General features: G+C 63.5%; 55 protein-coding genes and 1 tRNA gene (2 of these 56 only partly in view). 27 read left to right on the top strand and 29 right to left on the bottom strand.

What is annotated here, in order from left to right; all coding sequences use genetic code 11:
- Window positions 1-485 carry the 5' end (the start) of an amino acid permease gene (locus tag GGQ88_RS11595; RefSeq protein ID WP_183613389.1) on the bottom strand. The gene continues 1039 nt to the left of window position 1, outside the view, so 485 of the gene's 1524 nt are visible here — the first part of the coding sequence; it begins with the start codon at window positions 483-485; its stop codon lies beyond the left edge, outside the window.
- 196 nt (window positions 486-681) lie between these two features.
- Between GGQ88_RS11595 and panB the strand changes: the two genes are divergently transcribed.
- The gene (panB, locus tag GGQ88_RS11590; RefSeq protein ID WP_183613387.1) at window positions 682-1551 is read left to right on the top strand and encodes a 3-methyl-2-oxobutanoate hydroxymethyltransferase; all 870 of its coding nucleotides are present in this window, start codon (window positions 682-684) and stop codon (window positions 1549-1551) included.
- 30 nt (window positions 1552-1581) lie between these two features.
- The gene (locus GGQ88_RS11585) at window positions 1582-2649 is read left to right on the top strand and encodes a DUF475 domain-containing protein (RefSeq protein ID WP_183613385.1); all 1068 of its coding nucleotides are present in this window, start codon (window positions 1582-1584) and stop codon (window positions 2647-2649) included.
- Here GGQ88_RS11585 and GGQ88_RS11580 read toward each other — a convergent pair.
- From GGQ88_RS11580 to GGQ88_RS11555, 6 genes are all read right to left on the bottom strand, one after another.
- A complete protein-coding gene (locus GGQ88_RS11580; RefSeq protein ID WP_183613383.1) occupies window positions 2646-3707 on the bottom strand; it encodes a CaiB/BaiF CoA transferase family protein in 1062 nt (353 codons plus the stop codon). The genes GGQ88_RS11585 and GGQ88_RS11580 overlap by 4 nt on opposite strands.
- Before the next feature lie 75 nt (window positions 3708-3782).
- Entirely contained in the window at window positions 3783-5300 is a 1518-nt protein-coding gene (locus tag GGQ88_RS11575; RefSeq protein WP_246385875.1) for a tetratricopeptide repeat protein, read from the bottom strand.
- A gap of 58 nt (window positions 5301-5358) precedes the next feature.
- Window positions 5359-6735 carry a PEP-CTERM-box response regulator transcription factor gene (prsR, locus tag GGQ88_RS11570; protein WP_183613379.1) on the bottom strand — a complete coding sequence of 459 codons (1377 nt, stop codon included), beginning with the start codon at window positions 6733-6735 and terminating at the stop codon, window positions 5359-5361.
- Entirely contained in the window at window positions 6735-8873 is a 2139-nt protein-coding gene (prsK, locus tag GGQ88_RS11565; protein WP_183613377.1) for an XrtA/PEP-CTERM system histidine kinase PrsK, read from the bottom strand. The genes prsR and prsK overlap by 1 nt, the downstream gene beginning before the upstream one ends.
- Window positions 8874-8883: 10 nt before the next feature.
- Window positions 8884-10269 carry a TIGR03013 family XrtA/PEP-CTERM system glycosyltransferase gene (locus GGQ88_RS11560; RefSeq protein WP_183613735.1) on the bottom strand — a complete coding sequence of 462 codons (1386 nt, stop codon included), beginning with the start codon at window positions 10267-10269 and terminating at the stop codon, window positions 8884-8886.
- Window positions 10270-10458: 189 nt separating this feature from the next.
- Window positions 10459-10737: a hypothetical protein gene (locus GGQ88_RS11555; protein WP_183613375.1), complete on the bottom strand. Its 279-nt coding sequence runs from the start codon at window positions 10735-10737 to the stop codon at window positions 10459-10461.
- Between the two features lie 124 nt (window positions 10738-10861).
- Between GGQ88_RS11555 and GGQ88_RS11550 the strand changes: the two genes are divergently transcribed.
- Entirely contained in the window at window positions 10862-13177 is a 2316-nt protein-coding gene (locus tag GGQ88_RS11550) for a patatin-like protein (protein ID WP_183613373.1), read from the top strand.
- 103 nt (window positions 13178-13280) lie between these two features.
- On the opposite strand, the gene dnaJ is transcribed toward GGQ88_RS11550, so the two are convergent.
- Both dnaJ and dnaK read right to left on the bottom strand, forming a co-directional pair.
- Complete coding sequence (dnaJ, locus tag GGQ88_RS11545) at window positions 13281-14411, bottom strand: molecular chaperone DnaJ (protein ID WP_183613371.1); 1131 nt, start codon at window positions 14409-14411, stop codon at window positions 13281-13283.
- A gap of 72 nt (window positions 14412-14483) precedes the next feature.
- On the bottom strand, window positions 14484-16391 hold the full coding sequence (gene dnaK / locus GGQ88_RS11540; RefSeq protein WP_183613370.1) for a molecular chaperone DnaK: 1908 nt from the start codon (window positions 16389-16391) through the stop codon (window positions 14484-14486).
- Window positions 16392-16579: 188 nt separating this feature from the next.
- On the opposite strand from dnaK, the gene GGQ88_RS11535 reads away from it, so the two are divergent.
- A complete protein-coding gene (locus GGQ88_RS11535; RefSeq protein ID WP_183613369.1) occupies window positions 16580-17107 on the top strand; it encodes a copper chaperone PCu(A)C in 528 nt (175 codons plus the stop codon).
- A complete protein-coding gene (locus GGQ88_RS11530) occupies window positions 17104-17592 on the top strand; it encodes a vgr related protein (RefSeq protein ID WP_343057184.1) in 489 nt (162 codons plus the stop codon). Before GGQ88_RS11535 ends, GGQ88_RS11530 begins: the two co-directional genes overlap by 4 nt.
- Here GGQ88_RS11530 and GGQ88_RS11525 read toward each other — a convergent pair.
- The 3 genes from GGQ88_RS11525 to hrcA all read right to left on the bottom strand — a co-directional run bounded on the left by GGQ88_RS11525 (window position 17589) and on the right by hrcA (window position 19665).
- Window positions 17589-17849: a YMGG-like glycine zipper-containing protein gene (locus GGQ88_RS11525; protein ID WP_183613367.1), complete on the bottom strand. Its 261-nt coding sequence runs from the start codon at window positions 17847-17849 to the stop codon at window positions 17589-17591. The two genes, GGQ88_RS11530 and GGQ88_RS11525, sit on opposite strands and share 4 nt — an antisense overlap.
- A 182-nt stretch (window positions 17850-18031) precedes the next feature.
- On the bottom strand, window positions 18032-18604 hold the full coding sequence (locus GGQ88_RS11520) for a nucleotide exchange factor GrpE (protein WP_183613365.1): 573 nt from the start codon (window positions 18602-18604) through the stop codon (window positions 18032-18034).
- Entirely contained in the window at window positions 18601-19665 is a 1065-nt protein-coding gene (gene hrcA / locus GGQ88_RS11515; protein WP_183613363.1) for a heat-inducible transcriptional repressor HrcA, read from the bottom strand. The genes GGQ88_RS11520 and hrcA overlap by 4 nt, the downstream gene beginning before the upstream one ends.
- Before the next feature lie 79 nt (window positions 19666-19744).
- Between hrcA and rph the strand changes: the two genes are divergently transcribed.
- The 4 genes from rph to GGQ88_RS11495 all read left to right on the top strand — a co-directional run bounded on the left by rph (window position 19745) and on the right by GGQ88_RS11495 (window position 23406).
- Complete coding sequence (gene rph, locus GGQ88_RS11510) at window positions 19745-20458, top strand: ribonuclease PH (RefSeq protein WP_183613361.1); 714 nt, start codon at window positions 19745-19747, stop codon at window positions 20456-20458.
- Window positions 20459-20608: 150 nt separating this feature from the next.
- Window positions 20609-21235 (top strand): RdgB/HAM1 family non-canonical purine NTP pyrophosphatase, encoded by a 627-nt coding sequence (gene rdgB, locus GGQ88_RS11505; protein WP_183613359.1) that lies wholly within the window; start codon window positions 20609-20611, stop codon window positions 21233-21235.
- A 126-nt stretch (window positions 21236-21361) separates the two neighbouring features.
- Window positions 21362-22516: a radical SAM family heme chaperone HemW gene (gene hemW / locus GGQ88_RS11500; RefSeq protein ID WP_183613357.1), complete on the top strand. Its 1155-nt coding sequence runs from the start codon at window positions 21362-21364 to the stop codon at window positions 22514-22516.
- On the top strand, window positions 22513-23406 hold the full coding sequence (locus tag GGQ88_RS11495; RefSeq protein ID WP_183613355.1) for a tyrosine recombinase XerC: 894 nt from the start codon (window positions 22513-22515) through the stop codon (window positions 23404-23406). The genes hemW and GGQ88_RS11495 overlap by 4 nt, the downstream gene beginning before the upstream one ends.
- Here the strand turns inward: GGQ88_RS11495 and GGQ88_RS11490 are convergent.
- From GGQ88_RS11490 to GGQ88_RS11480, 3 genes are all read right to left on the bottom strand, one after another.
- The gene (locus tag GGQ88_RS11490) at window positions 23403-24821 is read right to left on the bottom strand and encodes a sensor histidine kinase (protein WP_425490441.1); all 1419 of its coding nucleotides are present in this window, start codon (window positions 24819-24821) and stop codon (window positions 23403-23405) included. The two genes, GGQ88_RS11495 and GGQ88_RS11490, sit on opposite strands and share 4 nt — an antisense overlap.
- Before the next feature lie 3 nt (window positions 24822-24824).
- Entirely contained in the window at window positions 24825-25502 is a 678-nt protein-coding gene (locus tag GGQ88_RS11485) for a response regulator transcription factor (protein WP_183613353.1), read from the bottom strand.
- Between the two features lie 101 nt (window positions 25503-25603).
- Window positions 25604-25906: a PepSY domain-containing protein gene (locus tag GGQ88_RS11480; RefSeq protein ID WP_183613352.1), complete on the bottom strand. Its 303-nt coding sequence runs from the start codon at window positions 25904-25906 to the stop codon at window positions 25604-25606.
- A gap of 111 nt (window positions 25907-26017) precedes the next feature.
- Between GGQ88_RS11480 and GGQ88_RS11475 the strand changes: the two genes are divergently transcribed.
- A complete protein-coding gene (locus tag GGQ88_RS11475; protein ID WP_183613351.1) occupies window positions 26018-27802 on the top strand; it encodes an ABC-F family ATP-binding cassette domain-containing protein in 1785 nt (594 codons plus the stop codon).
- 117 nt (window positions 27803-27919) lie between these two features.
- Here the strand turns inward: GGQ88_RS11475 and GGQ88_RS11470 are convergent, their stop codons facing one another.
- Window positions 27920-28393 (bottom strand): DUF6456 domain-containing protein, encoded by a 474-nt coding sequence (locus tag GGQ88_RS11470; protein ID WP_183613350.1) that lies wholly within the window; start codon window positions 28391-28393, stop codon window positions 27920-27922.
- Between the two features lie 107 nt (window positions 28394-28500).
- Here GGQ88_RS11470 and GGQ88_RS11465 point away from each other — a divergent pair, with 107 nt between their 5' ends.
- On the top strand, window positions 28501-29073 hold the full coding sequence (locus GGQ88_RS11465; protein ID WP_183613348.1) for a helix-turn-helix domain-containing protein: 573 nt from the start codon (window positions 28501-28503) through the stop codon (window positions 29071-29073).
- 1 nt (window position 29074) lies between these two features.
- The gene (locus GGQ88_RS11460) at window positions 29075-30262 is read left to right on the top strand and encodes a glycosyltransferase (protein WP_183613346.1); all 1188 of its coding nucleotides are present in this window, start codon (window positions 29075-29077) and stop codon (window positions 30260-30262) included.
- 35 nt (window positions 30263-30297) lie between these two features.
- Here the strand turns inward: GGQ88_RS11460 and secF are convergent, their stop codons facing one another.
- The 3 genes from secF to yajC are packed head-to-tail and all read right to left on the bottom strand — an operon-like array spanning window position 30298 to window position 33251.
- Window positions 30298-31275 carry a protein translocase subunit SecF gene (gene secF / locus GGQ88_RS11455; protein ID WP_183613345.1) on the bottom strand — a complete coding sequence of 326 codons (978 nt, stop codon included), beginning with the start codon at window positions 31273-31275 and terminating at the stop codon, window positions 30298-30300.
- A gap of 13 nt (window positions 31276-31288) precedes the next feature.
- Complete coding sequence (gene secD / locus GGQ88_RS11450; protein WP_183613343.1) at window positions 31289-32896, bottom strand: protein translocase subunit SecD; 1608 nt, start codon at window positions 32894-32896, stop codon at window positions 31289-31291.
- A 28-nt stretch (window positions 32897-32924) separates the two neighbouring features.
- The gene (yajC, locus tag GGQ88_RS11445; protein ID WP_183613341.1) at window positions 32925-33251 is read right to left on the bottom strand and encodes a preprotein translocase subunit YajC; all 327 of its coding nucleotides are present in this window, start codon (window positions 33249-33251) and stop codon (window positions 32925-32927) included.
- Window positions 33252-33467: 216 nt separating this feature from the next.
- Between yajC and GGQ88_RS11440 the strand changes: the two genes are divergently transcribed.
- The 7 genes from GGQ88_RS11440 (at window position 33468) to accC (ending at window position 38987) form a co-directional block, all read left to right on the top strand.
- A tRNA-Pro gene (locus GGQ88_RS11440) sits at window positions 33468-33544 on the top strand.
- Between the two features lie 243 nt (window positions 33545-33787).
- Complete coding sequence (locus GGQ88_RS11435) at window positions 33788-35428, top strand: MFS transporter (protein ID WP_183613339.1); 1641 nt, start codon at window positions 33788-33790, stop codon at window positions 35426-35428.
- 226 nt (window positions 35429-35654) lie between these two features.
- Window positions 35655-36068, top strand: a complete 414-nt coding sequence (locus tag GGQ88_RS11430) for a holin family protein (RefSeq protein WP_183613338.1) — start codon at window positions 35655-35657, stop codon at window positions 36066-36068.
- A gap of 105 nt (window positions 36069-36173) precedes the next feature.
- Window positions 36174-36521 carry a hypothetical protein gene (locus GGQ88_RS11425; RefSeq protein ID WP_183613337.1) on the top strand — a complete coding sequence of 116 codons (348 nt, stop codon included), beginning with the start codon at window positions 36174-36176 and terminating at the stop codon, window positions 36519-36521.
- Window positions 36522-36594: 73 nt separating this feature from the next.
- Window positions 36595-37047, top strand: coding sequence for a type II 3-dehydroquinate dehydratase (gene aroQ / locus GGQ88_RS11420; protein ID WP_183613335.1), 453 nt, complete (start codon window positions 36595-36597; stop codon window positions 37045-37047).
- A gap of 101 nt (window positions 37048-37148) precedes the next feature.
- Window positions 37149-37631 (top strand): acetyl-CoA carboxylase biotin carboxyl carrier protein, encoded by a 483-nt coding sequence (accB, locus tag GGQ88_RS11415; RefSeq protein ID WP_183613333.1) that lies wholly within the window; start codon window positions 37149-37151, stop codon window positions 37629-37631.
- A 9-nt stretch (window positions 37632-37640) separates the two neighbouring features.
- Window positions 37641-38987, top strand: coding sequence for an acetyl-CoA carboxylase biotin carboxylase subunit (gene accC / locus GGQ88_RS11410; protein WP_183613331.1), 1347 nt, complete (start codon window positions 37641-37643; stop codon window positions 38985-38987).
- A 122-nt stretch (window positions 38988-39109) separates the two neighbouring features.
- Here accC and GGQ88_RS11405 read toward each other — a convergent pair whose 3' ends face one another.
- Both GGQ88_RS11405 and gshB read right to left on the bottom strand, forming a co-directional pair.
- Entirely contained in the window at window positions 39110-39709 is a 600-nt protein-coding gene (locus GGQ88_RS11405) for a DedA family protein (protein WP_183613330.1), read from the bottom strand.
- A gap of 225 nt (window positions 39710-39934) precedes the next feature.
- On the bottom strand, window positions 39935-40882 hold the full coding sequence (gshB, locus tag GGQ88_RS11400; RefSeq protein ID WP_183613329.1) for a glutathione synthase: 948 nt from the start codon (window positions 40880-40882) through the stop codon (window positions 39935-39937).
- Between the two features lie 123 nt (window positions 40883-41005).
- On the opposite strand from gshB, the gene GGQ88_RS11395 reads away from it, so the two are divergent.
- Entirely contained in the window at window positions 41006-41206 is a 201-nt protein-coding gene (locus GGQ88_RS11395) for a hypothetical protein (protein WP_183613328.1), read from the top strand.
- A 23-nt stretch (window positions 41207-41229) separates the two neighbouring features.
- Here the strand turns inward: GGQ88_RS11395 and GGQ88_RS11390 are convergent, their stop codons facing one another.
- The gene (locus GGQ88_RS11390; protein WP_183613326.1) at window positions 41230-41586 is read right to left on the bottom strand and encodes a YraN family protein; all 357 of its coding nucleotides are present in this window, start codon (window positions 41584-41586) and stop codon (window positions 41230-41232) included.
- The gene (rsmI, locus tag GGQ88_RS11385; RefSeq protein WP_183613324.1) at window positions 41583-42416 is read right to left on the bottom strand and encodes a 16S rRNA (cytidine(1402)-2'-O)-methyltransferase; all 834 of its coding nucleotides are present in this window, start codon (window positions 42414-42416) and stop codon (window positions 41583-41585) included. Before rsmI ends, GGQ88_RS11390 begins: the two co-directional genes overlap by 4 nt.
- Window positions 42417-42466: 50 nt before the next feature.
- On the opposite strand from rsmI, the gene GGQ88_RS11380 reads away from it, so the two are divergent.
- Together GGQ88_RS11380 and GGQ88_RS11375 are read left to right on the top strand one after the other, a co-directional pair.
- Window positions 42467-43648, top strand: coding sequence for a penicillin-binding protein activator (locus tag GGQ88_RS11380; protein ID WP_343057182.1), 1182 nt, complete (start codon window positions 42467-42469; stop codon window positions 43646-43648).
- Window positions 43649-43857: 209 nt separating this feature from the next.
- A complete protein-coding gene (locus GGQ88_RS11375; RefSeq protein WP_183613322.1) occupies window positions 43858-45870 on the top strand; it encodes a DNA topoisomerase IV subunit B in 2013 nt (670 codons plus the stop codon).
- A gap of 59 nt (window positions 45871-45929) precedes the next feature.
- Here the strand turns inward: GGQ88_RS11375 and GGQ88_RS11370 are convergent, their stop codons facing one another.
- Together GGQ88_RS11370 and GGQ88_RS11365 are read right to left on the bottom strand one after the other, a co-directional pair.
- Window positions 45930-46415 (bottom strand): cupin domain-containing protein, encoded by a 486-nt coding sequence (locus GGQ88_RS11370; protein ID WP_183613320.1) that lies wholly within the window; start codon window positions 46413-46415, stop codon window positions 45930-45932.
- An 82-nt stretch (window positions 46416-46497) separates the two neighbouring features.
- On the bottom strand, window positions 46498-47274 hold the full coding sequence (locus GGQ88_RS11365) for a hypothetical protein (RefSeq protein WP_183613318.1): 777 nt from the start codon (window positions 47272-47274) through the stop codon (window positions 46498-46500).
- Between the two features lie 186 nt (window positions 47275-47460).
- Here GGQ88_RS11365 and GGQ88_RS11360 point away from each other — a divergent pair, with 186 nt between their 5' ends.
- The gene (locus tag GGQ88_RS11360) at window positions 47461-48306 is read left to right on the top strand and encodes an AAA family ATPase (protein ID WP_183613316.1); all 846 of its coding nucleotides are present in this window, start codon (window positions 47461-47463) and stop codon (window positions 48304-48306) included.
- 5 nt (window positions 48307-48311) lie between these two features.
- Entirely contained in the window at window positions 48312-48728 is a 417-nt protein-coding gene (locus GGQ88_RS11355; protein ID WP_183613314.1) for a GFA family protein, read from the top strand.
- 19 nt (window positions 48729-48747) lie between these two features.
- Here the strand turns inward: GGQ88_RS11355 and GGQ88_RS11350 are convergent, their stop codons facing one another.
- Window positions 48748-49491, bottom strand: coding sequence for a glutathione S-transferase family protein (locus tag GGQ88_RS11350; protein WP_246385873.1), 744 nt, complete (start codon window positions 49489-49491; stop codon window positions 48748-48750).
- A 77-nt stretch (window positions 49492-49568) separates the two neighbouring features.
- Here GGQ88_RS11350 and GGQ88_RS11345 point away from each other — a divergent pair, with 77 nt between their 5' ends.
- On the top strand, window positions 49569-49994 hold the full coding sequence (locus GGQ88_RS11345) for a GFA family protein (RefSeq protein ID WP_183613312.1): 426 nt from the start codon (window positions 49569-49571) through the stop codon (window positions 49992-49994).
- Here the strand turns inward: GGQ88_RS11345 and GGQ88_RS11340 are convergent.
- Window positions 49987-50904, bottom strand: a complete 918-nt coding sequence (locus GGQ88_RS11340) for a L,D-transpeptidase family protein (protein ID WP_183613311.1) — start codon at window positions 50902-50904, stop codon at window positions 49987-49989. The two genes, GGQ88_RS11345 and GGQ88_RS11340, sit on opposite strands and share 8 nt — an antisense overlap.
- A 122-nt stretch (window positions 50905-51026) precedes the next feature.
- Between GGQ88_RS11340 and GGQ88_RS11335 the strand changes: the two genes are divergently transcribed.
- Together GGQ88_RS11335 and GGQ88_RS11330 are read left to right on the top strand one after the other, a co-directional pair.
- Window positions 51027-52208 (top strand): VWA domain-containing protein, encoded by a 1182-nt coding sequence (locus tag GGQ88_RS11335; protein WP_183613309.1) that lies wholly within the window; start codon window positions 51027-51029, stop codon window positions 52206-52208.
- Window positions 52209-52324: 116 nt separating this feature from the next.
- Window positions 52325-53410: an AI-2E family transporter gene (locus tag GGQ88_RS11330; RefSeq protein ID WP_183613307.1), complete on the top strand. Its 1086-nt coding sequence runs from the start codon at window positions 52325-52327 to the stop codon at window positions 53408-53410.
- A gap of 7 nt (window positions 53411-53417) precedes the next feature.
- Here the strand turns inward: GGQ88_RS11330 and GGQ88_RS11325 are convergent, their stop codons facing one another.
- The gene (locus tag GGQ88_RS11325; protein WP_183613306.1) at window positions 53418-54620 is read right to left on the bottom strand and encodes an exo-beta-N-acetylmuramidase NamZ family protein; all 1203 of its coding nucleotides are present in this window, start codon (window positions 54618-54620) and stop codon (window positions 53418-53420) included.
- On the bottom strand, window positions 54617-55000 hold the 3' portion of the coding sequence (locus tag GGQ88_RS11320) for a DOMON-like domain-containing protein (RefSeq protein WP_183613304.1). The gene runs 159 nt beyond the window's last position; only the last 384 of its 543 coding nucleotides appear in the window; the start codon falls outside the window, past its right edge; it ends in the stop codon at window positions 54617-54619. The genes GGQ88_RS11325 and GGQ88_RS11320 overlap by 4 nt, the downstream gene beginning before the upstream one ends.

Here is a 55000-nt window from a genome sequence, read left to right as displayed (position 1 = left end):
CCCGCAATCAGCATGGCCGGAAGATTGATCACGCCACCATCGTACGGACCACGCACCAGCAGGTCGGGTATATCGATATGCATCGCGTTCTCGATCAGACCGACCACATAGCCGGACCACCCGACGCTGACCGCCCCTGCGGCCACCGCGTATTCGAGGATAAGCGCCCAGCCGACCATCCACGCGATCAATTCGCCCATGACGGCATAGCTGTAGGTATATGCCGACCCCGAAACCGGCACCATTGCCGCCATTTCAGCATAGCAAAGCGCGGCAACGGCGCAAACGAACCCGGCGATAACGAAGCTGACCATCATACCGGGACCAGCTTTTTGGGCTGCCTCGGCTGTCAGCACGAAAATGCCTGTACCGATTACGGCTCCGACACCCAGCATGGTAAGTTGAAAAGCTCCGAGCGAGCGATGCAGCGATTTCTTCTCCGCTGTCGCCAGAATAGCGTCGAGCGACTTGACGCGACCGAACATGAATTTCTCCCGCCTTGGTCCGGACCCAAGCGCATGGCGATGCGGTTGCGCCGGAAACCAGGTAATGGCCGCGAAGCTAGCGGCAACGGGGTTTGGCGCAAGCCATTTTTCCCCAAATTTGCCGAACGGGAGTGCAGCCTTGCGGGTTTGCGTCAAGGCAGTAGAAGCATTGGCCGCCTGAAAGGATGCACGTTTCATGTCCACGACCTTCCAACTCGACACTGCAACCAGCCGAGCGAACCCCACCCCCGCCCCGATGAAGCGACTGACGATTCCGGCAATCCGCCAGCGCAAGAAGGACGGCGTCACCGCGCAGCCAGTGGTCATGCTCACCGCCTACACCGCGCGGCAGGCACAGTTGCTCGATGCCCATTGCGACCTGCTGCTGGTCGGGGATTCGCTGGGCCAGGTAATCTATGGCCTGCCATCGAGCGTGCCGGTGACGCTCGACATGATGGCGGCGCATGGCGCTGCAGTGGTGCGCGGGTCGTATCATGCGGCAGTCGTAGTCGACATGCCGTTCGGTGCTTACGAAGCCTCGCCCGTGCAGGCGTTCGAAAGCGCATCGCGCCTGCTCAAGGAAACCGGCTGTGCGGCGGTCAAGCTCGAAGGCGGCGAGGCGATGGCCGAAACGGTCGCGTTCCTGACCGCTCGTGGCATCCCGGTCATGGGTCACGTCGGACTTACCCCGCAGGCGGTCAACGTGCTGGGCGGCTACAATGCCCGCGGGCGCAGCGATGCCGAAGCCGCAAAGATCGTCGGCGATGCACGCGCGTTATCCGATGCCGGAGCCTTCGCCATCGTGATCGAAGGCGTGGTCGAACCGATCGCCATCGCGATCACCCAGGCGGTCCCCTGCCCGACCATCGGCATCGGCGCGTCGGCGCAGTGTGATGGGCAGGTGTTGGTGACCGAGGACATGCTCGGCATGTTCGAACGCGTGCCCCGCTTCGTGAAAATCTACGACAATATCGCCGAGACCATCTCAAACGCAGCCGCGCGTTATGCCGGGGAAGTGCGAGACCGGAGCTTCCCGGGGATTGAACAGACCTATCAGCCGAAGTAACGGCTGCGCTTCACCATAGGGAATCCCAGGTTGCTCCGTTTCTACAAGGGTTCGATCCTCTTTACGATCGTCTGCCTCGCCTTGGCTGCGGCCTACGGCTGGATGCAGACCGGGAGCGTCAGCGGGACGCTGTCGCTGCTGTGGATCGTGTTCGTGCTCTCGATCCTTGAGATCTCGCTGTCGTTCGACAATGCGGTGGTCAATGCCGCCGTGCTGAAAGACATGGACGATATCTGGCAGCGCCGCTTCCTGACCTGGGGCATGATCATCGCCGTGTTCGGCATGCGCATCGTGTTCCCGTTGGCCATCGTCGCGGTCGCAGCTGGATTGGGACCGATCGACGCGCTGACTCTCTCGCTGAACGATCCCAAGCGCTATGAGGAGATTGTCAGCAGCGCTCATGTCGGCATTGCAGGGTTCGGCGGCGCTTTCCTTGCCATGGTCGGCCTGTCGTTCTTCTTCGACGGCGAGAAAGAGGTCCACTGGATCAAGTGGATCGAGGAGAAGCTTGCGGTCGTCTCGAACATCAAGGCCGCCGAAATCGCGCTGTTGTTGCTGACAATCTATGGCATTTCGCAAATGCTGCCTGCCGAAGAAGCGCTGACCTTCATGGTGTCGGGCGTCCTTGGCCTCGTCACCTTCATCGCGGTCGAGGCGCTCGGCACGATCCTCGAAATGCGCGACGAGGCGCAGAAAGCTGCGGGGCTGGTCGTACGTTCAGGCCTGGGCGGGTTCCTTTACCTCAACGTGCTCGATGCCTCGTTCAGCTTTGACGGTGTGATCGGCGCTTTCGCCTTGTCCAACAACATGGTGATCATTGCGCTGGGGCTTTCGATCGGTGCGATGTTCGTGCGTTCGATGACCATCATGCTCGTCAAGAAGGGCACGCTGTCCGAATACCGCTATCTCGAACACGGCGCGTTCTGGGCGATTGTGGCGCTCGGCGCAATCATGCTGCTGTCGGCGCGTTACGAGATTTCCGAGACTGTCACCGGCCTGATCGGCGCGGTCCTGATCGGCCTGTCGCTGTGGTGGTCGGTCCGTCACAAGCGCCGCCACCCCGATGCCGAGATCGAGGCGGCGATCCGCGCCGACTAGCTACGCCCGGCCAGTGATGGCCTGGGCGCAGGCGTGCCCATGAACCGCGGCGCCGGGCCGGGCATGACCATGCCATCGTCCTCGACAAAGGTGCCGCGCGCGGTGTTATGCGGGTGCTGGGGAGCCTCGCGCAAGCTCAGCACAGGCGCGAAGCAGATGTCGGTGCCATCCATGATCGCACACCATTCGTCGCGCGTCCTGGCGGCGAACAGCGCAGTCAGCCGGTCCTTGAGATGGGGCCAGCCAGAGGGGTCCATCTGTACCGCAAATTCCGGGTCGCCGGTCAGCCCGGTCTTTTCGAGCAACAGGGCATAGAACTGTGGCTCGATCGAGCCGATCGAGATGTACTTGCCGTCGCTCGTTTCATAGGTGTCGTAGAAATGCGCCCCACCGTCGAGCAGATTGACCCCACGTTCGTCCTTCCACATGCCGTTGCCAAGGAAGCTGTACGTCATCGCCGACAGGATCGCCGCGCCATCGACCATCGCGCAATCGACCACTTGGCCCTTGCCTGTTCGTTGTGCCGAGAACACCGCCGCCATCACGCCGAATGCCATCAGCATCCCGCCGCCGCCAAAATCGCCGACGAGGTTGACCGGGAACTGCGGCTTTCCGCCCGCGTGGCCAAACGAGTGCAGCGCACCGGCCAAGGCGATGTAGTTGATGTCGTGTCCCGCCAGCGGCGCCATCGGGCCATCCTGCCCCCACCCCGTCATCCGGCCGTAGACCAGCTTCGGATTGTCTTCGAGCAGAACGTCGGGCCCGAATCCGAGACGCTCCATGACGCCCGGGCGATACCCTTCCACAATGGCATCGGCGTGTTTTGCCAGTTCGCGGATCTGCGCATTGGCGGCCGGGTCTTTGAGATCGAGTTCGATCCGTTCCCGGCTGCGGCTGAGGATGTCGCGATTGCCGCCGTCACCAAAGCGCCCGACATTGCGCGGACGCTCGATGCGGATCACGCGCGCGCCATGATCGGCCAGCATCATGCAGGCGAACGGCCCTGGGCCGATCCCGGCGAATTCCAGTACAGTCAATCCATCCAGCGCGCCCGGCATCAACCACCCCCCTGTTTAACCGATCGATTGAAAAGAACAGCTATAGAGCGGGAGCGGCGCTGTCGAGCGCGGAGTTTACAACGGGTTGCGCAAGCCACGGGATTGCAGGATCGCTTCGATCCGTGCCGCGCCGTCGTTATCGCCAAGGGACCGACGTCCGAATGCGAGCAGTTTCAACGCCTGCGGATTGCCCGGATTCTGCCTCAGATACCGCGCTAGCATGGCATTTGCCTCTGCCGTCCGGCCCAGCGACCGCATCGCGTCATCAATGCGCAGCAAGGTGGCGAGGTTGAAGCGGATCGATGCCGCACGCCCATAATTGTCGAGCGCGCCCAGCTTGTCATCGGCCCACAGCCGCGTATCGCCAAGCAGCAACCATGCGTCTGCCGCTCCGGGATTGGCGCGTTGCAACCGGTCCGCGACAGCTATCGCCTGCGCATCGTCGCCAGCGGCAATCAGCGCACGGATGTAGGGGACGGCGGTGGCCGCCAAATTGGGCGCATCTCCATAGGCCAGCGCCAGCGTGCCAAGCGGCTGTCCCGGCTGGATCGGCGCAACCGCGCTTTCACCGACTTCCTGTGCGCGCGACAGAAAGGATGCGGCCTCCCGCTTCCTGCCGGTCGAGACGTAGGCCTCGCCAGTCAGTTGCAGCAGATAGGGCGGCGCGAAGTCTTGTTGCGCCCACGGATCTGCAGCGGCCAACGCTTCGACATCCAGACCCTGCCGCCTCAGCGCGCGGACCAGCAGCATCCGCGCCTGCAGATTGTCGGGCTGCAGCCGCAACAGGCGGTCAAAGTGCCCCACGGCAAGATTGGTGTTGCCTGCACGATATTCCAGAATGCCGTTGAGCAGGATGGCTGCCGGGAGGTCGCGCAGCTTCGTGCCGGTCTTGAGCAATATCTGCCGGGCAAGCGTGGTCTGCCCCGCACGCGCTGCCAGTACCGCCTGAAGGTACAGCGCCCGCACGTTGCCCGGATCAACGGTCGCGAGCTTGCGGCAGACCACCAGCATCGCCTTGTATTGCCCGATATCGCCCAGCGTCGCCGCATATTCGCCAAGGAGGCCGACATCGTCGGGTGCGACGCGCAGACCAGCCTCGAACCACGGCAACGCCGCAAACAGGCCGTATTGTTCGCGGATCATCAGCCCGCGCAGTTCGAGCGCGCGCGGATCCCTGGGTGCCAACTTCACCGCATGATCAGCCGCCTCGATCGCCTGCGCCTGCTCGCCTCCGGTATAACGCAACCGAGCAATATCGACCCACAGTGCCGGGTCATTGCCGTTTAGGCGCAACGCACGGTCGAAGGCCTGGCCTGCGTCGGGCAGGTGCCCCTCGACCAGTTCCAGCCGACCGCGCAGATGCCACCCGTGTGCCGCAGAGGCTGGGGCGAAATTCCCGCCATAAAGAACCTCGCGTGCCTGACGGCGATCCCCCTGCATGAGCAGAGCTTCGCCCAATTCGGCGCGGACGAGATCGATTTTTGCTCCTCCGCGAACCGCGGCGCGCAACGGCGCTTCGGCGGCAATGCCGTCTCCCTTGGCGAGCGCCGACCGCGCTTTTACCAAGGCATCCGCATAGACTTGCGCACGCAAGCTTCCCTGGGCCGGCAGGCACGCCAGCACCAACAGCGCAAGCGCGGCGGCAACCGGCCTAGTTCTGAAGATCGTAGGTCTTGAGCAGGTCATAAAGCGTCGGTCGGCTGATCCCCAGCAGGCGGGCGGTGCTGGAGATGTTGCCATCACTGCGCGCCAGGGCGTGGCGGATGACCTTGCGGTCCGTCGCCTCGCGCGCGGTCTTGAGGTTGAGCGGCGACGGCCCCTCCTGCGCGCTGCCGGGAAGGTCGAGATCGGCTGCCGATACCAGTTTGCCATCGGCCATAATCACCGCGCGCTTCACCCGGTTCTCGAGTTCGCGGACGTTTCCGGGCCATGACCAACTGTCGATCGCCGCCAACGCATCGGGTGCAAGACCCTTTACGCTGGGGTTCATCTCGGCCGCAAAACGGTTCAGGAACGTCTTGGCCAGCAGCGTTGCATCACCGGGACGTTCGGCCAGGCCGGGAATACGCACGACGATTTCTGCAAGGCGATAGTACAGGTCCTCGCGAAAGCGCCCGTCGGTGATCATGAGTTCGAGGTTCTGATGCGTGGCGCAAACGATCCGGGTATCGACCTCGATCGAGCGCCGTCCACCGATCCGCTCGATCGTCCGCTCCTGCAGAAAGCGCAGCAGCTTGACCTGCAACTGCAGGGGAATATCGCCGACCTCGTCGAGGAACAGCGTGCCGCCGCTGGCGAGTTCGATCTTGCCTTCGGTCGTCTTGACGGCACCAGTGAAGGCACCCTTTTCATGGCCGAACAACTCGCTTTCGAGCAGGTTCTCGGGGATTGCGGCGCAGTTGATGGCAACGAACGATCCGCCAGCGCGGCTCGATGCATCGTGCAGGCCCCTCGCCAGCAGTTCCTTGCCCGTCCCGCTCGCGCCCAGGAGCATGACCGAGACGTTGGTGTTGGCCACGCGCTCGATCGTGCGCGCTACCTTGATCATCTCTGGCGCAGCGGTGATCATCCGGCCGAGCACCTTGTTATCGGTCGTCGCGCGATTGGCGAGGTTGCGATTTTCGCTCTCGATCCGCGACAGGTGCAGCGCCCGGCGCACGATCAACCCCAGCGCGTCGATATCGACCGGCTTCTGATAGAAGTCGTAGGCCCCCTTCTCGATAGCCTTGAGCGCACTTTCGCGCGCGCCATGGCCGCTTGCCACGATCACCTTGGTCTCGGGCCGCAGGGCCATGATCCGGTCGAGCACAGCGAATCCCTCGCTGGTCCCGTCCGGGTCTGGCGGCAGGCCAAGATCGAGCGTGACCACGGCAGGCTCCTCGGACCGCAACAACGCAAGGGCGCTGGACTGGTCCCCGGCGATGACCACATCGAAGTCCTCATAGGCCCACTTCAATTGCGCCTGCAGGCCGGGATCGTCCTCGACGATCAGCAGCACAGGCCGCTGTCCGGGCTTGGCTTCGCTCATCACGCTACCCTTTGGTCAGGGGCGCTTCGTCCGCCCTCGATTGAATCAATGAATGCTTGCGACGCCGTCAGCGGCAAGCGCACGGTAAAGCGCGTCCCGAGCCCTTCGCGGCTCTCAACTTCGATCCGGCCGCGCATTGCCCGGACCAGTTCACGCGCCTCGAACGCACCGATGCCGAAGCCGCCCGATTTGGTCGAAACGAACGGCTTGAACAGCCGGTTGCGAATGAACTCGGCGCTCATCCCGCAGCCGGTGTCGGTTACCTCGATCGCACCGTGCAGGCCATCGGTGTGGGCCTGCAGAAACACCGCCATACCCTCCGCACTCGCATCCAGCGCGTTCTGCACAAGATGCAGCACGACCTGCTCCAGTGCATCGCGATTGGCGAGTACGCGGCAAGGCGCACCACTTGTGACGTGAACTTGCGGTTGCCCGGGCGCGTTGTAGCGCTCAGCGACGGATCGCAGGACATCGCTGGCGTCCACATCCTCGATCCGCTCGGCACCGTTATTCCCGTAGCGAGAGAGCCTGGCGAGCAGCGCGTTGAGCTTGTCTGCCGAATTGCGCAGGGTAATCAGCATGTCCGCGCGAAAGGCGGGGTTCTCCGCGTGCTTCTCGGCGTTGCGCGACAGCAGGCTGAGCTGGCTCGCAAGATTCTTGATATCGTGCATCACGAACGCGATGCGCCGGTTGAATTCGTCGAACCGGCTGGCTTCGAGCAATGCAGACTGCCCCGCGTGCTCGGCGAGATAGCTCGCCAGCTGCATGCCGACCACGCGCAACAGATCGAAGTCTTCCCAGTCCAGCTTGCGCGCCACGAGTGGCCGTCCCAGCACGACCAGACCAACCAGCCGGTCGAAATGCAGCAAGGGCACCAGCGCCCAGGCGGTATGCTCCTCCATCAGCCATTTCGGAACCGAGGCCCGTTCGCCCTGATAGTCGATGCCAGCCCGGACCTCATCCAGATCGACGATGAAACCGCGCTTTTCGAACGCAGGAATCGCCGATGCTGCAATCGCCTCTGCAGGTACGTCGGCGGTTGGCCACTGCCACCGCGCCGCAAGCACCATTTCCCCGCTTTCGGCTTGGACGAGCAGCAGGCCAGCCGAACTGTCGGTGATGTCGGCAACGGCCTGGACCACGCGTTCATGCAACGGCGGAGTCTGCGAGCCGACCCGCCCGATCGTCCGGGTAAAACGTAGCCATTCAGCGCGATAGTCGTAGCGGTGCTGGAAAAAGTGCTTCGACAGCATGACCTTGAGCCAGCCGCGCACGCGTCCCGAAGGCAGGATCGCAAGCACCAGCACGCTGGTGACCAGCACGAAGCCGAGTTGCGCCAGTTGGCTTGCATTGCCACCCATCCACGCGAGCGACTGCGCAGCGCCGACCATCACGATCATGTACGCACCGATCACCATCAGCGACAGCGACTGGAACGCGACCGCGCGCGACGGCGAGAAGCGCAATGCCGAGCGACCCCGCACCGCACCGATCACCAGCAACCCGGCCACACCAAGCTGCGCCAACCCGCGCAAGCTTGTAAGTTCGACCGGCATCGCGCGCGATAGGTAGACAATCGTATAGAGATTGAGGTCGTAGCCCCAGAGCATCGTCAGCGCGGCACAGGTCCAGCGCAGAGCGACGCGTTGCTGGGCCATCGCACCTGCATAAAGGTTGTGCACCAGCACCAGCGCGCCTGTCGCGACAAGCAGGCGGAACACCACCGAGATCTGAAAGATCATCTGACGCGCCGCAATATCGCTGTAGGACTCCATCTGCGCGAGCAGCAGCACAGGCTGGAGCATCTCGACGAACACCAGCGAGGCGATGACCGGCCGGATGGGTGCCACACTGGTGTGGCGACCGTCGCGCGTGAAAAGCACGAACGTCAACGCCAGCCAGGAAAGGCTGCGCAGGCTCTCAAAAAACTGAGCAAGGATTGTAGTCTGATCGGTCCCTGCCGCCAGGATCAGCGACCAGGCTGCGGTCAGCAGAAATGTGACGATCTCGGCACGGCCAGCTTTCGTGCCTTTGCGCCGCCTGCGGTCCCATTGCCAGGCGACAAGCAACAGGAACGCGAACGCGGATGCGATGAACATCCACTGCCCGAAGCCTTGCCAGGTAAAAGGACTCGCCATCGCCGCGGCCTCAGCGCGCGCCCTCGTGCCAAAGCACGACGCGCAGGGTCTGGAGGAGGATCAGCAGATCGAGGAATGGCGTGTAATTCTTGGCGTAGTACAAATCGTATTCCAGCTTGTGCCGCGAATCCTCGATCGAAGCGCCATAGGGGTAGTTGATCTGCGCCCAGCCGGTGATGCCCGGTTTTACCATGTGCCGCTCGGCATAATACGGCAGCTGATCCTCGAGGTCCGCCACGAATTCGGGGCGCTCCGGCCTTGGTCCGACGAAGCTCATCTCGCCTTTCAGCACAGTCCAAGCCTGCGGCAACTCGTCGATCCGCAGCTTGCGGATGATCCGTCCGACGCGGGTCACGCGCGGATCGTTCTCCTGCGCAAACTGCGCACCATTGATCTCGGCATCGGTGCGCATCGAGCGCAGCTTGAGCAGATTGAACGGTTCGCCGAAGAGTCCGACCCGGGTCTGCCGGAAGAACGCCGGACCCTTGCTGTCCAGCTTAACCAGTAGCGCAAACAGCACGATCACCGGGAGCGTCAGCGCCAGAAGCAGCAGGCTGGCGGTAATGTCGAAGATGCGCTTGGACGCGCTCGACAAGGCACGACCCGAAGAAAAGCCGTCCGAAAAGATCAGCCAGCTCGGATTGACCGTGTCCAGATCCACCCGCCCCGTTTCGCGTTCGACGAAGGTCGAGAAGTCGTTGACGTGGACGCCGGTCGTCTTGATCCGCAACAGATCCTTCAGCGGCAGAGCATTCCGCCGCTCCTCGAGCGCCAGGACCACCTCGCTGACACCGAGATTTTCGACGTAGCGCGTCAGGTTGTTGATCGCATCACGGTGGATCGCCTCGATTACCACCGGAACACTGCTGCTCATTCCGATATAGCCAACGATGGCAAACCCTGCCTCGGGCTTGTCACCCAGCTTGCGCAACCGGTCAGCCCGCGCGCCAGCCCCCAGAACCAGTATCCGCCGTCGGAATGCCGCTGTTCCAAGTAGCCCGCCCAGCATGAGCCGGATCAGGACAAGGAAAGCCATCGAAATGAACATCGCGTAGAGCAGGTTCGAACGCCAAAGTGTTCGTCCGGGCAACATGAAGTAGACGACCGATAGCGCAATGATACCAAGGCTCACCGCCACCAGTAGCCGCGCCGTCGCGTAGCGCATCGACCGCAGGGAGTCGGCCCCGTAGACCCCGACTGCGATCATCGCCATCTGCACGAGGCCTGCAAACAGCAGCAGAGGCGTCATCCGCATCGGGATGACTCCTGGATCGATGCCGATCTGGTGCGCGCGCAACTGCCAGCCGAGCTCACCCGCAACGATCAGCAGGATGAAATCCAGCAGGCCCAGTAGAAGGACCGAATGCGGGATATAGTGTTTGAACAGTCGGATCATTGCACCGGCGCTCGTCACCCCAACAGGGCTCGGAACGAACCCTTCGCAATTGCCTTAGGCTGCAAAGGGTAAAGCGTCGGTTACTCTGACAATCGTCGCCAAAAATTCAGCGTGATATTTCTGCAGGTTTTCCAGAAGTTTAGGTGTGAGCACATTGCTTGATTGTCGGCAAAATTTACAATGCGGTGATTATTTTTTGTCGCTGTCGACTGCATCTTGTGCCGCATTGCCCACCTGCTTGGCAGCACTGCCCACATCGCTAGCAGCCTCGGCAATCGCGTTGTCGCGGCTCGACCGGCTGTCCTGAGCTTGCAACAGGAAGTAGCCGCCGACGACCAGCACTAGCAACACGAGCAGCACAACAACCCATCCGCTGCCTCCACTGCGGCGCGCGCCTTCGTCATAAACTGTGGTGCGGGTGTGGACCACACCATCGGGGTCCCGAGTTTCAACGCGTTCCTCAACCATCTTGCCGCTCCGCTTATTGTTTCTAAACGAACAAACCCGCGCGCCAATTGCGGTTCCCGCGAACGGTCCGCTTCAGCACGATATCGCACTGGCAGCGAGCGCGCTTCCCTGCCATGCTGCAGCAATGCGGCAGAAAGAATTGCGCATTGCCCTTGTCTGTTACGGCGGCATCAGCCTTGCTGTGTACATGCATGGCGTGACCAAGGAACTTTGGCACGCAACGCGTGCCAGTCGTGCCTTCCACTGCCCCGAGGGCAATCACCCCGCTGGCGTCGAAGCCGTATACCATCGCCTGTTCGAGGAAATCGCCCTCACCCGCGACTTGCGCCTGCGCCTGCTCGCCGACATTGTCTCGGGTGCCAGCGCAGGGGGAATCAACGGCGTTTTCCTGGCGCAGGCCATTGCGACCGGGCAAAGCCTCGAACCGCTTACCGCAATGTGGCTCGAGCGTGCCGATATCGACGTCCTGCTCGATCCCGACGCCCAGCCGTGGAGCCGCTTTGCCAAGTTCTGGGCGCAACCGCTGGTGTGGTTCGTGCTCAAACGCCCCGGCAACGTCGTCAGCAGTACCGTCGCGCCGCACACCCGATCCGAGGTCCGCCGCAAGGTCTCGCGCCTCATCCGCGCCCGCTGGTTTGCGCCACCGTTCAGCGGCATCGGCTTTTCGCGCATGATCGCTGACGCCCTCGATGCTATGGCGGCCACCCCGGAGGGCGATCCCCTGCTGCCCGAAGGCCACCCGATCGACCTGCTGGTCACCGCGACCGACTTCAACGGCCACCTTGAGGAACTGCGCCTCAACAGTCCTGCTGTCGTGGTCGAAAGCGAGCACCGCCTCTCGATCGCGTTCCGCCACAATGCGTCGCGCAACGGCCCACGCGAGCTTGCCGCGACACCCGAACTGGTCCTCGCGGCGCGCTCTACCGCCAGTTTCCCCGGCGCGTTTCCGCCCTTGCTGATCGAGGAGATCGACCGCCTGGTTGAAGAACGCGGGACGGCGTGGCCGGGTCGCAACCGCTTCATCGAACGGATCATGCCCAGTCACTGGAAGCACGGTGCCATCGACAGCGTCGCGCTCGTCGATGGCGCGGTCCTGGTCAATCGCCCGTTCGCCCAAGCCATCGGCGTGTTGCGCGATCGGCCCGCCCGGCGCGAGGTCGACCGACGCTTCGTCTACATCGATCCCAGCCCCGATCACATGCGCATCGCGCCAAAGGGTGGACGTACCGTCGGGTTCTTCTCCGCCATCTTTGGTTCGCTCTCATCGATTCCGCGCGAACAACCGATCCGCGACAACCTCGATGCGCTCGAGCGCCAGTCGAAGCAACGCGCGCGGCTGCGGACGATCGTCGAAGCGCTGCGTCCCGAGATCGAGGAGACGGTCGAAGGCCTGTTCGGGCACACATTGTTCTTCGACCGGCCCAGCAATCGTCGCCTCACCGCTTGGCGCAACAAGGCGCAGCAAGCTGCGGCGGAACGTGCGGGATACGCCTTCCATGGCTATGCTCAGACGAAGCTCGTCGGGATCGTTTGCGAGCTCACCGAACTGATCCACACGGCCGCGCCCCAGGCGGCCACTGCCGATCAGGTCGAGGCGGCCTTGTGGAGCCACCTTGCACAAAGCGGCATGGATCGCCTCTCTGCCTTGCGCGGCGGAGCGACCGAGCAGGCCGCCGTGTTCTTCCGCACGCACGATCTGGCCTATCGCATCCGCCGCCTGAAATTGCTCGCCCGTCGGCTTACCCATGAATGGGAAGCCAGCGACGAGATCACGCCCGTGGCGCGCGAGGCTGCGCGCGATGCCGTGTACCGCGCGCAGGCGCTCTATCAGGGACGTGAAACCGTCGAAGGCCTTGGACCGGGTTTTGCCGAGACTGCTGCCGTGGCCACGGTCGATCCCGGTGCGGTCCTTGCGGCAATCGCTGCGCGTCGCGACCTGATCGGTCTGGATCTGCAAGTCGATGCGATGTTGGTCGCAGCGCTCGATCCGATGGAAAAGCCGCTCCGTCGGCGCTTCCTCCACGCCTACCTCGGATTCCCGTTCTACGACACAGCCACGCTGCCGATGCTGCAGGGCGAAGGAATGGGCGAGTTCGACCCGGTCAAGGTCGACCGCATATCACCCGACGATGCTACCTCGATCCGCAAGGGCGGCACCTTCGCGTGCCTGCGCGGGGTGGAATTCTTCAACTTCGGCGCGTTCTTCAGCCGTGCCTATCGCGAGAACGACTACCTCTGGGGCAGGCTCCACGGCGCAGAACGGATGATCGACCTGATCGCTTCGACGGTAGAGACGCCCCTGTCCGGCCCCGTCATCGCCGCGTTCAAACGCGATGCTTTTCTCGCGATTTTGGAAGAGGAGCAGGACAGGCTGGTTGCCGAACCCGGCCTGACTGATCGGATCAGGGCAGAGGTCATTGCAGCGTTCGCCGACGAATGAGATATTAGCGACCAAAAAATGACCCGCTCCCCCGCGAAGGCGGGGGCCTCAGGCCTCGGCGCGTCACCGCCTGAGGTCCCCGCCCTCGCGGGGACGCCAAGCCTCATTCAGTAAGATCGCTCCAAGCATCCTTGATCCGGTCGAAGAAGCCCTTCGACTGGGGGCATTCCTCCCCCGTCTCCGAAGCCTGGAATTCGCGCAGCAATTCCTTCTGGCGCGCCGAAAGCTTTGTCGGCGTCTCGACATGCAGTTCGATCACCAGATCGCCGACGCCACGCCCCTGCAGCACGGGCATACCCGCACCACGCTTGCGCAGCTGTTTGCCAGACTGAATACCCGCCGGGATCTCGATCACATGGACTTTGCCGTCCAGCCCCGGAATCTCGACTTCGCCGCCTAACGCAGCCTTGGTAAAGCTGATCGGACAACGCGCCATCAGCGTCGTGCCTTCGCGCTCGAACATGTTGTGCCGCTGGACGTGCAGGAAGATGTACAGGTCACCCGCAGGCGCGCCAAATGGCCCCGCCTCGCCCTTGCCTGCAAGACGGATGCGCGTGCCGTTGTCGACACCCGCCGGAATGTTCACCTGCAAACGCTGCTCGGCATCGACGCGGCCTTCGCCACGGCAATGCTTGCACGGCGATTCGATCACCTCACCCCGGCCATGGCAGGTCGGGCATGGCCGCTCGACCATGAAGAAGCCCTGCTGCGCGCGGACCTTGCCGTGGCCCTTGCACAAGTTGCAGCGCCGCGCCGAAGTCCCCGGCGTCGCGCCCGATCCTGCACAAGGCTCGCACTTCTGCGAAACCTCGACCGCGATCTCGGAATCCTTGCCGTGGAAAGCGTCCTCGAGCGTGATTTCCATGTCGTAGCGCAAGTCTGCGCCGCGCCGCGCCTGCTGGCGCCCGCCTGCAAATCCACCACCAAAAATGGTTTCGAAGATGTCGCCGATGTCGCCGAAGTCACCACCGCCGCCAAAGCCACCGGCTTGACCTCCGCCGCCCTGCTGAAAGGCGGCATGGCCATAGCGGTCGTACGCCGCCCGCTTCTGCGGGTCGGACAGGCAGCCGTAGGCTTCGTTGATCTGCTTGAATTTTGCTTCCGAATCAGCGCAGCCCGGATTCTTGTCCGGATGGAACTTCATCGCCAGCTTGCGATAGGCAGACTTGAGCACCTTGTCGTCGGCGGTGCGCTCTACCTCGAGCAATTCGTAAAAGTCGATTTCGGTCGACATTGCGTTTCCCTGACAAATAAAGACCCGCCGCCAGCGCACTTACGCAAGCGGCGGGTCTGGTTCATCGCAACATCACTTGGTGTCGTCGACTTCCGAGAACTCGGCGTCGACCACATCATCATCGGCCTTGGGGGCTTCGGCACCCGGAGACGAAGCAGCAGCCTGCTCCTTCTCGTAGATTGCCTGGCCCATCTTCATGGCCTTGTCGGTCAGTTCCTGAGTCTTCGCGTTCATCGCCTCGACATCGCCGCTTTCGACCGCGGTCTTGGCTTCGGCAATCGCCGCTTCGATCTCGGCCTTCAGCGCAGCGTCGACCTTGTCGCCGTTCTCTTCAAGCTGGCGCTCGGTCGCGTGGATCAGGCTCTCGGCGTTGTTCTTCGCTTCGGCTTCTGCACGACGCTTCTTGTCTTCGTCGGCAAACTTCTCGGCATCGCGGACCATCTGGTCGATGTCGGCATCCGACAGACCACCAGACGCCTGAATGCGGATTTGCTGCTCCTTGCCGGTGCCCTTGTCCTTGGCCGAAACGTTGACGATGCCGTTGGCGTCGATGTCGAACGTGACCTCGATCTGCGGCACGCCACGACGTGCAGACGGGATACCGACCAGATCGAACTGGCCGAGCATCTTGTTGTCCTGCGCCATTTCGCGCTCGCCCTGGAAGACACGGATCGTCACCGCCTGCTGGTTGTCCTCGGCAGTCGAATAGACCTGGCTCTTCTTGGTCGGGATCGTCGTGTTGCGATCGATCATGCGGGTCATGATGCCGCCCAGCGTCTCGATACCCAGCGAAAGCGGGGTCACGTCGAGCAACAGCACGTCCTTGACGTCGCCCTGAAGCACGCCTGCCTGGATGGCAGCGCCCATGGCCACGACTTCGTCAGGGTTCACGCCGGTGTGCGGTTCCTTGCCGAAGAAGTCCTTCACCACTTCGCGAACGCGCGGCATGCGGGTCATACCGCCGACGAGCACGACTTCGTCGATGTCCTTGGCCGAAACGCCAGCATCAGCCAGAGCCTTCTTGCAAGGCTCAAGCGTACGCTGGATCAGCGCAGCAACCAGCTTTTCGAGATCCGAACGCGTGATCGTTTCCACCAGATGGAGCGGAGTGGTCGAGCCACCTTCCATGCGGGCAGTGATGAACGGCAGGTTGATCTCGGTCGTCTGGGCCGAAGACAGCTCGATCTTCGCCTTCTCAGCCGCTTCCTTCAGGCGCTGCAGGGCAAGCTTGTCGCCGCGCAGGTCCATGTTTTCCTTGGCCTTGAACCGGTCGGCCAGATATTCGACCACAACCGTGTCGAAGTCTTCGCCGCCCAGGAACGTGTCGCCATTGGTTGACTTCACTTCGAACACGCCGTCGCCGATTTCCAGCACGGAGATATCGAACGTACCGCCGCCAAGGTCATAGACCGCGATCGTCTTGCCGTCCTGCTTGTCGAGGCCATATGCCAGCGCAGCCGCAGTCGGCTCGTTGATGATGCGCAGCACTTCCAGACCGGCAATCTGCCCGGCGTCCTTGGTCGCCTGGCGCTGCGCGTCGTTGAAGTAGGCCGGAACCGTGATCACGGCCTGCGTGACGGTCTCACCGAGATAAGCCTCGGCGGTTTCCTTCATCTTCTGCAACGTGAACGCGCTGATCTGCGAAGGGCTATAGTCCTGCCCGCCAGCCGAAACCCACGCATCGCCGTTCTTGCCCTTGACGATGGTGTAGGGGACCAATTCGGTGTCCTTCTTGGTCACCGGGTCGTCGAAGCGGCGGCCGATCAGGCGCTTGACCGCGAAAATGGTGTTGTCACCGTTGGTGACAGCCTGGCGCTTGGCCGGCTGGCCGATCAGGCGTTCACCATCCTTGGTGAAAGCGACGATCGACGGCGTGGTGCGCGCACCTTCCGAATTTTCAATGACCTTGGGCGTGCCGCCATCCATCACTGCAACGCAGCTGTTGGTCGTGCCGAGATCGATACCGATAACTTTAGCCATGGTTTCCCCAGTTCCTTCCATTTCAGACACCGCGAGGACGTTGACACCCCCCTGCCGGGCAGATGCCCTCCCGTGCACTTTCGGTACACGGGAACGCGGCTCGTTGCGGGCGATATAGGTGTGCTTTGACTTGGCACAAGGCCCCAGCGCGCTTACCGCGTGCACCACAATTGCATCAGGAGTCGCACATGACGCGCAAGCTTGTCCTCGCGGGACTTTCCGCAATCACCCTGACCTTGGCCGGCTGCGGCCAAAACACCGATGCGCCCTCGCCTGCGGCCAGCGAATCTGAAATCGCCGGGCCGGAAAGCGCGCCCGGCGTCGCGGTCAGCGGAGCGACCGTCCGCCTTCCCGCCATGGCCGGCAGCCCCGGCATCGCCTATTTCACCGCCACGCTGTCAGGCGCCGATCCCCGCCGGATCGCAGGGGTCTATGTCGAGGGCGTCGGCCGCGCGGAAATGCATGAAACCACGACCACGAACGGCATATCTTCGATGAAGCCGGTCAAGGACGTCGCGCTAACCCCGGATCAGCCGACGGAATTCAAAGCTGGTGGGCTTCACGTGATGCTGTTCGAGGTCGGCGATGCGCTCAAGGCTGGCGGGACAACCGAAATCACGATCACGCTCGACAATGGCGACAAGGTCAGCGCCCCCGCCAAGGTCGAAGCCTTTGGCGCTGCGGCGGGCATGGACCATGACATGAGCGCGATGTGACGCGCGCGGGCGCAATCTGCCCGGTTGGTGGAGAGCGCCCGCTGACGTCCGGCGAAATCGCGCTCGTCGCAGAAGTCTTCGGGTCGGCGATTGACCCACAGCCGGTCCGCATTCGTCGCAGGCGTTGGTTTCCCTTCCAGCCGACTGCCACGGTGATGGCGCCGATGGGACACTTGCACTTCGCGCCTGCCAGCCCGCATTATTGTGAGGACTTCGCCCTTGCCGGTCTGGCTGCGCAAGGGCTCTTCATCCACGAGATGGTCCACGTCTGGCAAACCCAGCAGCGCGGCCGCTGGTGGCTCCCGCTCATGCGCCACCCGTTCAGTCGCTACGGCTACACCTTCGTCGAAGGCCAGCCGTTCGGCCGCTATGGCATTGAGCAGCAGGCAGAGATCGTGCGGCACTGGTTCATGGCAAAACGGGGCCACCCGTCACCGGGGGCCCCGTCGTTAGCTAAGCTTCAGTCGGTGGTTCCGTTCGCTTAGCAGCGAACGCGATACTCGTTGCCGTTGCGGTCACGCGCATAGCAACGATCGCCGTCCTTGCGGATCTGCGATCCACCCGCCGCACCAACCGCACCGCCGATGGCAGCACCCGTCGCGATGTCTCCGCCGGTCGCGGCACCGACGCCGGCACCGACTGCCGCACCAAGCGCTGCACCTTCACCGGTGTAGTTGCGCGCGCAGCCGCCGAGCGAAACTGCCGAACCCAGAATAAGCGTAGCAATCATCATCTTGCGCATGATCAATCTCCGTTGGTTACGGAGAGGACGGGCGACGCAGCCGCAGGTTCCCGCAAATGCGATGAGTGGTATTGTGCAGCGTCCCATCAATACCCTGCTCCCCCGCGAAGGCGGGGGCCTCAGGCCACAGCGTGCAACCGCACGAGGTCCCCCCATTGGCGGGTACGCTGCGAAATCCGAAATCAATCCGGCTTCTTGGCCACCGCCACCATCGCAGGACGCAACAGGCGGTCCTTGATCATGTAACCCGCCTGCAGTTCCGACAGCACCGTGCCGGGTTCCGCATCGGCAGATGGCATCTCGATCATCGCCTGATGCTGATGCGGGTCGAGCGGCAGCCCCTTGGCGGCGATGCGTACGATGCCATGGCTCGCAAACACCTTCTCGATCTCACGACCCGTAGCGTCGAGCCCGGTCACGAGGTTCTTGAACTTGTCGTCCTCGCGCAGTTCCGCCGGGATCGTTTCCAGCGCGCGCGCAAGGTTGTCGGCCACCGACAGGATGTCACGGGCAAAACCGGTCGCGGCATAGGCGCGCGCATCGGCGATGTCCTTTTCCAAGCGGCGGCGCACGTTCTGCGTCTCGGCCTTGGCGTAAAGCACGTCCTGCTTGGCTGCTTCGAGGTTCTCGCGGAGCTGCTCCAGCTCGGCTGCATGGTCAGGCCGCTCGATCATGTCTTCGGGCACACCCTTCAGTTCGGCTTCGACTGCTGCGTCGCCAGCTTCGTTCAGGGGGCGTGTCTCGTTATCGCTCATTTTCTGGAAAACCCGTCTTGTCCGATAAATCTGCCCAGCGTCTGGGCGGTGAAATCCACCATGGGGACAACGCGGGCATAATTCAACCGCGTCGGCCCGATCACACCAACCACGCCAACGATCTTGCCGTCCCCATCGCGCCACGGTGAGGCGATCACCGCTGACCCTGAAAGCGAGAACAACCGGTTCTCACTGCCAATGAAAATCCGCGTCGCCTGTGCCAGCCGCGCGGCGTCGAGCACCGATGCAATGGCTTCGGTGCTTTCGAGCTCGTCGAGCAATTGCCGCACACGCTCGATGTCCTGCAACGCCGCATCGTCGAGCAGGTTCGCCTGCCCGCGTACCACCAGTACCGGGCGCTGTGCCGCATCGGTGCTCCACACCGCAAGGCCGCGCTGAACCAGATCGGAGCTGGCAGCATCGAGCGCAGAGCGGCCGCCCGCAATCTCCGACCGCACCAGCGCCACGGCTTCAGCCAGTGTACGTCCCATCAGGCGGCTGGTCAGATAATTGCCTGCTTCCTCCAGCGCCGATGCGCTGACCGGCTCGGGCAAGTCGATCACCCGGTTCTCGATCCCGCCGTCTTCACCCACCAGCACCGCCAAGGCGCGCACCGGAGACAGCGCGACGAATGACAGCTGCGTCAGACGCGGCTCGCGACGCGGGACCATCACCACCGCAGCCCCTGCCGACAGCTCCGACAGCGCGGAACTTGCCGCCGCCAGCGCACTCTCGATCGTGCCGCCACTCACCAGCCCACGCTCGATCTGCGCGCGTTCGGCTGCCGAGGGCTCGGCCACCTGCATGATCCCGTCGACGAACATGCGCAGGCCTATGTCGGTCGGCATCCGGCCCGCACTGATATGCGGCGCTGCCAATAGCCCGGCATCCTGCAATTCCTGCAGGACTGACCGAATCGACGCAGGCGAAAGGTTGACTCCGCCAGGGCCGGCCAAGGCCTTCGAGCCGACGGGCTGCCCGTTGGCGATATACCCTTCGACCACGAGACGAAAAATCTCTCGCGCGCGCTCGGTCAGGTCTGGAAGGGTCGGGCTGGACATGATGGACAATGTGCTTACCGCTCTTGCAGGCGCAAGGGCAATGCGCCAGAGGCATGGCCGAACTTTTAAGGGAAATCCCATGCGACCGTCAGGACGCGCGCCCGATGAAATGCGCGCCATCACCGTTGAGACCGGCTTTACCAAGCATGCAGAAGGTTCGGTCCTGATCGGCTTCGGCGATACCAAAGTGCTCGTCACCGCCTCGATCGAGGAACGCGTACCGCCGTTCATGCGCGGCAAGGGCGAAGGTTGGGTTACCGCAGAATACTCGATGCTCCCGCGAGCCACCCATACACGCGGAAGCCGTGAGGCGGCCAAAGGCAAGCAGTCGGGCCGCACGCAGGAAATCCAGCGCCTGATCGGTCGCTCGCTGCGTTCGGTCACTGACATGAAGAAGCTGGGCGAGCGCCAGATCACGCTCGATTGCGACGTGATCCAGGCCGACGGCGGCACCCGCACCGCCTCTATCTCGGGCGCATGGATCGCCCTGCGTCTTGCCGTCCAAGGCCTGCTCGCCAGCGGCGCGATCAAGGAAGACCCGCTGACCCGCAAGGTCGCGGCAATCTCCTGCGGTATCGTGAACGGCACGCCGGTGCTCGACCTCGACTATATCGAGGACTCCTCGGCCGATGCCGACGCCAACTTCGTGCTGATCGAAGGCGGCCACATCGCCGAAGTCCAGGCCACGGCCGAAGGCGCGACTTACGACGAGGAAGCCCTGCTCCGCCTCCTGCGCCTTTCGCGCATGGGCTGCGAGCAGATCTTCGCCGCGCAGGACAAGGCGGTTCGGTAAGCGACACCGGCTTGCGAAGGCGGGGCCTCACTGGATTGAGCGCCAATCAACGTAGCTTCGTCATTCCCGCGCAGGCGGGAATCCAGTAGCAACCGCCGAACTGGATCCCCGCCTACGCGGGGATGGCGACTGAGGTGGAAGGACACGAAAATGCCCCGTCTCGGCACCGGCAAGCTTGTCATCGCCACGCATAACGCAGGCAAGCTTAAGGAAATTCAGGCCCTGCTCGCCCCTTATGGCATCGAGTGCCTGTCTGCGGGCGCGCTCGGCCTGCCCGAACCGGCCGAGACAGGCACGACCTTCACCGAAAACGCGCTGATCAAGGCGCGGGCAGCAGCGCAAGCCTCGCAGATCGCCTCGCTCGCCGATGACTCCGGCCTCTGCGTTGACACGCTCGGCGGTGCTCCGGGCGTCTACACCGCGGACTGGGCCGAGGCCGATGTGTTCGAGGGCGGTCCGCGCCGCGACTGGTACATGGCCATGGGCAAGGTCGAAGGCAAACTTGCCGAACTTGGTCCCGATACGCCACGCCACGCCCATTTCGCTTGCGTCCTCGCAATCGCTTGGCCCGATGGCCAAACCGCCGTCTACGAAGGCCGCGCGTCAGGCACGCTCACCTGGCCACCACGCGGCACGCTCGGCTTCGGCTATGACCCTGTGTTCGTGCCCGCAGGTTACGACCGCACCTTCGCCGAGCTCGACCCAGCCGAAAAGCACGAAATCAGCCATCGCGCCGACGCCTTCGCGAAACTGGTCGAAGATCAGTTCTGCATTTAACGCCTTTGCGCGTTGCGCCCGAGATCCACGCCTTCGCGGGGAAGCCGATTCAGCTTGTGAGATCCGAAATAACTTGGCCGCTCCCCCGCGTAGGCGGGGGCACAGAACAATGCTACAGATTGCCCGATGCAACCCTTAGCACTCTACATCCACTGGCCATTCTGCCTCGCAAAGTGCCCCTACTGCGACTTCAACAGCCACGTTCGCGCACGTACCGATATCGATGCATGGACTGCCGCCCTGCTCGCAGACATGCGACATGAAGCCTGCCTCACCCCCGGCCGCCCGCTTGCCTCGATCTTCTTCGGCGGTGGCACACCCTCGCTAATGCCGCCTGCGCTCGTCGCAACCCTGCTCTCCGAAGCCGAACGCCTGTGGGGCTTTGCACCCGACATTGAAATCACTCTCGAAGCCAATCCAAGCTCCGTCGAAGCCGCAAATTTCGCTGCCCTCGCCGCCGCCGGTATCAACCGCGTCTCGCTTGGGCTGCAAGCGCTCGACGACAACACCTTGAAATTCCTCGGCCGCCTTCATGACGTCAAGGAAAGCCTTGTCGCCCTGGATCTTGCGCAAAGCCTGTTCGGGCGCGTCAGCTTCGACCTGATCTACGCCCGCCCCGGGCACACGCCGGAACTTTGGGAAGCCGAGCTAAAGCGCGCTTTAGCATTCGGAACCGGCCACCTGTCGCTCTATCAGCTGACCATCGAACCCGGCACCCGCTTCGCCACGCTCGTCCGTGAAGGCAAGCTCGACCCGCTCGACAATGACGCTGCCGCCGACCTGTTCACGCTCACCCGCAAACTCACCGCAGCAGCGGGATTGCCCGCGTATGAAACCAGCAACCACGCCCGCCCCGGCGAAGAAAGCCGCCACAACCTGACGTACTGGCGCTATCACGATTACATCGGGATAGGGCCCGGCGCGCACGGGCGTAGACTGAGCAACGCTACCGTGCGCCACCGCAAGCCTGAAAACTACTTGCGCGGCATCGCCGAAAAAAGCCACGGCATCGCCGAGGAAACCATACTGTCGCCGTCCGATCAGGCAATGGAAGCCGTGCTCATGGGCCTGCGCCTGACCGAAGGCATCGAGCCCGCCAAACTCGCCGCCCGCTTCGGCTTTGCCGAGACAGACCTGATCGACCCGGCCAAACGCAAACTCTACACCTCGATCGGCCACCTTCACGACACCGGGACCCGCCTGCAGGTCACCGAGCAAGGCTCTCCACTGCTCGAAGCCCTGCTGGCGGAACTTGTGCCCAATGCACTTGTCAGCGCATGACTACTGCGGAAATCCTTGACGCCTGGAACAGCTATCTAGCCCTGGGACGCCGCCGCTCCCCGCACACCGTCCGCGCCTATGCCGCCACCGCCGCCCGCATGCTCCACGCCTTGCCCCCGGGGCAGGACTGGAACTCCATCGCCGACCTTAACGCCGCGATCCTGCGCACCCACCTCGCGACACGCCGCGCCGATGGCCTTGGCAATGTCTCTGCGGCACGGGAATTGTCCGCGCTCAAGACTTTCATCGCCTTCGCACGTGAGCAGGCGGGCCTCGCCGACACCAGCCGCCCCCGCCTGCGCGGTCCTCGCGTCAAGAAAGGCCTGCCCCGCCCAATCACGCCGGACGAAGCTGTCAACCTCGCAGAGACCGTGGCTGACGACGCGACAGTCCCATGGATCGCAGCGCGAGATCGCGCGGTACTCCTGCTGCTCTACGGGGCCGGAATGCGCATTGCCGAGGCGCTGGCGCTGCCGGCTTCCGTCTTACCGCTTAGCGAAAAACTGACCGTTACAGGCAAGGGCAATCGCCAAAGAGTCGTCCCACTCCTGCCCATCGTGCAAGCCGCAGTCGCCGAATATGCTCAGCTCTGCCCTTGGCCGCTCACCAAGGACCAGCCCCTGTTCCGTGGGGCAAAAGGCGGCCCGCTATCGCAGGGCATGGTCCAGCGCGCCGTCGCCCGCGCGCGCGTCACGCTCGGCCTGCCCGCCACGGCCACACCCCACGCCCTCCGCCACTCTTTCGCCACGCATTTGCTGGGGGCGGGAGCCGACTTGCGCAGCCTGCAGGAACTGCTCGGGCACGCCAGCCTGTCGTCGACGCAGATCTACACGCAAGTCGATGCAGCCACACTACTGGACGTTTACCGCAACGCCCATCCGCGGGCTTAAAGGGTTTTGAGCGCAGGCGGGCGCGGCAATCGCAACACCGCCAGCAACCCGCCCAAATCCTCGCTCTCACGCAGTTCGACACCACCGCCGTAAATCTCGGCAACGTCGCGGACGATCGCCAGACCAAGCCCTGTGCCTGGCTTGCCGGTATCGAGCCGAGCGCCTCGGTCGAAAATCCGCTCGCGCGCGTCCTCTGGGATGCCCATGCCGTCATCCTCGACCCAGATCTCGCAGCACTTGGCGTCGGACGGTGCGGCATCGACCGTCACGAACACCGATCCCCCACCGTACTTCGCGGCGTTCTCGATAAGATTGCCGAGGATTTCATCCAGATCCTGCCGCTCGATCGACACTTCGGCGTTGCGATTGCCGCTCATGTCCAGTCGCGCGTTCGGATAAAGCCGCACCACTGCGCGCTCTACCGCCTTGGCGCTTTCCCACACCGATGCGCGCGACAGGCCGACGGCGCGCCTACCCACGGCGCGAGCCCGGGCGAGGTGATGATCCACCTGCCGCCTCATGACCGCTGCCTCGCGAATGACGGTGTCAGCAAGATCGTCTGCCTTTGCGGTCGCCGCGTTCATGACCACCGTCAGCGGCGTCTTCAGTGCGTGCGCCAGATTGCCCGCGTGCGTGCGCGCTTCCTCGGCTTGGCGTTCAGAATGGGCCAGAAGTCCGTTCAACTCCTCGACCAGTGGCTGCACCTCGAGTGGCAGCGGATCGGTCACCCGGCTCGCCTCGCCCGCGCGCATCCGCGCAATCGCCCGGCGCACACGGCGCAGCGGCCCCAGTCCGTAGTAGGTCTGCAGCCCGGCCATCACGAACAGCCCGCCACCCAGCACGAAGAACGACCATATCAGGATCAAACGGATTCGACTGATCTGCGAATCGACCTCGCCCCGGCTGGCGGCGACCTGGAATTCCCACAGCGTATTGGTGCCCGGCAGGATCACCGATCGCTTGATCGTCCGCAGCCGCTCGCCCTCGAACTGGTCGCTGTCCTCGATTGTCGGCTCGACATAGTTTTTGTCGAGCGACGATTTCAGCGACCGGTCCCACAACGATCGTGAGGGGAAGTCTTCATGGCCCAGCCCGGATATCTGCCAGTACAGCCCGCTGTTCGGCTCAAGGAACCGCTGATCGCCCAAGGGCCGGTTGAAAAACACCTCCCCATCCGGCCCGATCTCGGCCGAGGCGACCATCGCGGTCAGCATGTATTCGAGCTGTTCGTCGAAGTTGCGCGTAACAAGGCCCGTCAGCGTCTGGTCAAGCGCCAACCCGCCGCCCAGCAGCAGCACTGTCACCCACGCCGATGCAATCAGCAGCATGCGCCGCGCCAGCGATCCGGTGTGCGGAGCCGGCGTGTCTACCGCTCGTTCACCGGGTGCGTCGCGGGCAGGCCTGCTTTCGGCCACGGTTTAACCGCGACCGGGCCCAGCCGGATCATCGAGGCTGTAACCAAGCCCGCGAATCGTGGTGATCACGTCAGGCCCCAGCTTCTTGCGGATACGCGTGACGAAGACTTCGATCGTGTTCGAATCGCGATCGAAATCCTGATCGTAGATGTGCTCGATCAGTTCGGTGCGGCTGACGACCTTACCCTTGTGGTGCAGCAGGTACGAAAGCAGCTTGTATTCCTGCGCGGTCAGCTTGACCGGCTCGCCATCGAGCGTCACCCGACCCGACCGCGTATCCAACCGCACGTCGCCAGCGATCAGCTCGGACGACGAATTGCCCGAGGCGCGGCGGATAAGCGCCCGCAAACGTGCGATCAGTTCTTCGGTCTGGAACGGTTTGGCGAGGTAATCGTCCGCGCCAGCATCAAGCCCAGCCACCTTGTCCGACCACGAATCGCGCGCGGTCAGCACCAGCACCGGGAACTTGCGCCCCTCTTTGCGCCACATGCCGAGCACGGTCAGGCCATCGATCTCGGGCAGGCCAAGATCGAGCACGACCGCGTCATATTCCTCGGTCGATCCCATGAAATGGCCGTCTTCACCATCGACCGAAAGATCGACGGCATAGCCATTCTGCTCGAGCGTGGACTTGAGCTGCTTGCCGAGAGTGGGTTCATCCTCGACGATCAGGATGCGCATGAAAGGTGTACCCCTGCTGGACGCGACCTTCGCGCCGAACTTGTTCAGCTAAATGGGGTGGCGAACCTGAACGGTCAAGGAATCGTGCAGAAAGGTGCCGTTCAGCGGGATTCGCCGACGACCTGCCCCGTCCGCGCATCGACATCGACGAACACCACGCGCCCGTCGCGGATGAACTTCAGCCGATAGACCATCGCCGAAGGATCGTATTCCGGGCCGAGGTACTGCATCCCGGGCTTCGTCGGCAGCACGCGCCGCTCGATGTCGCGCAGTGATCGCACCGCGCCCGACCGCAGATCGCGGCGCACCTCGTTCTGCTCGTCGGGCCGCTGCTGTTGCGCAAGCGACACCGTTGGAACGACATGGGCCAGAGAGGCTACAAGGAGGGTGATGGCAAAGCGCATGATGACACCGTGCCTACCTGCGATGCATTGAACAACTGGTGAATATCTGTGCCGCAATTCATTCAGGCTGTGGCCGTTGCGCCCGCGCGGCGTCGCGGCTAAGCGCGCCTCATGGCAGCAGCACCGATCCTCAGCTGGGAAGGCCTTGGCCTTATCCAGGGCAATGGCTGGCTCTTCAGCGATCTCGACGTCAACATCGGTCCGCGCGACCGGCTGGCGCTGATCGGACGCAACGGCGCGGGCAAGACCACGCTGCTCAAGCTGATCGGCGGAAAGGTCGAGGCGGACAAGGGCACCCGCTCGGTCCAGCCCGGCACGCGCATCATCACGCTCGAACAGGACCCGTTCTTTACGGGCTACGATACGCTGATGGACTTCGCGCTGTCGGGCAAGGACGCGCCGCCGCGTCATGAAGTCGAGGCTATCGCAGGCCAGCTCGGCATTGATCTTTCGCGCAAGGCCGATAGCGCCAGCGGTGGCGAGCGTCGCCGCGCTGCGCTCGCCCGCGCGCTTGCCAGCGAGCCTGACCTGCTCTTGCTGGACGAGCCGACCAACCACCTCGACCTTGCTGCGATCGACTGGCTCGAAGACTGGCTGATGCGCTACAAGGGCGCGTTCGTGGTGATCAGCCATGACCGCACCTTCCTCGATCGCCTGACCAAGGCGACGCTGTGGCTCGATCGCGGGACGATCCGCCGCAAGGACATCGGCTTCGGCGGCTACGAAGCATGGATGGAAACCGTCTACGCCGAGGAAGCACGCGCCGCCGACAAGCTCGACGCCAAGCTCAAGATCGAAGCCCATTGGCTCGAACGCGGGGTCACCGCCCGGCGCAAACGCAACCAGGGCCGCCTCGAAAAGCTGTGGGAGATGCGTGCGCAGCGTGCCGCGATGCTCACCCCGCAAGGCACGGCAAAGCTGGCCCTGTCTAGCGACGACGCCAAGAGCAAGGCGGTCATCGTGGCCGATCATGTCAACAAGTCGTTCGGTGAACGCCCGATCGTCAAGGACTTCACCCTGCGCATCACGCGCAAGGACCGCATCGGCGTGGTCGGCTCGAACGGTGCGGGGAAAACGACGCTGCTCAAGCTGCTCACCGGAGAGCTCGAACCCGACAGCGGCACGATCACGCTGGCCAAGACGCTGCAAGGCGTGTTCATCGACCAGCAGCGCAGCCTGATGGCGCCTGAAAAGCGCGTGCGCGATGTGCTCGCCGATGGCAGCGACTGGATCGACGTGCGCGGCGTGCGCAAGCACATCCACGGCTATCTCAAGGACTTCCTGTTCGATCCCGGCCTGGTCGAAGCGCGGATCGGCACGCTGTCGGGCGGCGAACGCTCGCGGCTGCTGCTGGCGCGTGAATTCGCCCGATTCTCGAACCTCTTGGTGCTTGATGAGCCGACCAACGATCTCGATCTCGAAACGCTCGACCTGCTGCAGGAAGTCATCTCGGACTACGATGGCACCGTGCTGATCGTCAGCCATGACCGCGATTTCCTGGACCGCACGGTCACCATCACGCTGGGCATGGACGGTTCGGGCCGCGTCGATATCGTCGCAGGCGGCTATGCTGACTGGGAAAAGCTGCGCAAGAGCCGCAAGGCTCCCGGCCCGAGCAAGTCTGCGCCAAAGCAGGAAGCCTCGCCGCCGCCCCCGCCTGCCAAAAAGGGCAAGCTCACCTACAAGGACCAGCGCGACTACGAGATCCTCCCCGCACGGATCGAGGAACTCGACGCCGCCATTGCTCGGGGTGAGACGGAACTGGCTGACCCGGACCTCTACACCCGCGACCCGAAGAAGTTCGACACGCTCATGCAGGCAATCGCAAAGACCCGCGCGGAAAAGGAAGCGGCCGAAGAGCGCTGGCTCGAACTAGCGGAACTGGTCGAAGGGTGACGGCGCGAGACGCCTGAGGCCCCCGCCTTCGCGGGGGAGCGGGCTACAGTTTGTTTCACGCAAGCAGCCATTCTGCGTCCCCGCGAAGGCGGGGACCTCAGGCCTCAACGCATAACCTCACCCCACGCGATAAAAGTCCGCCACCCGATCAAGCGCAATGCGCAGCACAAGCTTGCCGCTCCGTGCTGGCCACTCGAGCGTCTTCTCGGCGGCGGGTAACCCCTCACCGGCACAGACCACACGCCATAAAATGTCCGACAGACCATTGCCCGCAGCCGCCACAGCAGCATCGAACCGCGCCTTCGCCGCCATCTGCCTCTCGCTTCCACTCAGCCCGCGATCCCCAGTCCCTGCGATCCGCACCGCGTCCCAGCGCATCGTGATAGACGGCGCCATCTGGGCACGTTCGTAGTCGGCACGCAGGCGTTCGCCTGCATCGTACTGCCGATCGGTCAGGTGGCCTCGCGAATGCAGCCAGGTCAGCGGCGATTCTGCCAGATTGACCGAAGCCGTGCGCGATCGCGGCGTAACGTCGCCGTTCCGACGCGGACCTTCGGACGTTAATTCGCGCGTTGCCAGCACTTGCGCCATAACCGCTTTCCCCCTTGAACATTTGCAGAACACGCAAAGCTCTTGCCTCGCTCGCCCGTTTGTAGGAAAGCGAAAAAAGAAACCGCAGCGGTTAAGAAGATTGCCCGATGATCAACCGAATTCGCGATATTCGCCGCCAGAAGGGCATGACGCTGGCCGACGTAGCTGCGCGTTGCACCCCGCCGACGACGGCGCAGACCATCGGACGGCTCGAGACCGGCATGCGCAGCCTCTCGCTCGTCTGGATGAACCGCATCGGCGCAGCCTTGGGCGTTGAAGCACAATTGCTGGTCAAGGCAGACGAGGAATCTCCTGCGCGGCTGGTGGCGCGGCTCGGCCTGCAGGGCGCCGAAGCGCTTGCCAAGCCGATGGACGCGATCCTTCCGGTCGCGCTCGATGGCTCTGCGCGACTGATGGCGATGGTCGTCGATGTCAGCGCGGGCGAGTACCGCGCCGGAGATCAGGTATGGCTGCGCCAGACCGATCCTGAAGATTTCGCGCGTGCCTTCAATCGCGATGTGCTCGCGCCTCGACCGGGCGGGCGGTTCGCCTTCGGACGCCTGATCGACCAGCGCGATGGGCGCATCGCCCTGCTCCCGCCCGGTGCCGGTCAGCGGCAGGTGGTGATCGATCGTCCGCCATGGCTGGGCGTCGGCGAAATGCTGGTGCGGAAGCTCTGATTTGAAGCGTCTGCTCTCGCTTTCGACGCTCTACCCCGCACCCGGCCGCACCGGCTTCGGGCGCTTCGTCGCGCGCCAGATGGAGGCGCTGGCGGCGCGCGGTGACTGGGACGTGACGGTGATCAACCCGGTCGGCCTGCCACCGCTGCCGCTCAAGCGCTATGAGAGCCTGCGCGCAATCCCCGCCCAGGAACGCCAAGGCGACGTGACCGTGTATCACCCGCGCTTCACGCTGATTCCGGGCCTCTCGGGACCGATCAACCCGTCGCTGATCGCTCACGCCGTCATGCCGCTGGCCAAGCGTCTCCATGCCGAAAACCCGTTCGACCTGATCGATGCGCAGTTTTTCTATCCCGACGGCCCCGCCGCAGCCAAGATCGCGCGCGAACTCGGGCTTCCACTGACGATCAAGGCGCGCGGCTCGGACATTCACCTGTGGGGTGGAAAGGCCTTCGCCCGTCGCCAGATGCTTGCCGCCGCTGATCAGGCAAGCGCACTAGTCTCGGTGTCGCGCGCACTCGCCCGCGACATGGCCGCGCTCGGCATGCCTGAAGACCGCATCACCGTGCACTACACCGGGCTCGATCGCGCGCGCTTCTGTCCGATAGGGCGCCCCGCCGCTCGGCAACTCATCTCAGCCATCCCTTCGTTGCAGGTTTGGTCGAGAGGGCCGCTGCTCCTCTGTGTTGGCGCGCTCGTACCGCTTAAAGGTCAGGCCTTAGCGATCCGCGCGCTCACCCTGTTGCCCGAAGACGTCCGCCTCGCCATCGCCGGCACCGGCGGAGAAGAACGCGCCCTCAAAGCGCTCGTTACTCAGCTCGGCCTGGATGATCGCGTGCAGTTCCTCGGCGCTGTCGAGCATGATCTGCTGCCCCAGTTGCTTTGCGCCGCCGATGTCATGGTCCTGCCATCGGAACGCGAAGGCCTCGCCAACGCGTGGATTGAAGCCATCGCCTGCGGCACGCCGGTGGTCATCCCCGACGTCGGCGGCGCGCGCGAAGTGGTGCAGGATAACAGCGCGGGCCGGATCGCCGAACGCACGCCCGAAGCCATCGCCGAAGCTGTCGCCGATCTGCTCGCCAACCCAGTGGCAGCACAAGACGTCGCCAGAAACGCGGAACGCTTCAGTTGGGGCGCCAACGCCGTTGCGCTCGCAGAGATCTACGAAAAAGCGGCGGCGAAGCCCTAAGCTTCACCGCCGCATAATTCACACTCGAGTAGGGCTTATCCCCGCTCGCGCGCCAGCCGTTCCTGCTTGTCCATCGCGCTTTCGGTCGGCACGAAGCTGTTGGGATTGACCTTCAGCCAGATCAGGATCGGCGCGGCCATGTAGATCGAGCTGTAGGTCCCGACGAAGATGCCCAGCGTGATCGCCGCAGTAAAACCGAAGATCACGTCCGGCCCCAACAGCAGCAGCGCGGTCAGCGTGATCAGCATCGAAAGCGAAGTAACGATCGTGCGGGCCAGCGTCTCGTTGACCGAAAGGTCGAGCAATTCGGGCATCGGCATCTTGCGGAACTTCTTCATGTTCTCGCGGATGCGGTCATAGACCACGATCGTATCGTTCAGCGAATAGCCGATCAGCGTCAGCAGCGCGGCCACGATGTTGAGGTCGAACTCCATCCCCGTGATCGCGAATAGCCCCAGGGTCAGCGTCACGTCATGCACCAGCGCGAAGAGCGCGCCGACACCGAACTGCCACTCGAAGCGTAGCCAGATATAGGCCGCCACCGCGAGCGCGGCAAAGCCGAGTGCCTTGAACGCGTCCCAGCCCAGTTCCTTCGAAACCTTGCCGGAAACCGAATCGACGCCATCGATCCGGGCATCGGTATGGTTCTGCTTGATGTCGGCCGTGATCGTCCGCGCCATCCTATCCGACAGCGCGGCGTCGTGGTCCGCACCCTCGGGCAGCTTCATCCGGATCGAGATTTCGTTCGGCTTGCCATAACGCTGGATCACCGGCTCGCCGTAGCCAAGCTTTGCGACCTGCTCACGCAACTCCACGACTGGCGCTTCGGGGCTCTGCACGAAAGTCACGCGGATCATCTGCCCGCCGACGAAATCGACGCCCAGATTCAGACCCTTGGTCAGCACCAGACCCCATGATGCGGCCATGAGTATGATGCTGATCACGTAGAACGGCACGCGCCACTTGAGGAAGTGGATGTTGGTATCGTCGGGAACGAGCTTGAGGAGTTTCATGTCGACAGTCCTCTTACAGGTTCAGGTCGGCAGGACGCGCGCGGCGCAGCCACTGCATGACCCACATCCGGGTGAGCGTCACAGCCGTGAACACCGACGTCGCGATGCCGATCATAAGCACCACCGCAAAGCCCTTCACCGGACCCGAGCCGAACGCGAACATCAGCACGGCCGCGATGACGTTGGTGATGTTGGCGTCGAAGATCGCCCGGCTGGCTTCGGTGTAACCGAGTTCGACCGACTGGATGACCTTGCGCCCGCGATGGCGCTCTTCGCGTATTCGCTCGTTGATCAGCACGTTGGCGTCCACCGCCGCGCCGATCGTCAGCACGAAACCAGCGATACCGGGCAGCGTCAGCGTCGTGCCGATGATGCCCATGATCCCCAGGATCATCAGCACGTTAACCACCAGCGCGATGTTCGCGTAAACCCCGAACCGGCCATAGGTGACCATGATGAACACCATCAACGCAAGCGTACCCACGCCCATCGCGATCATGCCCTTGCGGATCGAATCCGCACCGAGGTCAGGGCCGACGGTGCGTTCCTCGACCACTTTGAGATCGACCGGCAGCGCGCCTGAACGCAGCGAAATCGCCAGCGCGTTGGCGCTTTCGGTCGTGAACCGACCGGAGATGATCGCACTGCCACCAAGGATCGGCTCGTTGATCGTCGGCGCGGAAAGCACCTTGCCGTCGAGGATGATCGCGAACTGCTTGCCGGTGTTCTGCGTCGTCAGCTTGGCGAATTTGGCCCCGCCTTCGGAATTGAACACGATGTTTACGACCGGCTCGTTGGTCTGCTGGTTGTTGGTCTGTTGCGCGTTCGTCAACTGGTCACCGCGAATGCCGCCCAGCCGCTTGACCGCAATCGCGGGAGCGCCGCCGCCTTCTGACGGATTGATGAACGGCACGATCTCGCTACCCGCAGGTGCGATGCCTTGCGCCACGTCCGATGGCAGCGCCGCTGTATCGACCAGCTTGAATTCGAGCTTTGCAGTCTGGCCCAGCAAGTTTTTCAGCGCTTGCGGATCCTGCAATCCCGGCACCTGCACTACGATGCGCGTCGGGCCGGAACGGATGATCGTCGGCTCCTTGGTGCCCAGCGCGTCGATGCGCTTGCGGACCACTTCGACCGCCGTGTCCATCGCCTGCGTTACCGCCTGATTGACGCCAGCGTCGGTCGGCTTGAGCATGAAGCGATTGCCGTCGATGACGTTGATGTCCCAGTCGCGCTGGCCGGTGAGGCCCGCACCACTGGTCAGCGGCAGCACCGCTTCACGCACCGCATCGACTTGCGACGGTTCGGCGACGACAAACGTCAGCGCGCCCTCCCGGTTCGAAATGTCGCTGATACGGATGGACTTGCCATCCTGCTTCAGCTTGGTGCGAACCGATTCTTCCATGCCTTCCAGCCGCTGCTGGCGAACCTGCGAAGGGTCGGCCTCAAGCAGGATGTGGCTGCCACCAGCCAGATCAAGGCCAAGGTTGACCTTCGGCTCGGGTAGCGAAGCGGGCCATGGCAAGCCCATCGTTGACGTGAGTGAGGGGATCGCGGCGATGACGCAGACCAGCGTCAGCGCCCAGAGCCAGATTACCTTCCAGCGCGGAAATTCGGACATCGGCTGTCAGCTTTCAGAACTTGAAGGGTCAATCGTTCGCTGGCGCGGTGCCGGCAGGCGGCAGCACGTCGCCGATGGTCGAGCGCACGGCCTTGACCTTCACATTCGGCGCCAGTTCCAATTCGACGTAGTGATCGTCGATCTTCAGCACCTTGCCGATCAGTCCGCCAGCAGTCACGACCATGTCGTTCTTCTTGAGCGCACCGATCTTGGCCTTGTGTTCCTTCTGCTGGCGCATCTGCGGCCGCAGGATCAGGAACCAGAAGATGAACCCCATTGCCACCAGCGGCAGGAAGCTCATCCACGCGGGCGGTTGACCGGCGTTGGCAGCGGCAGCGGAAAGAGTGCTCAGCATGATGAGTCCGTTTCTGGGATCGCGTGATCGATATTGCAACCGTAGCCCCGCACGCATTTTGCGCGCAAGGCCGTCCGGGCAAGCTTGACGCGGGCGGTTAGCAGCTTGGACAAGCCAACGCAATCGAAGCCCCATCGGCTGGTCGCGCCCTGGCACCGATCGCGCAATCGCACGCTTGCCATCGCGAATGTCCATGCCTATAGGCCCGGGCTCGGTCGGGACGTAGCGCAGCCTGGTAGCGCATCACACTGGGGGTGTGGGGGTCGGAGGTTCGAATCCTCTCGTCCCGACCAATAAATCATCAACTTGGCCCCGCCTACCCGCTGCGAATTGCAGCGCGGGTAGCTTTTGGGCGAGCAGCGCACAGGCCTAGCTGCGTCAACCCGACATAGTCTTGACCGATGAACAGCACTCGCGCTCTATGGGCAACGTTAGCCGAAGTATGCGACCCGTCCTGCAACAGGCTGCTAGAAAGATACGGACGGTTCGAACTTCAACGAGGCAAACGCAATAAACTGCGGACTGGACACACGGCGATGATAAAAATTCGGGCGCTGGCACCGCTGGCGGAACCCAATTTCCGTCGCATCTGGTCGGCCAGCTTGCTCTCCAACCTGGGCCAACTGGTGCTGGGCGTCGCTGCCGCCTGGCAGATGACCCGGCTCACTAATTCGCCGGAAATGGTTGCGCTGGTGCAGAGCGCTCTGATGCTACCTTTGATGCTGGTCGCCGTTCCGGCAGGCGCGGTCGCCGACATGTTCGATCGGCGCAAGATCGCGATGTCAGGGCTGGTTTTTTCTGCCCTGGCCGCTGGCCTGTTAACCGCCCTCTCTTTCGTCGGCATGGCCGGGCCGTGGGTGCTGCTCGCCTTTTGTTTCCTCATCGGTGCGGGCGTCGCGCTTTACAGCCCATCATGGCAAGCCTCCATCCCCGAGCAAGTATCCGCCGAGCATCTGCCATCCGCCATCGCGCTGGGATCGGTCAGCTACAATATCGCCCGCAGCTTTGGGCCTGCGCTGGGAGGCATGCTGGTCGTCACCCTTGGCGCGACGCCTGTCTTTGGCCTGACGGCGATCTTCTATCTGCCGCTGCTCATCGCTTTCTTTTTGTGGAATCGCCGTCACGTACCGCCACGCCTGCCGCCTGAGCGGCTCGACCGGGCGATCATCTCGGGCATCCGCTACGCGCTTCATGCGATCCCCGTTCGCACGGTCATGATCCGTTCGGCAAGCTACGGCGCCGCGGCCGCCGCAGTCACCGCCCTTACCCCGCTAATCGCCCGCGACTTGCTGCACGGCAATGCGGGCACCTATGGCATATTGCTGGGGGCGGGCGGCGTCGGTGCGGTCTGCGGCGCTGTATTCGTTAGCGAAATCCGCGAACGGGTGAGTACTGATCGCGCGCTCGACGCGTGCGTGGTGATCGCGGCCATCGCCGTGGCCGTCGTGGCCTTTTCCCACAGCCTCGCGCTCACCACTCTCGTGCTGCTGGTGTTGGGTGCCGCCAACATGGTGTTCATCTCTCTGCTGAACGTCGCGATGCAGCTTTCGGTACCGCGCTGGGTCACTGCCCGCGCGCTCGCCTGGTTCACCTCATCGCTGACCGGCGGGATCGCCTTAGGCGCCTGGATGTGGGGCAGCATCGCCGGTTCGATTGGTGTCAGCCACGCCGTGGCCGCATCGGCGGTGATGCTGCTGGCTTTGCCGCTGCTGAGCCGGATACTGCCGCTGCGCGACATCGGCAGGGACAATCTGGACGCTGTGGACGTGCGAAGTGAACCGGACGTCGCACTCGCGATTAGCGGCCGCAGCGGCCCGATCGCCATCGAAATCGATTATCGCGTCAATCGCGATCGGGCGCGCGGATTTTACGATGCCATGCTTCAACTCCAGCGGGTGCGCAAACGCAACGGTGGCTTTGGCTGGGCCCTGTCGCGCGACATCGCCGATCCCTCACTCTGGACCGAACGGTTCGAATTTCCGACCTGGCAGGACTATCTGCGCAACCGCGAGCGCTTCACCGAGGCCGATCTGGCTCTGCAGACGCAGGTCGCCACGCTGTGCGAACCCGGCGAAAAGCCACAGGTTCGCCGACGGCTGGAGCGCCCGTTCGGCTCGGTGCGCTGGAAAGCCGAAACGCCGGACCCGGCGGGCGGACTCAACATCTACGCGTCGTGATATGTCGTAAGCCTGATGATCGATGTCCAGACCCTGGGCGTGCGGCGGGCGTTTCAATCAAGGTTAGAATTACGGCCCGCCAGCTCGACGCGCCAGCGCGTCGTGCGATCTGCGCATGTACATCATGCCTCGTCCGGCGTGCCGCGCCATCTTCACGCAAACCGCTTTCCTACATGAACCCATATGGTTATCTAGCTGCGCGTCTCCAACCCAAGGACGCTAAGCCATGTCATTTCTCGAAGCCCTGATCTCGCCCGTGTCGGCGATCATCGACAAGATAATTCCCGACAAGGAAGCGCGCGATCGCGCCAAGCTCGAACTGCTCAAGCTCGAAGGCACGCAGGAACTCGAATATCTCCGCACGCGCATGTCCGCGATCGTTACCGAGGCAAGCTCGGCCGATCCGTGGACCAGCCGTGCCCGCCCCGGCTTCCTCTACGTAATGTATGCGATGATCCTGTGGGCGCTGCCGATGGGCTTGATCGCGTCATTCCGACCCGAGGCTGCCCGGGACATCGCCGCGGCGATCAACGCCTATCTCAACGGATTGCCCGAGCCGCTCTATGCCCTGTTCGGTACCGGCTATCTCGGCTACACGGCCGCGCGCCAGTGGGGCAAGGCCAAGGGCACCGACCGTTGACGGTCACTCATCGGGACCGGCGCATATTTCCGCTGGGTTTGGTTAGTTTCTGGTAACTTCCGGCTGCTACTGACAGACCTGCAAATGATCAGGTCGTCGAACATCATGCCTAATTGGACAAGCGCCCGCGGGCGCGCCACGCGCCACTCCGCCCGCGGGTTGCTCTTCGCTACGCTTGCCAGCGCCTTGCTGGCAGGCTGCGGCAGTTCGTCGAAAGACCAGGAGCTGGAAGCCCGCATCGCCGCTGCCGAGGCCAAGGCCGACGCTGCCGACAAGCGCTCGCAGCAGGCCTTGTCTATGGCCGCCAGCGGCAGTTCCTCAGGTCAGTTCGCGCCGGAGCCCGAAAACGTGGTTGGCGATTCCGGTGTCGATGATTCGATGCTCACCGATAACTCCGGAGAAAACGGTGCATTCGACAATGTGATCGAAGCGCCCCAGATACCCCCAGGCTGATCGCACAGGCTGACCTTGCGTCAGGCGTGGCAGCGGCTATCACGGCCACCTAGCCACCTGATCCGGAATTGCCATGACCGACCCTGCACAGCCCAGCGCGACCGTGTTCGTGCTCAACGGCCCGAACCTCAATCTGCTCGGCCTGCGTGAGCCCGAAATCTACGGGTCGGATACGCTCGACGATATCGCCGGCATGCTTGAAGATCGCGCGCGCGAACTCGGGCTCGAGGTCGATGTCCGCCAGTCCAACCACGAGGGCCACCTGATCGACTGGCTGCATGAAGCCTCGGCCAGCAAGGCTCGCGCCGTGCTGCTCAACGCCGGTGCCTACACCCACACCTCGGTTGCGATCCACGATGCGATCAAGTCGATCAAGGTGCCGGTGATCGAGGTCCACCTCTCCAATCCCCACACGCGCGAGGCTTTCCGCCACAAGTCCTACGTCGGCATGGCCGCCAAGGGATCGGTCGCGGGTTTCGGCGCAAACAGCTATATCGTCGCGCTGGAAGCTGCTGCGCGGCTATAGAAACCGGGGTTTTTCCACGTGCCAGCAACACCGGCCCTTGCCAGCTTGCCAGCATGAGGGCATGGCGCGTGGCCTGAATGAGCACCCGCGAGGAATGATAAATGGCGCACGACCGCGGCGATAAGGCCGACAACATGGCAATCGACAGCAAGCTGGTCCGCGAACTGGCTGAGCTGCTCGCAGAAACCGGCCTGTCCGAAATTGAAGTCGAGGATGGCGAACGCAAGATCCGCGTTGCCCGCCAGCTGACCGCAGCCCCTGTCCAGCAGTATGCGGTTGCACCTCCTCCCGCAGCCCCTGCACCAGCCGCCGCTCCTGCAGCAGCAGCCCCTGCTGCCCCGGCCGAAGACGCCAACGCCGTCAAATCCCCGATGGTCGGCACGTGCTACCTCGCCGGCGAACCCGGCGTCCCCAACTTCGTTGCCGTCGGCAAGACGGTCAAGGAAGGCGAGACCCTGCTGATCATCGAGGCGATGAAGGTCATGAACCCGATCGTCGCGCCGAAGTCGGGCACGATCACCGCCATTCTCGTCGAGAACGCGCAGCCGGTCGAATTCGACCAGCCGCTGGTCGTGATCGCGTAAGGGCCGCATATGGCCATCCAACGGATACTGATCGCCAATCGCGGCGAAATCGCGCTGCGCATCCATCGCGCCGCGCATGAAATGGGTATCGAGACCGTCGCAGTGCACTCCACCGCCGATGCGGACGCGATGCACGTGCGGCTGGCCGACCACGCGGTCTGCATCGGCCCGCCTGCCGCCAAGGACAGCTATCTCAACGTCGCCGCAATCATCTCGGCCGCTGAAATCACGCATGCCGACGCGATCCACCCCGGCTACGGGTTTCTGTCCGAGAACGCCAAGTTCGCCGAGATCGTCGAAGCCCACGGCATCACCTGGATCGGCCCCAAGCCCGAACACATCCGCACCATGGGCGACAAGGTCGAAGCCAAGCGCACCGCTGGCGCGCTCGGCCTGCCCCTCGTCCCCGGTTCCGACGGCGCGGTCTCGGAAATCGAAGACGCCAAGCGCATCGCCGCTGAAGTCGGCTATCCGGTAATTATCAAGGCCGCTTCGGGCGGCGGCGGGCGCGGAATGAAAGTCTGCACCGGCCCCGAAGAACTCGAAACGCTGATCCAGCAGGCCGGCAGCGAAGCCAAGGCCGCATTCGGCGACGCCACGGTCTACATCGAAAAATACCTCGGCAACCCGCGCCATATCGAATTCCAGATCTTTGGCGATGGCAACGGCAACGCAATCCATCTGGGCGAGCGCGACTGCTCGCTCCAGCGCCGCCATCAAAAGGTTCTGGAAGAAGCGCCTTCGCCGGTCATCTCGGCCGAAGAGCGTGACCGCATGGGCGGTATCGTCTCGAAGGCGATGGCCGACATGGGCTATCGCGGCGCGGGCACGATCGAATTCCTGTGGGAAAACGGCGAGTTCTATTTCATCGAAATGAACACCCGCCTGCAGGTCGAACACCCGGTTACCGAAGCGATCACCGGCGTCGATCTGGTACGCGAACAGATCCGCATCGCCGATGGCAAGCCGCTCTCGGTCAAGCAGGACGAGATCGAGTTCAAGGGCCACGCGATCGAGTGCCGCATCAACGCGGAAGACCCGTTCACATTCACCCCCTCGCCCGGGCTGGTCAAAAGCTACCACGCAGCAGGCGGCATGCATGTCCGCGTCGATTCAGGGCTTTATGCCGGGTACAAGATCCCGCCGTATTATGACTCGATGATCGCCAAGCTGATCGTCTATGGCCGCACCCGCGAAGGCTGCATCATGCGCCTGCGCCGCGCGCTGCAGGAAATGGTTATCGAAGGCCCCAAGACCTCGATCCCGCTCCACCAGCGCCTGCTGACCCAGCCCGACTTCCTCAGCGGCGACTATACGATCAAGTGGCTCGAGGAATGGCTGGCAAAGGACGCCTGAGCGTCTGCGCCTTTTCGTCATTGCGAGGAGGCAAAGCCGACGAAGCAATCCAGAGTCGACGCGTAGCGCTCTGGATTGCCACGCGACCTGCGGTCGCTCGTAATGACAAAGTTATGGGAATTTTATCTGCGCGGTTTCCATGTGACCACGCGCCAAGCATAACCCGCTAAAACGATTACCACCGTCGCTACCGCGACAGGGGTCGTATACTTCTCCAGATCGTCGAAATTGCGACCGAGGTAATACCCGGCGCCCGCCAGAATGGCGTTCCAGATCGCGGCCCCGGCAAACGTGAACACCACAAACCGCACGTGCCCCATTCGCGTCAGCCCCGCCGGCAGCGAGATCATCGTGCGCATGAACGGCGCGAAGCGCACCGCGAACACGACCCATTGTCCATGCCGCCGAAAGAACGCGACGATGCGCTCGATGTCATCCCAGTCACAGGTCAGCCACCGCCCGAACCGCTCCACGAACGGACGCAACCGCTCGTAGCCAAGGCTTCGCCCAAGCAAATACCAGCAATAGTTGCCCAAGGTGGACCCGATCGTGCCCGCCAGCATCAGCGGCCAGAACTCCATCCGCCCGCGTGCCACGGCGATCCCGCCCAACCCCATGATCAGCTCCGACGGGATCGGCGGAAACACGTTCTCGATGACCATCAGGAAGGCGATCCCCCAATAGCCGCCACCCTCGATCAGGTACACGATCCAGTCATTCATGGATGGGGTAACGCTTTGGGGCAAATACAGTTCAAAAAATGCCCTCCGTTCGTGTCGAGCGTAATCGAGATACCGCACGCAGTGTCTCGACTACGCTCGACACGAACGGAGCTGATGATTTAGCAATCATCAAATGCCACCGCTCCCCCGCGAAGGCGGGGGCCTCAGGCCACATAGCGCTCACCTAAAGGCGCGAGGCCCCCGCCTTCGCGGGGGCTCACTACGTCAAAGCCGCGCCTCGATCGCGTCCCAGATCATCCCCGCCGTATCGGTCCCGTTGAACCGGTCGATCGCCACGATGCCGGTGGGCGAGGTCACGTTGATCTCGGTCAGCCATTTGCCCCCGATCACGTCGATACCGACGAAAATCAGCCCCAGCCGCTTCAGCTCAGGCCCCAGAGCCGCGCAAATCTCGCGCTCGGTCTCGGTCAATTCGGTCTTTTCGGCATAGCCGCCAACCGCCAGATTGGAGCGAAACTCACCCTCGCCCGGCCTGCGGTTGATCGCGCCCGCAATCTCTCCGTCGACCAGCACGATGCGCTTGTCGCCCTTGGCCACTTCGGGAAGGAACGCCTGCACCATATGCGGCTCGGGCCACGTCTGGTTGAACACCTCGAACAGCGCGCCAAGGTTCTCGCCCTCTTCAGAAACGCGGAAGATCGCCTTGCCGCCATTGCCGTGGATCGGCTTGATCACGATCGCGCCGTGCTTTTTCTGGAACGTCCGCACTTCTTCGACCGAGCGTGTCACCAACGTCGGCGGCATGAACCGCCGGTAATCGAGCACCATCACCTTTTCTGGTGCATTGCGCACACTACGCGGGTTGTTGACCACCAGCGTCTCGCCCTCGATCCGCTCGAGCAGATGCGTCGCGGTGATGTAGCCCATGTCGAACGGCGGGTCCTGCCGCATCAGCACCACGTCGATGTCGCGCCCCAGATCCAGCCGCCGCTTTTCGCCCGCCTTGTAATGATCGCCTGCCACCTGCTGCACGGTCACCGGCACTGCATGCGCGATCAGCCGATCATCCTCGTCCAGCGACAGCGATCCCACATCGTAGTGGTAAATTTCATGCCCGCGCTCTTGCGCCGAAAGCATCAGCGCAAAGCTCGAATCCCCGGTGATGTTGATCGAGTGGAGCGGGTCCATCTGGACCGCGACGCGAAGTGTCATGGCTAAAGCATACCTCAGGGGTTTATCTCACCCGCGCCTTAAGGCCGATTTATGCCCTGTGCGACCATTTTCAGCGAGCGCCAGGCCGGCGCCGAAACGAATTCTCTCGAGAGGAAATCCTTGATGCGCAAATTGATCGCAGTCGCTGCCGGTGTCGCCGTTCTCGGCTGGTCGGGTATGGCCGTTGCCAATCCCGACCCGCACCCGACCCAGGCTCCCAAGGATGCCGAGCACAAGGATGGTGAGCACAAGGACGAACACAAGGACACCGATCACAAGGGCGATCACAAGGAAGAGCACAAAGACGACCACGCCGCCCACTGATTGCTAAGGGTCAGGACCTAGGCTCAAGCGCCGGGTTGCCACGCATTGGCGATCCGGCGCGGCCAGCGTCCGGGTGCGATCAGGATCACATCGATCTGCATGTCGTCCCCCGCCCGCACGTATCTTGGCGCAATTGCCTCGGCCGCGCGCGCCACGCGCCGCAAACGGTGAGCATCCACCGCCGTTTCCAGCGCCGCGCCATCGCGCCGCCACTTGACCTCGACGAAGGCCACCGTCCGCCCCCGCCGCGCGACGATGTCGACCTCGCCCACGCCCAGCTTGACCCGCTGCGCCAGCACACGCCACCCGGTCAGCCTCAGCCACCAAACCGCCAGCGTCTCACCCTTGCGCCCACGCCGCTCGGCCTCGGCCCGGCTCACTTGAACGTCATCGCCAGCGCATAGAGCATCTTGCGATCCAGCCCGTGCGCCTTGGCGACCTTCCCCGCGGCCTGTGACGTCGACATCTCCGCCAGCGCCGTGCGCAACTCAGCCTCGATCACATCATCCGCCGGCGCTTCCTGCGCCAGTGGCGGCCCCACCAGCAGCACGATCTCCCCCCTCGGCGGGTGCGAGGCATAATGCTCCAACAGGTCATGCGCCGTCCCGCTGCGGCACTCCTCGTGCAACTTGGTCAACTCGCGCGCCACCGCAACCTCACGCCCCGGCAGCACCGCGCTCAGCGCCTCCAGCGACGCCACCAGACGCGGCCCGGTCTCATAAAACACCAATGTCGCCGGAACCTGCGCCAGTTCCTCCATCACATCACGCCGGGCCTTGTCCTTCGACGGCAGGAAACCCCCGAACAGGAATCGATCCGTTGGCAGTCCGGCCATGGACAGCGCCACGACCAGCGCGCTAGGCCCAGGCACGGACGTCACCATGATCCCCCGCGCCCTTGCCTCGCGAACCAGCTTGTAGCCCGGGTCCGAAATCAACGGCGTGCCCGCGTCCGAAACCAGCGCGACAGGAGATTGCGCCATTTCGGCCAGCAACGCCTCGCGCGCCGCATCGCTCGCGTGATCGTCATACCGCCGCATCGGCCGATGCAATCCCAGCAGATTAAGCAGCTTGCCCGTCACGCGCGTGTCCTCGCACGCCACCACCGCGCATCGACCAAGCGTGTCTATCGCGCGACGGGACACGTCTCCAAGATTGCCAATCGGGGTGGCAACAAGATAGAGCCCGGGTTCGAGTGCTGGCGTTTCCATGAAGTTTCCATGGACCGGGTAATCAAGAGCGACAAGAGGGCGGACCGGTTATGATGAACGAGCATGAGGCCGAAGGCCGAGCGAAGGCCATGAGCCGGACACGGCGGCTGGTCCTGCAAGGCGCTGTTGCCGGTACGCTGGCGCTCCTCGCAGGCTGTCAGGTCATTCCCAAGGGCGCGGTCGGCCCCGCGCCGGAACCCACCGAAAACGCGCCCGACGCCAACGCCCTGCCCACAGACGCCGGACGCCACCGCGTCGCTCTGCTTGTCCCGATGAGCGGTGCCAGCAGTGCAGTCGGCCAGTCGATCGCCAATGCAGCGACGATGGCCCTGCTCGATACCAACGCAGCGAACCTGCGGATCACCACGTACGATACCGCAGGCGGCGCAGGTGTAGCCGCCAGCCGCGCCATCTCGGACGGCAACAAGCTGATCCTCGGCCCACTGCTTTCGTCCGATGTCGTCGCGGTCTCGACCGTCGCCCGCGCCGCAAAAGTCCCGATGATCACTTATTCCAACGACAGCGCGGTCGCCTCGCGCGATGTCTTCGTGATGGGCCAGGCCCCCGGCCAGTCGATCGCGCGGGTGCTCGGTTTCGCCAAATCGCGAGGGCTCAAATCGGTCGCGGCGATCATCCCGACCGGCGACTACGGCCAGCGCGCCACCTCAGCGCTGATCGATTCCGGCCGCGCGCAGGGGGTCACGATCACCGCCATCGAAACCTATGATCGCGGCAATACCTCGGTCGCCAGCGCCGTTCGCCGCGCCAAGGACAAGGCGCCGTTCGATGCCCTGTTGATCGCCGACGGCAGCCGCATCGCGCTCCAGGCCGCCACGGCAGCGGGCAAGGGCACCAAGATGCTCGGCACCGAACTGTGGAGCGGTGAATCGACCATCGCCCGCAGTCCAACGATGCGCGGTGCATGGTTTGCCGCCGTCTCCGACGCGCGCTTTGGCAAATTTGAAAGCTCGTATCGCTCGCGCTTCGGCTCGGTCCCCTCGCGGCTGGCCACGCTCGGCTACGACAGCGTTCTGCTCACGCTGAACGTCGCGCGCAACTGGAAGCCGGGAAGCACCTTCCCTACGGCTAAGCTCTACGACCCTCAGGGCTTCATTGGCCTCGACGGCGTCTTCCGCTTCGCCGCCTCGGGCATGGCCGAACGCGCGATGGAAATCCGCGAAGTGGCGGCGGGGACGTTCACCACGGTCTCACCTGCTCCGGCGAAGTTTTAAGTTTGTTTCGCGCAGAGCACGCAGAGATCGCAGAGAGAAGGTGAGACTGAGGGCGGCCAAGCCGCAGGCCGTCAAACTACTCTATCGCTTCTCTGCGTACTCTGCGCTCTCTGCGCGAACCAAACCTTCCTTTAACACGCCCCGAAAACACCGGATAAGCGCAAGCCACCGCTTGCGCCCGGAATCGCGGGCGTTCTATACCCGTTCGCATGGCCGATGACCTTTTCGACAAACTCCCTGCCACCAGCGCATCCGAAAGCTATGACGGTTCCGCGATCGAGGTTCTCGAAGGCCTCGAACCCGTGCGTCGCCGGCCCGGCATGTACATCGGCGGCACCGACGAGCGCGCGCTGCATCACCTCGCCGCCGAAGTGCTCGACAACGCGATGGACGAAGCCGTTGCCGGTCACGCCAACCGCATCGAAGTCTACCTCGAAGACGAACCCGGCAGCGCCGGTCGCCTGACCATATCGGACAACGGTCGCGGCATCCCGGTCGACGAACACCCCAAGTATCCGGGCAAATCGGCGCTCGAAGTCATCCTCACCACGCTCCATTCGGGCGGCAAGTTCTCGGGCAAGGCTTACGCCACCAGCGGCGGCCTCCACGGCGTCGGCGTGTCGGTCGTCAACGCGCTGTCGTCACTCACCCGCGTCGAAGTTGCCCGGAACAAGGAGCTTTACGCGCAGGAATTCTCGCGCGGGCTGCCTACGACCAAGCTGCTCAAGGCCGGCAACGTTCCCAACCGGCGCGGCACGCAAGTCACCTTCGTCCCCGACACCGAGATCTTCGGCGCGGATGCAAAGTTCAAACCCGCGCGCCTGTTCCGACTGGTCCGCTCGAAGGCCTACCTCTTCGCAGGCGTCGAAATCCGCTGGAAATGCGCCCCCACCCTCGTCTCGGACGATGTCCCCGCCGAAGCCGTGTTCCAGTTCCCCGGTGGCCTTGCCGATCACCTCGCCGAACAGGTCTCGGGCCGCGAATGCGTCACCAGCGTGCCGTTCGCGGGCAGCCAGGACTTCCCGGCTGGCCCCGAAGGGCAGGAAATGGGCCGCGTCGAATGGGCCATCGCCTGGCCGCTGTGGTCCGACGGATCGTACTCGTGGTACTGCAACACCATCCCCACGCCCGATGGCGGCACCCATGAACAGGGCCTGCGCGCCGCCCTGACCAAAGGCATCCGCGCCTTTGCAGACCTGATCGGCCAGAAAAAGGCCAAGGACATCGCGCCCGAGGACATGATCACCGGCAGCGAGATCATGCTCTCGGTCTTCGTGCGCGATCCGCAGTTCCAGAGCCAGACCAAGGACCGCCTGACATCGCCGGAAGCCGCGCGCATGGTCGAGGCTGCCGTGCGCGATCACTTCGATCATTTCCTCACCGACAATATGGAGCGCGGCCGCGCGCTGCTTGGCGCGGTGATGGAGCGCATGGACGACCGCCTGCGCCGCAAGGCGGAACGCGAGGTCAAGCGCAAGACCGCCACCAATTCACGCAAGCTGCGCCTCCCCGGCAAGCTGACCGATTGCACCGGCGAAGGCAGCGGCGAGACCGAGCTGTTCATCGTGGAAGGCGATTCGGCAGGCGGCAGCGCCAAGATGGCGCGCGACCGCAAGACGCAGGCGATCCTGCCGATCCGCGGCAAGATCCTCAACGTCGCCAGCGCCTCGGCTGACAAGATCCGCGCCAATCAGGAAATCGCCGACCTCGCGCTCGCGCTCGGCTGCGGTATGCGCAAGGACTGCAACGCCGACGCACTGCGCTATGACCGCATCATAATTATGACCGACGCCGACGTCGATGGCGCGCACATCGCCACGCTGCTGATGACCTTCTTCTTCCAGGAAATGCCCGACATCGTCCGGCGCGGCCACGTCTACCTCGCCCAGCCCCCGCTTTACCGCCTGACCAGCGGCAGCACTTCGGCCTACGCCAAGGACGAAGCCCACCGCGCCGAACTGGAACGCACGAAGTTCAAAGGCAAAAAGGTAGATGTAGGCCGTTTCAAGGGCTTGGGCGAAATGAACCCGAACCAGCTGCGCGAAACCACCATGGCGCCTGCCACCCGCAGCCTGATCCGCATCACGCTACCCCCCGAATACGAAGGCCGCGCGGCAGTGAAGGACCTCGTAGACCGCCTGATGGGTCGCGACCCCGCGCAAAGGTTCATGTTCATCCAGAACCGGGCGGGTGAGCTGGATCCGGAACTGATTGATGCATGATCGGGTGAGCAAACGGCGTTTTTGCTCAATCCAGCTGTAATCTTGCCTGTTTTCAGAGACTACCCGTGTCGATCCTGTGCCTGCTTCTCAGGCTGAACGGACCATTCCGGCGGCGTGTCGTTGCGCTCGTCCGCTTCGGCATCTTGTTTTGACACATGGACCCGATCGGCAGCGTGATGGACAGGTGCATAAATCGTATAGAGCTTCAATGGCTCGTCCCCGATGTTCGTTACATTGTGCCACATGCCAGCGGGCACAAGCATGCACCAACCGTCAGAGACCTCTTTCTCGAACGTCAGCTCGTCTTTGGATTTCCCCATCTGCACGCGACCAGTGCCTGCGTCGACACGTAGAAACTGATCGGTTTCGGGATGCGCTTCGAGCCCGATATCGCCGTCCACCGGAATGGACATCAGGGTCACCTGCAAGTAGCGCCCGCTCCACGCGACCGACCGATAGTCGGCGTTGGCCTTGGTCGCCTCCTCAATGTCGAATGCCTGCGCATTCGGTCCAATGTCGTTAATGCGGTCTGCGTGGCTCGTCATGGAACGCTCCTCGATGCGTGCTCAATTGCAATTGCCTGACAGCGTAACCCCAATCCGATCGTGTTGATAGGGCGGCGGCCGCTCAGCCTTCCGTCGGTTCGCCACCGCTTCCCTTCTTCCGCGTGAAATCGAACCGGATCCGCACCCATTCGCCCACCTGGCTCTTGCCGTTCACGCGCGGCGGCCTCACCAGAAACTGCCATGACGCCTGCCGCAATGCGCGCGCCAGGCCGGACCCTTGCGGAGACTCGCCCATCTCCTGACAGTCCTCGACATGGTACTTCTCGATCGTGCGGCAAGCGATGATTGCCCATGCGCCCGGCGGACGGTTGGTCGGCATGTAGGGTCCGATCTCGGCATCGGACGGTTCGCGATACCATTGCGCGTTGTACAGGCGCACCCCGCCCGGTCCCTCGCCGACGCCTTCACTGCCGCCGCCACCGCCCGCAGACCCTGCGCTGCCACCGCCAGCCTGACGCTTCATCTTGCTGACGTCGGTCGCGGCGTACTCCTTGGACGATAGCTCGATGAACCCCTCGGGCCACGCGACCTTCCCCGGGATCGGCACCCTCGGAGGCGCCACCGGTTTGACCACCGTCACTGCCTCCGCCGTTTCGGACTTGTCCTGCTGCTTTTCGGGCTGTTCGCTCTTCTTCTCGCCCTTGTCGGCCGACGCGCTGAGGTCGATCGCGACCAGTTGCCCGCCGCCCGGTTCGCCGAACTTGGTGAAAGCGCCCATCCGCACCATGATCACGAACACCAGCGCGGCGCAGGCCAGCGCCAGTACGAACGACACCGCCCGCGCCCGTGGCGAGGCCCGATAGCCGTGAGTCTCGGGTGCCGGACGCGCAAAAATCATGCCGCGCGCCCTACACGCCCGTATCGAACGCCGCAATTGATGGCTCGCCAACGCGATGTGCGCGCGACATTTTGTTACGAAGTCGCGCTGAAGTTATCGGAATATGGATGGGCACCGAGCCCACTTGCACAGCTCCGCCTGCCCTCCTATCGCTTAACCATCCGCTTAACCACTCAGGACTCGCCGATGCGCTTCGAAGGCACCAGCAACTACGTCGCAACCGATGATCTCAAGGTCGCAGTCAACGCCGCCGTCCTCCTCCGCCGCCCGTTGCTGGTCAAGGGCGAACCCGGCACCGGCAAGACTGTGCTCGCCCATGAAATCGCCAAGGCGGTCGGTGCCCCGCTGATCGAATGGAACATAAAGTCCACGACCAAGGCGCAGCAGGGCCTCTACGAATACGATGCCGTCGCCCGCCTGCGCGATGGTCAGTTGGGCGACGAGCGCGTTCACGACATCGGCAATTACATCAAGCAGGGCAAGCTCTGGGAAGCCTTCACCGCGCCCAAGCTGCCCGTCCTGCTGATCGACGAAATCGACAAGGCCGACATCGAGTTTCCCAACGACCTGTTGCAGGAACTCGATCGCATGAGCTTCGACGTCTACGAGACGCAGCAGCGCATCACCGCCGTCGAACGCCCGATCGTGGTGATCACGTCGAACAACGAAAAGGAACTGCCCGACGCGTTCCTGCGCCGCTGCTTCTTCCACTACATCAAGTTTCCTGACCGCGAGACGATGCAGGCAATCATCGACGTCCACTTCCCCGGTATCCAGAAGACCCTCGTTTCAAAAGCGATGGAGGTTTTCTACGAAGTCCGCGAAGTGCCCGGCCTGAAGAAGAAGCCCTCGACCAGTGAACTGCTCGACTGGCTCAAGCTCCTGCTCAACGAAGACATGCCGCTCGACGTCCTCCAGAACCGCGATCCGACCAAGGCCATCCCGCCCCTCCACGGCGCGCTGCTCAAGAACGAGCAGGACATCATGCTCTTCGAAAAGCTCGCCTTCATGGCCCGCCGCCCGGGGAACTGAAGCTGATGCCTCACCCCGGCGGATGCCTTTGTGGCGCGGTGCGCTACACGATCGACGCGGAACCGGTCGGCGCGCGCATGTGCTGGTGCCGCGATTGCCAGCGCATCGCGAGCGGCTCGGCCACGGTCAACGTGCTGTTCCCGGAACAAGCCGTTGCGATCACCGGCGATCTTGGCAAGTTCACGATGATCGCCGACAGCGGCAACACTGTCGAGCGCGGCTTCTGCAGGGTCTGCGGCGCGCAGATCTACAGCCGCACCGTCGTCCCCGCCGGGCTCCCCATGCGGGTGCGCGCGGGAACGCTCGACGATCCCGAACTCTGCCCTCCCACGGCTGTGATCTGGAGCGACAGCGCTCCCAGCTGGGCACCCATTCCGGCAGATATGCCGCGGCTGCCCAAAGGACCGCCACCCGCATCCTGAAGCGCGGGCGCCGCGCCGCTCACTCCCGCGGCCCCAGCTTCTCCAGTTCCACCTGAGCAAACATTTCCTTCACCGCAGGCCGGGCGTTGATCTGTTCGATCCACCGCACCAGATGCGGTGTCGCGTCCTTGTTCACCAGATCCGCAAATCCGAACTGCATGCCGTTGGCGATAGCGAAGTTGCAGATGTCGGCCAGCGTGTATTGCCTCGGCACCAGCCATTCGTGATCGGCCAGATGATCGTCCAGACGCCGCACTGAAAACGCAATCTTGCGCATTTCCTCGTCGAGCATGTCCTGCGGGAACCCTTCGCGGGCGCGGCGCCATTTCACCTGCTGCTCGACCACCGGAATTGCGGCGACCTTTTCCTCGAACTCCGCGTCGCTGTAGCCCTTGACCATGTTGCCGATATAGCGGTGCCAGCCAATCGTCGAGACGCACCAGCAGAAATACTCGTCCACCCACTTCGTCCACGTTCGCATCTGCGCGCGCCCATAGCTGTCGGCGGGACGCAGCGAGACCTCGGTGGGGTACTCGTCCTCTAGATATTCGCAGATCACCGTGGATTCGGTGATGACCTTGTCACCATCGACCAGCGCCGGAACCTGCCCGCGCGGATTGATTGCCTTGAACCAGTCGGTATGATGCTCGAACTTCGACGGATCGAGCCGGTGCTTCTCGACATCCAGCCCTTTCTCGAACACCGTCAGCAGCGGTTTCATCGAGTTGGCAGCGGGGCCGAACGAGTAGAGTTTGAGCGTCATTGTATTATCCTCTCCGATTGGCGCCTCCATAGCCAATTGTATGTAACACTAACAATAAAAAAGCGGAGTCTGCACTGATGTCGTACACCGGACGCTGCGCCTGCGGAGCGATAACCCTTGAAATAACAGGCGAACCCGTCGCCACGCGCCAGTGCTGGTGCCGCCAGTGCCAACAGATCGCCGCAGGCGGCCCGACCCAGAACGCAATCTTCAAGGGCGATGACGTGGCAATTGCAGGCGCTCCCGCCTCCAGCCAGTGGACCGCCGCCAGCGGCAACACGCTGACCTTCCACTTTTGCCCGTCATGCGGGACGCAGGTTTTCGGCCAAAGCTCGGCCCGCCCGCACCTTAAGACCGTTCGATTCGGCGTGATCGACGAGCCACACGGACTTAAGCCCGAAATGATAATCTGGACCGACGACGCTCCGGAATGGGCGCAGATCGACCCGGCCCTCGAAAGCTGGCCACAACAACCACCCGCGCCGCCGCCCTCTGCTAACTGACGTTGAAGCAGTCCTGCCCGCTCCGCTTGAGCGACGCGCAATAGGCGTGCGCACCCGGCGCAGTGGCGCGCAGGCGGTAGAACTGGCGCGAGCCGACCACAGCCGGGATCACAACCTTGCGAAAACCCGCTAGCTCCGGATGCAATGAAACCAGTCCCTGCCAGTGCGCCTCGGCCTCGCCGGGGCTGGTCGCCGCAGCGAGCTGGATCGTCTGCCCCGGCCCCGCGAAAGCCATGCGCGCGGAGGCTGCGGCAAGCATCACCTCGGGCTTGGGCTGCACGACTGCGGGCACCGGACCCTGCGTGCCGAGCGCAAGCGTAATTGCCCCCTCGTCCGAGTCCACCGCGTCGTTCGTGACCACGACGGTCGTCGCATCGGCCCGCGTCAGCGCAAACAGCGACCGCGCAAAGCTGTATGGCAGCCGAATGCAGCCATGCGACGCCGGATACCCCGGCAGATGTCCCGCGTGGATTGCGATGCCGCGCCACGTCAGCCGCTGCATGTAGGGCATTGGCGCGTTGCTGTAGAGGTTCGAGCGGTGAAAGACCCGCTTCTGCAGGATTGGGAACACGCCCGCGGGCGTCCCATGACCGCGCTTACCAGTTGATACGGGTGATGACGCCCACGGAACGCCGTCCTTGAACACGTACATCCGCTGCGATGCCTTGCTTACCACGATCAGCACGCCCGATTGCAGCACGTCACTGACCGGTGGCGGTCCCGTCCGAACCGCGGGCGCGGGAGGGGGAGCCGGTGACGAACCCCCATCCTGTAATACTTGCGCCTGCGCGCTCTGTTCCATGCCGAGCAGGAGCTCGTCGGGCAGCACCAGACTTGCCAGCGCGACCACGACGGCGCAGCCGCCAACAGCGCTCGCCAGCCACCTCTTGGTAAACGTGATCTTAACCATCTTTCGAAGATGGCCGCGCTCGGCTCGTCGCTCAACCGATTCGTTTACGCGACGAGTTGCAGGCCTTGCCCAACGGCCGACCAGCGTTTAGTCACACGGTTAAGTCAAAGGAGCGCTGTCTCGTGTTTTTCAACTTCGTCGACGAACTGCGCGCCGCGGGCATCCCGGCCAGCTTCAAGGAGCACCTCGTTCTGCTCGAGGCGCTCGAAAAAGACGTGATCGAACAGACGCCTGAGGCTTTCTACTACCTCAGCCGTGCCACATTCGTGAAGGACGAAGGCCTGCTCGACCGCTTCGATCAGGTGTTCAACAAGGTGTTCAAGGGCATCCTCACCGATTACGGCCAACGCCCGGTCGACATCCCCGAAGACTGGCTGAAGGCCATCGCCGAAAAATTTCTCTCCGATGAGGAGATGGAAAAGATCAAGTCGCTTGGGTCTTGGGACGAGATCATGGAGACGCTGAAAAAGCGGCTCGAAGAGCAGCACGAACGCCACCAGGGCGGTAGCAAATGGATCGGCACCGGCGGCACCAGCCCGTTCGGCAACGGTGGCTACAACCCCGAAGGCGTGCGCATCGGCGGCGAGGGCAAGCACGGCCGCGCGATCAAGGTCTGGGAAAAGCGTGAATTCGCCAACCTTGATAACACCAAGGAACTCGGCACCCGCAACATCAAGATCGCGCTACGCCGCCTGCGTCGTTTCGCGCGCGAAGGTGCAGCGGACGAACTTGACCTTGAAGGCACAATCGAGGGTACAGCCCGCCAGGGCTGGCTCGACATCAAGATGCGCCCGGAAAAGCGCAATGCGGTCAAGCTGCTGCTGTTCCTCGACGTCGGCGGATCGATGGACCCGTTCATCCGGCTGGTCGAGGAGCTGTTCAGCGCCGCCACCGCCGAATTCAAGAACATGGAATTCTACTACTTCCACAATTGCCTGTATGAAGGCGTGTGGAAGGACAACAAGCGCCGCTGGTCCGACCGCACCCAGACCTGGGACATCCTACACAAGTTCGGCCACGATTACAAAGTCGTGTTCGTCGGAGACGCGGCGATGAGCCCATACGAGATCAGCCACCCCGGCGGCAGCGTCGAACACTTCAACGAGGAAGCCGGCGCGGTGTGGATGCACCGCGTCGCGCAGACCTACCCCGCCACCGTCTGGCTCAACCCCGTGCCCGAAAAGCAGTGGGGCTATTCGCAGTCCACGAAGATGATCAAGGACGTCCTTGGCGGCTCGATGTATCCGCTAACGCTCGAAGGCCTCGATGGCGCGATGCGCGAACTGACACGCAAGAAGCACTAGGACGCAAAAACGCAACCGGATCAAATTCGATTGCACGGAGTTTCGCTTCCTCTGACACTGCTGTGTGTCGGATCGCTGGGCATGGTCATCGGTGTGACGGCTCGCAGGGGGGATAGATGATCGACAGACAACGTACCGAAAACGGCGGCCTCATCGTGTTGCTCGCCCTGGTCACGATCGGCCTGGCGATGGTCGTGTCGAGCTTTGCAGGGGCGCTGCTTTGGGCAGCGCTTGCCGCAGTCCTGTTCCAACCCCTGTACCGCCGCCTGCTCGAACGCTCACCCGGCCGCCGTAACCTTGCCGCCGCCCTGACGCTGCTGATCATCACGTTTGCGGTGATCATCCCGGCGTTCATTATCGGCAGCCTCGTCGTCGAACAGGCAAGCGGCGTCTATGGGCAGATGCGCAGCGGCCAGGTCAACTTCGCGCAGTATTTCCAGCAGGTCCACAGCGCCCTGCCCGACCGTCTGCAGAGCGCATTGGGCAACGCCGGCCTGGGCACGTTCGAGCGCGTCCAGGTCAGGATTTCCGAAGCGCTCGGCAACAGCGCAAGCATGCTGACCCAGCGCGCTCTGGCGATCGGCGCCAATGCCGCAGCCTTCCTGCTCGCCTTCGGCGTCGGGCTCTACGTCACGTTCTTCCTCGTCCGCGATGGCGAAGAACTCGGCGCAAAGATCGTGGCGGCGTTGCCCCTCGAACGCTCCGTGGCAGAACGGATCGCCACCGGCTTCGTCACGGTGGTGCGCGCAACGCTGAAGGGTTCCGGCCTCGTCGCTCTGGCTCAGGGCGCGCTCGGCGCGATCACCTTCTGGATCGTTGGCCTCCCCGCGGCGCTGCTCTGGGGCATGCTGATGGCGATCGCGGCTCTGCTGCCCGCCATCGGTCCCGCGATCGTCTGGGGACCGGTGGCGATCTACCTGTTTGCGACCGGGGCGGTGTGGCAAGGCATCGTCGTCATTGCGTCTGGCGTCGTGGTTATCGGCCTGGCCGACAACATCCTGCGCCCGATGCTCGTCGGCCGCGATGCCGGCATCCCGGACTGGCTTGTACTCGTCACCACGCTGGGCGGGATCGAATTGCTCGGCCTTAGCGGTATCGTCATCGGCCCGCTCGCCGGAGCGCTGTTCATCACCGGCTGGCAGATCCTGACCGAGCAACGGCTGGCGGCGGGCACACGCAGCGAGACGGAGCCACTGGCGTGAGGTCCGCTCAGTAGAGCAAAAACGCGCGCCGCTCTTCGACCCACGAATCCTCGTCCGGCCTAGCCACCGCATCAAGATCGCTGGCAACGCTTCCCGCGTCGTCCACCCATTCGCGCAAGGCAGGACCACCGTTGATCACATCGATCGCCAGCTTGTCGAACACGTACTCGTACGGAAAATCGCGCCACAGCGGGTAGTCGGGATAGAGCCGCCGGATTGCCTTGAACGCCAGCGCCTGCAAGCGCCATGGCCGGAACGCTGCGTGGTCGTAGAAGGCGCCTTCTGCATGGATCATCAATCCGTTGCACAGCTTGCCCGCGTGCTTGTGAAATGTCGGCTCGAACCAGCATTCGCGGATAGCGCAGCCTTCCATCCACTGCGGCGCGAACGCACGCATTTCGGCAAGCACCGCCTTGGCATCGACATCGGGCGCGCCGAACAGCACTTCGAGTGGCCGCGTTGTACCGCGCCCCTCGGACACCGTCGCGCCCTCGATCATCACGGTCCCGGCATAGGCCCGCGCCATGTTCAGGCTCGCCGCGTTGGGCGAAGGATTGATCCAGATCCGGCTTTCGGGCCAGCCGAAGCCCGGCGCGGCGCTGGGCTCCCAGCCCTCCATCGCGACAACACGATAATCCACGTCCAGCCCGAAATGCTCGACGAACCAGTGCCCCATCTCGCCCAGCGTCATCCCGTGCCGCATTGGCATCGGCCCTGCGCCGACGAAGCTTTCCCAACCGGGCAGGAGCTTGGTTCCCTCGACCGGCCGCCCCGCCGGATTGGGCCGGTCGAGTACCCACACCGCCTTGCCCGTGCCGCTCGCCGCTTCGAGCAAGTAGAGTAGCGTGGTGACGAACGTATAGATCCGGCACCCCAGATCCTGCAGGTCGAACAGGAACACGTCGGCGCTATCCATCATCCGCGCCGTGGGGCGGCGGACCTCACCGTAGAGGCTGAACACCGGGATGCCATGGACCGGATCGAGTTCGTCCGCCGTCTCGACCATGTTGTCCTGCTTGTCGCCCTTGAGACCGTGCTGCGGCCCGAAAGCGGACGACAGCGTGATCCCGGGACACGCGGCCAGCGCATCGATCGAATGCACCAGCCCCTCGGTTACCGAGGCCGGATGTGCGACAAGAGCGACGCGCTTGCCTTCAAGCGGAGCGCGCAGGGCGGGGTCGGCCAGCAGCCGGTCGATACCGAATTTCATGGGTGCGTCGGTGCCGCAAGCCGTGCCGCGAAGCAAGCCTCGTCGTGGAAGTCGGGCCGTTCAGAGCCATGCGCCATCGCCCAGTACGATTTGCGCCCGCCAGTCTCTTCGATCACCGCCGTCAGCCCGTAAGTCCAAGGCAACGACGGCAGCGAAGCAGCCGGAATCGCGGCATCGAAGATCAGCACCGATTGCCCCCGGCGCGGCGTAGACACCGGATCGCGGACCATCGCCCGCTCCGCCATGCCAGCGCGATAGCCGCTGAAATCATACGCCGCCCACGCCTGCGATGGCGACAGGTTGAACTCGGCATATGCGTCCCCCCCGTCCGGCCTCACGAACATCTCGAAACACGTGGTCTGCCACAGCCCATCAGCTCG

This window comes from Novosphingobium hassiacum (assembly GCF_014196055.1).
GTDB classification, from domain to species: domain Bacteria; phylum Pseudomonadota; class Alphaproteobacteria; order Sphingomonadales; family Sphingomonadaceae; genus Novosphingobium; species Novosphingobium hassiacum.
The sequence above is the reverse complement of the archived record's forward strand: the minus strand, read 5'-3'. Positions and strand labels throughout refer to the sequence as shown.

What these genes read in the sequence shown, in the direction of transcription:
- panB (WP_183613387.1), top strand. Translation starts at nt 682, where the DNA reads ATGTCCACGACCTTCCAACTCGACACTGCAACCAGCCGAGCGAACCCC.
- GGQ88_RS11580 (WP_183613383.1), bottom strand. Translation starts at nt 3,707, where the DNA reads ATGCCGGGCGCGCTGGATGGATTGACTGTACTGGAATTCGCCGGGATC.
- prsR (WP_183613379.1), bottom strand. Translation starts at nt 6,735, where the DNA reads ATGAGCGAAGCCAAGCCCGGACAGCGGCCTGTGCTGCTGATCGTCGAG.
- prsK (WP_183613377.1), bottom strand. Translation starts at nt 8,873, where the DNA reads ATGGCGAGTCCTTTTACCTGGCAAGGCTTCGGGCAGTGGATGTTCATC.
- GGQ88_RS11560 (WP_183613735.1), bottom strand. Translation starts at nt 10,269, where the DNA reads ATGATCCGACTGTTCAAACACTATATCCCGCATTCGGTCCTTCTACTG.
- GGQ88_RS11555 (WP_183613375.1), bottom strand. Translation starts at nt 10,737, where the DNA reads ATGGTTGAGGAACGCGTTGAAACTCGGGACCCCGATGGTGTGGTCCAC.
- GGQ88_RS11550 (WP_183613373.1), top strand. Translation starts at nt 10,862, where the DNA reads ATGCGGCAGAAAGAATTGCGCATTGCCCTTGTCTGTTACGGCGGCATC.
- dnaJ (WP_183613371.1), bottom strand. Translation starts at nt 14,411, where the DNA reads ATGTCGACCGAAATCGACTTTTACGAATTGCTCGAGGTAGAGCGCACC.
- dnaK (WP_183613370.1), bottom strand. Translation starts at nt 16,391, where the DNA reads ATGGCTAAAGTTATCGGTATCGATCTCGGCACGACCAACAGCTGCGTT.
- GGQ88_RS11535 (WP_183613369.1), top strand. Translation starts at nt 16,580, where the DNA reads ATGACGCGCAAGCTTGTCCTCGCGGGACTTTCCGCAATCACCCTGACC.
- GGQ88_RS11525 (WP_183613367.1), bottom strand. Translation starts at nt 17,849, where the DNA reads ATGCGCAAGATGATGATTGCTACGCTTATTCTGGGTTCGGCAGTTTCG.
- GGQ88_RS11520 (WP_183613365.1), bottom strand. Translation starts at nt 18,604, where the DNA reads ATGAGCGATAACGAGACACGCCCCCTGAACGAAGCTGGCGACGCAGCA.
- hrcA (WP_183613363.1), bottom strand. Translation starts at nt 19,665, where the DNA reads ATGTCCAGCCCGACCCTTCCAGACCTGACCGAGCGCGCGCGAGAGATT.
- rph (WP_183613361.1), top strand. Translation starts at nt 19,745, where the DNA reads ATGCGACCGTCAGGACGCGCGCCCGATGAAATGCGCGCCATCACCGTT.
- rdgB (WP_183613359.1), top strand. Translation starts at nt 20,609, where the DNA reads ATGCCCCGTCTCGGCACCGGCAAGCTTGTCATCGCCACGCATAACGCA.
- hemW (WP_183613357.1), top strand. Translation starts at nt 21,362, where the DNA reads ATGCAACCCTTAGCACTCTACATCCACTGGCCATTCTGCCTCGCAAAG.
- GGQ88_RS11495 (WP_183613355.1), top strand. Translation starts at nt 22,513, where the DNA reads ATGACTACTGCGGAAATCCTTGACGCCTGGAACAGCTATCTAGCCCTG.
- GGQ88_RS11485 (WP_183613353.1), bottom strand. Translation starts at nt 25,502, where the DNA reads ATGCGCATCCTGATCGTCGAGGATGAACCCACTCTCGGCAAGCAGCTC.
- GGQ88_RS11480 (WP_183613352.1), bottom strand. Translation starts at nt 25,906, where the DNA reads ATGCGCTTTGCCATCACCCTCCTTGTAGCCTCTCTGGCCCATGTCGTT.
- GGQ88_RS11475 (WP_183613351.1), top strand. Translation starts at nt 26,018, where the DNA reads ATGGCAGCAGCACCGATCCTCAGCTGGGAAGGCCTTGGCCTTATCCAG.
- GGQ88_RS11470 (WP_183613350.1), bottom strand. Translation starts at nt 28,393, where the DNA reads ATGGCGCAAGTGCTGGCAACGCGCGAATTAACGTCCGAAGGTCCGCGT.
- GGQ88_RS11465 (WP_183613348.1), top strand. Translation starts at nt 28,501, where the DNA reads ATGATCAACCGAATTCGCGATATTCGCCGCCAGAAGGGCATGACGCTG.
- secF (WP_183613345.1), bottom strand. Translation starts at nt 31,275, where the DNA reads ATGAAACTCCTCAAGCTCGTTCCCGACGATACCAACATCCACTTCCTC.
- secD (WP_183613343.1), bottom strand. Translation starts at nt 32,896, where the DNA reads ATGTCCGAATTTCCGCGCTGGAAGGTAATCTGGCTCTGGGCGCTGACG.
- yajC (WP_183613341.1), bottom strand. Translation starts at nt 33,251, where the DNA reads ATGCTGAGCACTCTTTCCGCTGCCGCTGCCAACGCCGGTCAACCGCCC.
- GGQ88_RS11435 (WP_183613339.1), top strand. Translation starts at nt 33,788, where the DNA reads ATGATAAAAATTCGGGCGCTGGCACCGCTGGCGGAACCCAATTTCCGT.
- GGQ88_RS11430 (WP_183613338.1), top strand. Translation starts at nt 35,655, where the DNA reads ATGTCATTTCTCGAAGCCCTGATCTCGCCCGTGTCGGCGATCATCGAC.
- GGQ88_RS11425 (WP_183613337.1), top strand. Translation starts at nt 36,174, where the DNA reads ATGCCTAATTGGACAAGCGCCCGCGGGCGCGCCACGCGCCACTCCGCC.
- aroQ (WP_183613335.1), top strand. Translation starts at nt 36,595, where the DNA reads ATGACCGACCCTGCACAGCCCAGCGCGACCGTGTTCGTGCTCAACGGC.
- accB (WP_183613333.1), top strand. Translation starts at nt 37,149, where the DNA reads ATGGCGCACGACCGCGGCGATAAGGCCGACAACATGGCAATCGACAGC.
- accC (WP_183613331.1), top strand. Translation starts at nt 37,641, where the DNA reads ATGGCCATCCAACGGATACTGATCGCCAATCGCGGCGAAATCGCGCTG.
- GGQ88_RS11405 (WP_183613330.1), bottom strand. Translation starts at nt 39,709, where the DNA reads ATGAATGACTGGATCGTGTACCTGATCGAGGGTGGCGGCTATTGGGGG.
- gshB (WP_183613329.1), bottom strand. Translation starts at nt 40,882, where the DNA reads ATGACACTTCGCGTCGCGGTCCAGATGGACCCGCTCCACTCGATCAAC.
- GGQ88_RS11395 (WP_183613328.1), top strand. Translation starts at nt 41,006, where the DNA reads ATGCGCAAATTGATCGCAGTCGCTGCCGGTGTCGCCGTTCTCGGCTGG.
- rsmI (WP_183613324.1), bottom strand. Translation starts at nt 42,416, where the DNA reads ATGGAAACGCCAGCACTCGAACCCGGGCTCTATCTTGTTGCCACCCCG.
- GGQ88_RS11380 (WP_343057182.1), top strand. Translation starts at nt 42,467, where the DNA reads ATGATGAACGAGCATGAGGCCGAAGGCCGAGCGAAGGCCATGAGCCGG.
- GGQ88_RS11375 (WP_183613322.1), top strand. Translation starts at nt 43,858, where the DNA reads ATGGCCGATGACCTTTTCGACAAACTCCCTGCCACCAGCGCATCCGAA.
- GGQ88_RS11370 (WP_183613320.1), bottom strand. Translation starts at nt 46,415, where the DNA reads ATGACGAGCCACGCAGACCGCATTAACGACATTGGACCGAATGCGCAG.
- GGQ88_RS11365 (WP_183613318.1), bottom strand. Translation starts at nt 47,274, where the DNA reads ATGATTTTTGCGCGTCCGGCACCCGAGACTCACGGCTATCGGGCCTCG.
- GGQ88_RS11360 (WP_183613316.1), top strand. Translation starts at nt 47,461, where the DNA reads ATGCGCTTCGAAGGCACCAGCAACTACGTCGCAACCGATGATCTCAAG.
- GGQ88_RS11355 (WP_183613314.1), top strand. Translation starts at nt 48,312, where the DNA reads ATGCCTCACCCCGGCGGATGCCTTTGTGGCGCGGTGCGCTACACGATC.
- GGQ88_RS11350 (WP_246385873.1), bottom strand. Translation starts at nt 49,491, where the DNA reads ATGACGCTCAAACTCTACTCGTTCGGCCCCGCTGCCAACTCGATGAAA.
- GGQ88_RS11345 (WP_183613312.1), top strand. Translation starts at nt 49,569, where the DNA reads ATGTCGTACACCGGACGCTGCGCCTGCGGAGCGATAACCCTTGAAATA.
- GGQ88_RS11340 (WP_183613311.1), bottom strand. Translation starts at nt 50,904, where the DNA reads ATGGTTAAGATCACGTTTACCAAGAGGTGGCTGGCGAGCGCTGTTGGC.
- GGQ88_RS11330 (WP_183613307.1), top strand. Translation starts at nt 52,325, where the DNA reads ATGATCGACAGACAACGTACCGAAAACGGCGGCCTCATCGTGTTGCTC.
- GGQ88_RS11325 (WP_183613306.1), bottom strand. Translation starts at nt 54,620, where the DNA reads ATGAAATTCGGTATCGACCGGCTGCTGGCCGACCCCGCCCTGCGCGCT.